44 protein-coding genes and 1 pseudogene (1 of these 45 running past the window's edge) are annotated in these 57,671 nt (G+C 72.0%); 19 read left to right on the top strand and 26 right to left on the bottom strand.

Translation table 11 applies throughout. The annotated features are described in order from the left end of the window. The 4 genes from C2L59_RS48980 to C2L59_RS16965 all read left to right on the top strand — a co-directional run. Positions 1-490, top strand: partial view of a hypothetical protein gene (locus tag C2L59_RS48980; protein ID WP_233223529.1) — the 3' portion only. It extends 644 nt beyond the left edge of the window; only the last 490 of its 1,134 coding nucleotides appear in the window; its start codon lies off the left edge, out of view; the stop codon is at positions 488-490. A gap of 60 nt (positions 491-550) precedes the next feature. Continuing rightward, the gene (locus C2L59_RS16975) at positions 551-1,180 is read left to right on the top strand and encodes a DUF998 domain-containing protein (RefSeq protein ID WP_103350485.1); all 630 of its coding nucleotides are present in this window, start codon (positions 551-553) and stop codon (positions 1,178-1,180) included. 128 nt (positions 1,181-1,308) lie between these two features. Beyond that, positions 1,309-2,499, top strand: a complete 1,191-nt coding sequence (locus C2L59_RS16970) for a thiolase family protein (protein WP_103350484.1) — start codon at positions 1,309-1,311, stop codon at positions 2,497-2,499. Beyond that, positions 2,499-4,610: a 3-hydroxyacyl-CoA dehydrogenase NAD-binding domain-containing protein gene (locus C2L59_RS16965; RefSeq protein ID WP_103350483.1), complete on the top strand. Its 2,112-nt coding sequence runs from the start codon at positions 2,499-2,501 to the stop codon at positions 4,608-4,610. The genes C2L59_RS16970 and C2L59_RS16965 overlap by 1 nt, the downstream gene beginning before the upstream one ends. Here C2L59_RS16965 and C2L59_RS16960 read toward each other — a convergent pair whose 3' ends face one another. Continuing rightward, a complete protein-coding gene (locus tag C2L59_RS16960; RefSeq protein WP_233223528.1) occupies positions 4,611-5,039 on the bottom strand; it encodes a hypothetical protein in 429 nt (142 codons plus the stop codon). It lies immediately after the preceding gene. 69 nt (positions 5,040-5,108) lie between these two features. Between C2L59_RS16960 and C2L59_RS16955 the strand changes: the two genes are divergently transcribed. Then, positions 5,109-6,638: a twin-arginine translocation signal domain-containing protein gene (locus tag C2L59_RS16955; protein WP_103350481.1), complete on the top strand. Its 1,530-nt coding sequence runs from the start codon at positions 5,109-5,111 to the stop codon at positions 6,636-6,638. 169 nt (positions 6,639-6,807) lie between these two features. Here the strand turns inward: C2L59_RS16955 and C2L59_RS16950 are convergent, their stop codons facing one another. From C2L59_RS16950 to C2L59_RS16940, 3 genes are read right to left on the bottom strand one after another with little or no spacing between them, the layout of a single operon-like run. Next, complete coding sequence (locus C2L59_RS16950) at positions 6,808-7,932, bottom strand: cell wall metabolism sensor histidine kinase WalK (protein ID WP_103350480.1); 1,125 nt, start codon at positions 7,930-7,932, stop codon at positions 6,808-6,810. Next, a complete protein-coding gene (locus C2L59_RS16945; protein WP_033261892.1) occupies positions 7,929-8,606 on the bottom strand; it encodes a response regulator transcription factor in 678 nt (225 codons plus the stop codon). Before C2L59_RS16945 ends, C2L59_RS16950 begins: the two co-directional genes overlap by 4 nt. 35 nt (positions 8,607-8,641) lie before the next feature. Beyond that, positions 8,642-10,144, bottom strand: coding sequence for a PucR family transcriptional regulator (locus C2L59_RS16940; protein ID WP_233223527.1), 1,503 nt, complete (start codon positions 10,142-10,144; stop codon positions 8,642-8,644). Between the two features lie 98 nt (positions 10,145-10,242). Between C2L59_RS16940 and C2L59_RS16935 the strand changes: the two genes are divergently transcribed. From C2L59_RS16935 to C2L59_RS16915, 5 genes are read left to right on the top strand one after another with little or no spacing between them, the layout of a single operon-like run. Further along, a complete protein-coding gene (locus C2L59_RS16935; protein WP_103350478.1) occupies positions 10,243-11,688 on the top strand; it encodes a sodium:solute symporter in 1,446 nt (481 codons plus the stop codon). Continuing rightward, entirely contained in the window at positions 11,681-12,625 is a 945-nt protein-coding gene (gene speB, locus C2L59_RS16930; RefSeq protein WP_103350477.1) for an agmatinase, read from the top strand. Before C2L59_RS16935 ends, speB begins: the two co-directional genes overlap by 8 nt. Beyond that, a complete protein-coding gene (locus C2L59_RS16925) occupies positions 12,622-14,265 on the top strand; it encodes a thiamine pyrophosphate-binding protein (protein WP_103350476.1) in 1,644 nt (547 codons plus the stop codon). The genes speB and C2L59_RS16925 overlap by 4 nt, the downstream gene beginning before the upstream one ends. Continuing rightward, positions 14,262-15,620: an aminobutyraldehyde dehydrogenase gene (locus C2L59_RS16920; RefSeq protein ID WP_103350475.1), complete on the top strand. Its 1,359-nt coding sequence runs from the start codon at positions 14,262-14,264 to the stop codon at positions 15,618-15,620. The genes C2L59_RS16925 and C2L59_RS16920 overlap by 4 nt, the downstream gene beginning before the upstream one ends. Next, complete coding sequence (locus tag C2L59_RS16915) at positions 15,617-17,059, top strand: cytosine permease (protein WP_103350474.1); 1,443 nt, start codon at positions 15,617-15,619, stop codon at positions 17,057-17,059. Before C2L59_RS16920 ends, C2L59_RS16915 begins: the two co-directional genes overlap by 4 nt. Positions 17,060-17,132: 73 nt before the next feature. Here C2L59_RS16915 and dxs read toward each other — a convergent pair whose 3' ends face one another. After that, positions 17,133-19,049: a 1-deoxy-D-xylulose-5-phosphate synthase gene (gene dxs, locus C2L59_RS16910; RefSeq protein WP_103350473.1), complete on the bottom strand. Its 1,917-nt coding sequence runs from the start codon at positions 19,047-19,049 to the stop codon at positions 17,133-17,135. Positions 19,050-19,222: 173 nt separating this feature from the next. On the opposite strand from dxs, the gene C2L59_RS16905 reads away from it, so the two are divergent. Next, entirely contained in the window at positions 19,223-20,692 is a 1,470-nt protein-coding gene (locus C2L59_RS16905) for an aldehyde dehydrogenase family protein (protein ID WP_103350472.1), read from the top strand. A 236-nt stretch (positions 20,693-20,928) separates the two neighbouring features. On the opposite strand, the gene C2L59_RS16900 is transcribed toward C2L59_RS16905, so the two are convergent. Genes C2L59_RS16900 through C2L59_RS16890 form a run of 3 tightly spaced genes read right to left on the bottom strand, consistent with a single transcriptional unit; the run spans position 20,929 to position 24,752 of the window. Then, positions 20,929-21,501: a TIGR03086 family metal-binding protein gene (locus C2L59_RS16900; protein WP_103350471.1), complete on the bottom strand. Its 573-nt coding sequence runs from the start codon at positions 21,499-21,501 to the stop codon at positions 20,929-20,931. 33 nt (positions 21,502-21,534) lie between these two features. Beyond that, positions 21,535-22,722 carry a class I SAM-dependent RNA methyltransferase gene (locus tag C2L59_RS16895; RefSeq protein ID WP_103350470.1) on the bottom strand — a complete coding sequence of 396 codons (1,188 nt, stop codon included), beginning with the start codon at positions 22,720-22,722 and terminating at the stop codon, positions 21,535-21,537. Next, a complete protein-coding gene (locus C2L59_RS16890) occupies positions 22,719-24,752 on the bottom strand; it encodes an APC family permease (protein WP_199199111.1) in 2,034 nt (677 codons plus the stop codon). The genes C2L59_RS16895 and C2L59_RS16890 overlap by 4 nt, the downstream gene beginning before the upstream one ends. An 82-nt stretch (positions 24,753-24,834) precedes the next feature. Here C2L59_RS16890 and C2L59_RS16885 point away from each other — a divergent pair. Both C2L59_RS16885 and C2L59_RS16880 read left to right on the top strand, forming a co-directional pair. Further along, a pseudogene (locus tag C2L59_RS16885) lies at positions 24,835-25,509 on the top strand (TrkA family potassium uptake protein); the annotation flags it as partial. Continuing rightward, complete coding sequence (locus tag C2L59_RS16880; protein ID WP_103350468.1) at positions 25,506-26,162, top strand: TrkA family potassium uptake protein; 657 nt, start codon at positions 25,506-25,508, stop codon at positions 26,160-26,162. The pseudogene C2L59_RS16885 and the gene C2L59_RS16880, both read left to right, overlap by 4 nt. A gap of 174 nt (positions 26,163-26,336) precedes the next feature. On the opposite strand, the gene C2L59_RS16875 is transcribed toward C2L59_RS16880, so the two are convergent. Then, on the bottom strand, positions 26,337-27,062 hold the full coding sequence (locus tag C2L59_RS16875) for a DUF3159 domain-containing protein (protein ID WP_103350467.1): 726 nt from the start codon (positions 27,060-27,062) through the stop codon (positions 26,337-26,339). A 9-nt stretch (positions 27,063-27,071) separates the two neighbouring features. After that, complete coding sequence (locus C2L59_RS16870) at positions 27,072-27,452, bottom strand: OB-fold nucleic acid binding domain-containing protein (RefSeq protein WP_103350466.1); 381 nt, start codon at positions 27,450-27,452, stop codon at positions 27,072-27,074. A gap of 137 nt (positions 27,453-27,589) precedes the next feature. Here C2L59_RS16870 and C2L59_RS16865 point away from each other — a divergent pair, with 137 nt between their 5' ends. Beyond that, positions 27,590-28,273, top strand: a complete 684-nt coding sequence (locus C2L59_RS16865; RefSeq protein ID WP_103350465.1) for an alpha/beta hydrolase — start codon at positions 27,590-27,592, stop codon at positions 28,271-28,273. Positions 28,274-28,329: 56 nt separating this feature from the next. Here the strand turns inward: C2L59_RS16865 and C2L59_RS16860 are convergent, their stop codons facing one another. After that, a complete protein-coding gene (locus tag C2L59_RS16860) occupies positions 28,330-28,998 on the bottom strand; it encodes a DUF3710 domain-containing protein (protein ID WP_103350464.1) in 669 nt (222 codons plus the stop codon). Further along, a complete protein-coding gene (dut, locus tag C2L59_RS16855) occupies positions 28,998-29,501 on the bottom strand; it encodes a dUTP diphosphatase (protein ID WP_103350463.1) in 504 nt (167 codons plus the stop codon). The genes C2L59_RS16860 and dut overlap by 1 nt, the downstream gene beginning before the upstream one ends. Positions 29,502-29,525: 24 nt before the next feature. On the opposite strand from dut, the gene C2L59_RS16850 reads away from it, so the two are divergent. After that, on the top strand, positions 29,526-30,008 hold the full coding sequence (locus C2L59_RS16850; protein ID WP_103350462.1) for a DUF3093 domain-containing protein: 483 nt from the start codon (positions 29,526-29,528) through the stop codon (positions 30,006-30,008). 132 nt (positions 30,009-30,140) lie between these two features. On the opposite strand, the gene C2L59_RS16845 is transcribed toward C2L59_RS16850, so the two are convergent. After that, on the bottom strand, positions 30,141-30,449 hold the full coding sequence (locus tag C2L59_RS16845) for a DUF4193 domain-containing protein (protein WP_103350461.1): 309 nt from the start codon (positions 30,447-30,449) through the stop codon (positions 30,141-30,143). A gap of 517 nt (positions 30,450-30,966) precedes the next feature. On the opposite strand from C2L59_RS16845, the gene cei reads away from it, so the two are divergent. After that, positions 30,967-31,650 (top strand): envelope integrity protein Cei, encoded by a 684-nt coding sequence (cei, locus tag C2L59_RS16840; protein WP_103350460.1) that lies wholly within the window; start codon positions 30,967-30,969, stop codon positions 31,648-31,650. A 189-nt stretch (positions 31,651-31,839) separates the two neighbouring features. Here the strand turns inward: cei and C2L59_RS16835 are convergent, their stop codons facing one another. Next, entirely contained in the window at positions 31,840-32,658 is an 819-nt protein-coding gene (locus tag C2L59_RS16835) for an inositol monophosphatase family protein (protein WP_103350459.1), read from the bottom strand. A 64-nt stretch (positions 32,659-32,722) separates the two neighbouring features. On the opposite strand from C2L59_RS16835, the gene ppgK reads away from it, so the two are divergent. Continuing rightward, on the top strand, positions 32,723-33,490 hold the full coding sequence (ppgK, locus tag C2L59_RS16830) for a polyphosphate--glucose phosphotransferase (RefSeq protein WP_103350458.1): 768 nt from the start codon (positions 32,723-32,725) through the stop codon (positions 33,488-33,490). Between the two features lie 173 nt (positions 33,491-33,663). Next, positions 33,664-35,055: an RNA polymerase sigma factor gene (locus tag C2L59_RS16825; RefSeq protein WP_103350457.1), complete on the top strand. Its 1,392-nt coding sequence runs from the start codon at positions 33,664-33,666 to the stop codon at positions 35,053-35,055. 54 nt (positions 35,056-35,109) lie between these two features. On the opposite strand, the gene C2L59_RS16820 is transcribed toward C2L59_RS16825, so the two are convergent. The 10 genes from C2L59_RS16820 to malQ all read right to left on the bottom strand — a co-directional run bounded on the left by C2L59_RS16820 (position 35,110) and on the right by malQ (position 53,700). Next, on the bottom strand, positions 35,110-35,502 hold the full coding sequence (locus tag C2L59_RS16820; protein ID WP_103350456.1) for a hypothetical protein: 393 nt from the start codon (positions 35,500-35,502) through the stop codon (positions 35,110-35,112). A 61-nt stretch (positions 35,503-35,563) separates the two neighbouring features. Then, positions 35,564-37,771, bottom strand: a complete 2,208-nt coding sequence (gene glgB / locus C2L59_RS16815; RefSeq protein ID WP_103350455.1) for a 1,4-alpha-glucan branching protein GlgB — start codon at positions 37,769-37,771, stop codon at positions 35,564-35,566. Continuing rightward, a complete protein-coding gene (locus tag C2L59_RS16810; RefSeq protein WP_103350454.1) occupies positions 37,768-39,147 on the bottom strand; it encodes a phosphotransferase in 1,380 nt (459 codons plus the stop codon). The genes glgB and C2L59_RS16810 overlap by 4 nt, the downstream gene beginning before the upstream one ends. A gap of 5 nt (positions 39,148-39,152) precedes the next feature. Then, positions 39,153-40,961, bottom strand: coding sequence for a maltose alpha-D-glucosyltransferase (gene treS, locus C2L59_RS16805; protein WP_103350453.1), 1,809 nt, complete (start codon positions 40,959-40,961; stop codon positions 39,153-39,155). 49 nt (positions 40,962-41,010) lie between these two features. Then, positions 41,011-42,993, bottom strand: a complete 1,983-nt coding sequence (locus C2L59_RS16800; protein WP_103350452.1) for a maltotransferase domain-containing protein — start codon at positions 42,991-42,993, stop codon at positions 41,011-41,013. A gap of 329 nt (positions 42,994-43,322) precedes the next feature. Continuing rightward, positions 43,323-45,470 carry a glycogen debranching protein GlgX gene (gene glgX, locus C2L59_RS16795; protein ID WP_103350451.1) on the bottom strand — a complete coding sequence of 716 codons (2,148 nt, stop codon included), beginning with the start codon at positions 45,468-45,470 and terminating at the stop codon, positions 43,323-43,325. Between the two features lie 70 nt (positions 45,471-45,540). Continuing rightward, positions 45,541-47,259: a malto-oligosyltrehalose trehalohydrolase gene (gene treZ / locus C2L59_RS16790; RefSeq protein ID WP_103350450.1), complete on the bottom strand. Its 1,719-nt coding sequence runs from the start codon at positions 47,257-47,259 to the stop codon at positions 45,541-45,543. Beyond that, positions 47,256-49,541, bottom strand: a complete 2,286-nt coding sequence (gene treY, locus C2L59_RS16785; protein ID WP_103350449.1) for a malto-oligosyltrehalose synthase — start codon at positions 49,539-49,541, stop codon at positions 47,256-47,258. The genes treZ and treY overlap by 4 nt, the downstream gene beginning before the upstream one ends. Continuing rightward, positions 49,538-51,664: a glycogen debranching protein GlgX gene (glgX, locus tag C2L59_RS16780; RefSeq protein WP_103350448.1), complete on the bottom strand. Its 2,127-nt coding sequence runs from the start codon at positions 51,662-51,664 to the stop codon at positions 49,538-49,540. Before glgX (C2L59_RS16780) ends, treY begins: the two co-directional genes overlap by 4 nt. 80 nt (positions 51,665-51,744) lie before the next feature. Further along, entirely contained in the window at positions 51,745-53,700 is a 1,956-nt protein-coding gene (malQ, locus tag C2L59_RS16775) for a 4-alpha-glucanotransferase (RefSeq protein ID WP_103350447.1), read from the bottom strand. A gap of 134 nt (positions 53,701-53,834) precedes the next feature. Here malQ and C2L59_RS16770 point away from each other — a divergent pair, with 134 nt between their 5' ends. Then, positions 53,835-55,298, top strand: a complete 1,464-nt coding sequence (locus tag C2L59_RS16770) for an amino acid permease (protein ID WP_199199110.1) — start codon at positions 53,835-53,837, stop codon at positions 55,296-55,298. Here C2L59_RS16770 and C2L59_RS16765 read toward each other — a convergent pair. Further along, the gene (locus C2L59_RS16765; RefSeq protein WP_103350446.1) at positions 55,276-56,058 is read right to left on the bottom strand and encodes a hypothetical protein; all 783 of its coding nucleotides are present in this window, start codon (positions 56,056-56,058) and stop codon (positions 55,276-55,278) included. The two genes, C2L59_RS16770 and C2L59_RS16765, sit on opposite strands and share 23 nt — an antisense overlap. A 99-nt stretch (positions 56,059-56,157) precedes the next feature. Further along, positions 56,158-57,516 carry a glutamine synthetase gene (locus tag C2L59_RS16760; RefSeq protein ID WP_199199109.1) on the bottom strand — a complete coding sequence of 453 codons (1,359 nt, stop codon included), beginning with the start codon at positions 57,514-57,516 and terminating at the stop codon, positions 56,158-56,160. Positions 57,517-57,671 lie beyond the last annotated feature (155 nt).

The raw sequence follows: 57,671 nt of genomic DNA, 5'->3' as shown, positions 1-57,671 counted from the left end.
CCTCGGCTACTGCTTCGGCGCCATGCTGCCCAGCCCGTCCGGCCGTTCACTGCTCACCGACGGCTGGGCCTGGCACCCGGTCGGCATCCCGCTGGTCATCGACTGCGCGGCGTGGCTCGCGGGCGACCGGCACGCCCCCGAACACGGACGCCACCTCGTCGACCGCGGCGCCGCCTGGGACACCCCGATGGCCTGGCTGAACGAGAACACCGTGGCGTTGCAAGGCATCGGGGTACCCCTGCTCGACGGCATCGAACTGCGCGACGCCACGACCGGGCACCACATCGGGTCCTTCGCCGGCCCGAAGGGGCGGATGTGGGCCCACGACGGCCTGTTGTACGTCGCCGCCGAAGCCGGGCTCGGGGTCTGGGACCCCGCCGAAGGCGCCCGCATCGGGCTCCTCGAGGGCTTCGCGCCCATCGCCCACCGCGAAGGCACCTTCGCCGAACTCCGTAACGATCAGCTGAGAACTTGGGCAACTCCGCGATAACAAGCCTCACCCCGGGGCACCTCCAGGCCGATTCACCTGAGTGAACCCCCGGAGGCGGCCATGACCACGGCGACCACATCCCCGCAGAGCACCCTCGTCCACTCGTACCTGTTCCTCCGCCGCGCCATCGGGCTCATCGGCCTGGCGCTGCCGTTCGTCCTCATCCTCGGCAAGCAGCTCGTCCAGGGCGGCGACGTCGCCGGCTCGCTCAGCAGCTACTACTACACGGACCTGCGGGACGTCCTGGTCGGCGCGATGTGCGCGGCCGGCGTGTTCCTGCTGGCCTACTACGGCCACGACTCGATCGACAACATCGCCAGCACGGTGGCCGGGCTGGGCGCGATCGGGCTCGCGCTGTTCCCCACCACCCCGGACCACGACGTCACGGCGTGGGACCGGACCTCGGGCGTCCTGCACCTCGCCTTCGCGGCCGTGTTCTTCCTCTCCCTCGCCTACTTCTGCCTCCGCCTGTTCCCCCACGACGGCGAGCAACCCGGACGCTTCGGCGCGCTCTACCGCGTCTGCGGCGGCGTGATCCTCGCGTGTCTCGTGCTGATCGCCCTGGCCAAGTACCTCGGCCTGACGCCGTCCCTGCACCCGGCGCTGTGGCTCGAAGCGGTCGCCGTGGAGGCCTTCGGCGTCGCGTGGCTCGTGAAAGGACGGACGATGGAGCCCGGGAGTGTGCCGTAGCCCACTCGACCGGGCCACACCACTGGTTACCGACCGGTAACAAGGGCTATCGTGCGGCTATCACCGTCTACAGCACTGGAGCATTCGTGGCCGCACCAGCAACGCCGCTCGCGCCGACCGCGCGGGGCGTGCGCACCGTCGCCTTCGTCGAGGGGGTCCGCACCCCCTTCGGCAAGGCCGGCGACAAGGGCATCTACGCCGGGACCCGCGCCGACGACCTGGTCGTCAACGCCATCCGTGAGCTGCTGCGGCGGCACCCCGAGCTGCCGCCCGAGCGCGTCGACGAGGTGGCCATCGCCGCCACCACCCAGACCGGCGACCAGGGCCTGACCATCGGCCGCACCGCCGCGCTGCTGGCCGGCCTGCCCAAGTCCGTGCCCGGCTTCGCCATCGACCGCATGTGCGCCGGCGCCATGACCGCCGTCACCACCGCCGCGTCCGGCATCGGCTTCGGTGCCTACGACATCGCCATCGCCGGCGGCGTCGAGCACATGGGCCGCCACCCGATGGGTGAGGGTGTCGACCCGAACCCACGGATCATCGCCGACAAGCTCGTCGACCCGACCGCGCTCGTCATGGGCCAGACCGCCGAGAACCTGCACGACCGCTTCCCGGCGATCACCAAGCAGCGCACCGACGCCTACGCCGCCCGCAGCCAGGAGCGCTACGCCGAGGCCGTCAAAACCGGCAAGATCGGCCCCGAGCTGGTCCCGGTCGCCACCCGTTCGAAGGAGCTGGGCTGGGGCCTGGCCACCGAGGACGAGCCGCCCCGCCCGGGCACCACGCTCGAAACCCTCGCGAACCTGAAGACGCCGTTCCGCCCGTTCGGCCGGATCACCGCGGGCAACGCGGCCGGCCTCAACGACGGCGCCACCGCGTCGCTGCTCGCCGACGAGGACACCGCCCGCGAGCTGGGCCTGCCCGTCGCGATGCGGCTGGTCGGCTACTCCTTCGCCGGCGTCGAGCCGGAGGTCATGGGCATCGGCCCGGTGCCGGCCACCGAGAAGCTGTTCAAGCGCACCGGCCTGTCCATCGACGACATCGGCCTGTTCGAGATCAACGAGGCCTTCGCCGTGCAGGTGCTGGCCTTCCTCGACCACTTCGGCATCGACGACGAAGACCCGCGCGTCAACCAGTGGGGCGGCGCGATCGCCTGCGGCCACCCGCTGGCGTCGTCCGGCGTCCGGCTCATGACGCAGCTGGCGCGCCAGTTCGCCGAGCGGCCCGACGTGCGGTACGGCATGACCACGATGTGCATCGGCATCGGCATGGGCGGCACCGTGATCTGGGAGAACCCGGCGTTCGAGGGGGCCAAGTAATGACGTTCACCGCTGAAGAAGCGAAGGCCGCCTTCCCGGACGAGGTCGTCACGCACGCCGTGACGCGCCTGGTGAAGGTACCCGGGCTCACGAAGCCCGTCGCGCTCATCACGCTCGACAACGGCCACGACCACACCCGGCCGAACACCTTCGGCCCGCAGGGGCTGGTGTCGCTGAACACCGCGCTGGACAAGGCGTTCGAGGCCGAGCCGGCCGCGATCGCCGTCACCGGCAAGCCGTTCATCTTCGCCGTCGGCGCCGACCTCTCGGGCGTCGAATCCGTCAGCGACCCGAAGCTGGCGCGCGAGATCGCCCAGACCGGGCACGACGTGTTCCGCCGCCTCACCGAGTCTTCGGTTCCGACCTTCGGGTTCATCAACGGCGCGGTCATGGGCGGCGGCCTCGAGCTGGCGCTGTCCTGCCACTACCGGACGCTGTCGGAGAACACCGCCGCCATCGCGTTCCCCGAGGTCTTCCTCGGCCTGTTCCCGGGCTGGGGCGGCACGCAGCTGCTGCCGAACCTCATCGGCGCCGACGCCGCCGTCACGGTGATCATCGAGAACGCCCTGGCGCAGAACAAGATGCTCAACGTCAAGCAGACGGCCGAGCTCGGCATCGTCGACGCGGTCTTCGGCTCGGCCGACTACCTCGAGCAGTCGCTGCTGTGGCTGGCCCGCGTGGTCAACGGTGAAATCAAGCCGGAGCGCCGCGAGATCGACCGCGGGTCCGGCTGGGACGCCGCCATCGCCCGCGCCAGGTCCCTGGTGGACGGCCGCACGCACGGCGCGTCGCCGGGCGCGGCCAAGGCCGTCGAGCTGCTGGAGCTGGCCCGCGAAAACGACCTCGACCGCGGCTACGCGGCCGAGACCGACGGCTTGGCCGAGCTGCTCATGTCCGACGTCCTGCGCGCCGGGCTGTACTCGTTCACCCTGGTCAACAAGCGCGCCAAGCGCCCCGCCGGCGCGCCGGACAAGTCCCTGGCCCGCAAGGTGAACAAGGTCGGCATCGTCGGCGCCGGCCTGATGGCCAGCCAGCTCGCGCTGCTGTTCGTGCGCCGCCTGAAGGTGCCGGTCGTGCTGACCGACGTCGACCAGGAGCGCGTCGACAAGGGCGTGGGGTACGTCCACGCCGAGATCGACAAGCTGCTGGGCAAGAAGCGCGTCTCGCCCGACGGTGCGAACCGGCTCAAGGCGCTGGTCTCCGGCTCGCTCGACAAGGCCGCGTTCGCCGACGCCGACTTCGTCATCGAGGCCGTCTTCGAGGAACTGGGCGTCAAGCAGCAGGTGTTCGCCGAGCTGGAGCAGCACGTCAAGCCGGAGGCGATCCTGGCGACGAACACCTCGTCGCTGTCGATCACCGCGATGGCCTCGAAGCTGCAGCACCCCGAGCGCGTGGTCGGCTTCCACTTCTTCAACCCGGTCGCCGTGCTGCCGCTGCTGGAGATCGTCCGCGGCGAGCAGACCGACGACGCGGCCCTGGCGACGGCGTTCTCGGTCGGCAAGCAGCTGAAGAAGTCCAGCGTGCTGGTGAAGGACGCGAGCGCGTTCGTCGTCAACCGGCTCCTGCTGCGCTTCCTCGGCGAGGTGCTGGTCACCGTGGACGAGGGCACGCCGTTCGACGTCGCCGACAAGGCCCTGGAACCGCTGGGCCTGCCGATGACGCCGCTGACGCTGATGCAGCTCGTCGGCCCGGCCATCGCGCTGCACGTCGGCGAGACGCTGCACGAGTCCTTCCCGGACCGGTTCACCGTGTCCGAGAACCTCGCGAAGTTCGTCAAGGCGGGCAAGAAGGGCGTCTGGGTCTGGGACGCCCACGGCAACGCCTCCGCCGACCCCGAGGTCGTCGAGCTCTGGACGCAGGGTGACAAGCCGTCCACCTCCGAGGAGGTGCGCGACCGGGCGCTGTCGGCCATCGCCGAGGAGATCCGGATCATGCTCGACGAGGGTGTGGTCGCCGAGGCGCAGGACATCGACCTGTGCCTGATCCTCGGCGCGGGCTGGCCGTTCTGGAACGGCGGCATCACGCCGTACCTGGACCGCTCCGGCGTCTCCGAGCGCGTGAACGGCAAGCCGTTCCTCGCCCCGGGCGTGGCTTCGGTCCCGACGGCGTAGCTAGTACTCGCCTTCACGGGGGCACTTCGGCGGCGGCGCGGTGAGTTTCAGCTGCGCCGCCGTCGCGTCGGAGTCGATCACCGTCACCCGCTGGGCGGTCCGGTAGCGGGCGTGCAGCTGGAGCGCCCACGCCTTCAGGTCGGTGCCCGGGACGGCGAGCAGGGACACCGACGGCGGGTCCACGAACACCCGCCGGGTCTTGGGGTCGGCGCGCAGCGACGGCTCGGCGGCCCGCATCTCGGCGTCGGCGGGGAAGACCACGACGACCGCCGCGCACAGCGTGTGCCCCGCCAGGGGCGCCGGGTTCGTGTCGACCGGCAGCTCCGGCGGCCGGACCAGCGCGGCGATGAAGAACGCCAGGCCGACGCCGGCGGCCAGGGCCAGCGTGATCACCGGCACCAGCACGCGGACCAGGGGCTTGTCCTCCACATCGAAGATCACAGCACGCGTTGGCCGCGGGGACACCGCCCGTTCACCCGGGCGGCTTAGCGTCCCGCCGTGACCACCGACAGACGCCGCTTCCTCAAGGGCGCCGGCCTCGCGGCCGCCGCCGCGGGCGTGCCCCTCCCGGCCCCGGCCGACCCGGACCTGGGCCGGCTGTGCGGCCGCTACCAGTGGCTGGTCGGCGACCACCACACGCACAGCCAGTACTCCTACGACGCGATGTACCGGATCGACCAGATCGCCGCCGGCGGGCGGGCGCACGGCGCGGACTGGATCGTCTTCACCGACCACGGCCACGCCGAACACGAGAAGGTGTCGGTCGAGCCGACCGAAGCCGACTTCCTCGCCGCCCGGCGGAAGTACCCGGACCTGCTGCTGTGGCACGGCATGGAGTGGAACATCCCGGGCGCCGAGCACGCGACCGTGTTCTTCCAGGCCGGCTCGCGGCAAGCCGCGAAGCTGCGCGAGTTCGAGCGGACGTTCGACTGGCGGCTGACGAACTCGGAGGCGTCGAGCCCGGCGAACGAGGCGCTCGCGCTCCGGGCGTTGCGCTGGCTGGCCGCGGAGGAACAGGCGAAGCGGATCCACGCGCCGGTCGTGCTGATCAACCACCCGCTGCGCAACGGCCGCGTCGCCCCGCACGAGCTGCGCGCCTACCGCGACGCGGCGCCGCACATCGTGATCGGGATGGAGGGCGCGCCCGGCGCGCAGGCGGACGGCTTCCCGAAGCCGCTGGGCAACGGCGGCGCGCGCGGCGGCTACGGCAACAGCCCCGGCCCGAACTCGTGGCCGGGGTTCCCGGCCGAGGCGTACCGGACGTTCGGCGGCTGGGACTGGGCGACGGCGAAGGTCGGCGGCCTGTGGGACTCGCTGCTGGCCGAGGGCAAGCCGTGGTGGATCACGACGAACTCCGACTCCCACTACAACCGCGGCGACACGCTGGTCCGCCCACCGGTCCCGGACGGCTGGTACGACGGCACGGGCAAGTTCCCGGACCCGGTCGACAGCGGCGTCCGGCAGTTCGTCCCGCCATATGCGGATTTCTACCCCGGCGAGTTCAGCCGCACGCACGTCGGCGTCACGCGGCGCAGCCTCGAAGGCGTCCTGGAGGGCCTGCGGGCCGGGCGGATCTGGCTGTCGCACGGCGGCCTGGCGCAGGAGATGCAGATCGGCGCGTACGGCGGTGGATCCTCGGCGACGCTGGGCGGGCGCCTGCGGGTGCGGCGGGGATCGGACGTCACGGTCGTGGTCTCGGCGCGGCTGGCGTCCCGGCCGAACGGCGGCGGCTCGGTGCCGCGGCTGGCCCGCCTGGACGTCGTCGCGGGCCCGGTCACCGGCCCGGTCGCCGACCGCGACACGATGACCGCGCCGGGCACGCGAGTGGCCGAATCCTTCGAGCCGCGCTGGGCGCCGGGGCGGCAGGTAGTGTTCCGGCACACCTTCCGAAACGTGCACGAACCGTTCTACACGCGGATCCGCGGGACGAACGGCGACGGCGAGCCCACGCCGGACGTCGTCGGGCAGGCGAACCCGTTCGAGGACTTGTGGTTGTACGCGAACCCGATTTTCGTGGACGTGTGCTGAACGGAAATGTGCTGCTCGTCCGGTCGATCATGACCGGGCTGCGGTGGCTGCTGCGCCGGTGCTGCGGGTGCTCGCCGGGCGGCGGCCTCGCCCTCAGTGCGAGGCGTGCTCAGGGAGGCGACACGCGAGTTGACCCTCCGATCACGCGAGTTGACCTTTCGATCACGGGTCAGTGGACCGGGAGGTGGACCGTCACACCCAAGCCGCCGCCCACGATCGGCTCCGCCGTCACCGTTCCGCCGTGGGCCGAGACCGCGGCCCGGACGATCGACAGGCCCAGACCCGCGCCCGAGCGGGCCGTCCGGGCCACGCCGGCGCGGCGGAACGGCTCGAACAGCTCCGCCACGCCCGCCGGGTCGACCAGGCCGCCCGAGGACCGGACGCGCAGCGTCGACCACCGCGGCCCCGGCTGCGTCACGACCTCGAGCCAGCCGCCCTCGACGTTGTGGCGGACCGCGTTCTCCAGCAGGTTGCCCGCGATCCGCTCCAGCAGCGCCGGGTCGCCGAACGCGGGCGCCGGCGGTGTCGCGAAGGACGCCCGGATGCCGCGCTGGTCGGCTTCCCGGAAGACCGCGCGCCACGCCCGGTCGACGACCGCGGCCAGGTCCACCGGCTCGCGCACGCCCAGCCCGGCGCCGTCGGTGCGGGCCAGCAGCAGCAGCGAGTTGACCAGCTGTCCCGCGCGTTCGGTCGCGTCGCGGACCACCCCGCCCATCCGGCGCAGCTCGGCTTCGTCGGCGTCGTCGTCGGCCAGGGTGACGTCGAGCTCGGTGCGGATCACCGACAACGGCGTCCGCAGCTCGTGGCTGGCGTTGGCGACGAAGTGGCGTTGCGCGTCGAACGCGGCCTGCAGCCGGTCGAGCATGTCGTCGAACGTGCTCGCCAGCTCGGCCAGCTCGTCGCGGGAGCGGATTTCGCCGATCCGCTCCCCCAGCGACTCGACCGACAGCCGCCGCGCGGTGCCGGTGATCTCGCGCAGCGGCAGCAGCACCCGCGAGGTGAACGTCCAGGCGAGGATCGTCGCGGCCGCCACCACCAGCAGGAACGCGATCGACCCGAAGAGCAGCATCCGGTTGCGGGCGTGCACGCGCAGGTGGTCGGCCAGCGTCGAGGCGTCGACCGTGACGCCGTCGACGACCACCACGCTGCCCGGCGGCATCTGCGGGACGGCGTCGAGCGAGTCCCGGACCAGCGTCCAGGCCAGCCAGAGCAGCAGCAGGCTGACGGCCGCGACCAGCACGGTCGCCAGCAGGGTGATCCGGGCGCGGAGCGTACGGGTGCCCGGCAGGTTCACGCGCGCGGCGCGCCCGGTTCCGGCACCCGGTACCCGGAGCCGACGACGGTCTCGATGATCCCCGGCTCACCGAGCTTCTTCCGCAGCGTCATCACGGTGACCCGGACGGTCGTGGTGAACGGGTCGGCGTTCTCGTCCCAGACCCGCTCCAGCAGCTCCTCGCTGCTGACGACGGACCCGGCGGCCTGCAGCAGGACCTCGAGGACGCCGAACTCCTTGCGCGTCAGCTCGACCGGCCCGCTTGCCCGCCGCACGGTCCGCTTGGCCGGGTCCAGCTCGACGTCGCCCGCGGTGAGCAGCGGCGGCGCGGCCGGCGTCGCCCGGCGGCCCAGCGCCCGCACCCGGGCGACCAGCTCGGGGAAGGCGAACGGCTTGGCGAGGTAGTCGTCGGCGCCGAGCGACAGCCCTTCGACGCGGTCGGACACCGAGCTGCTCGCGGTCAGCATCAGCACCCGGGTCAGTTCCCCGGACGCGACGATCTCCCGGCACAGCTCGTCCCCGGACATCCCGGGCAGGTCCCGGTCCAGCAGCACGACGTCGTACCGCGTGACGGCGGCCTTCTCGTGCCCGTCGTCCCCGGTGAGCGCGACGTCCACCGCCATCCCCTCGCGGCGCAGGCCGCGGGCGATCGCGTCGGCCAGGGGTTCTTCGTCCTCGACTACCAAAACTCGCACCAGCCCACAATCCCATATTTTCCTGAGAGTGCCCTTTAAGGACCGGGCTCGGCCCACCGCAGCGCGAACCACAGCCGCATCCGGGCCTCCGGGTCCGCCAGGTCGACGTCCAAGGCCCGCTCGACCTGGGCGATCCGGTGCCGGACGCTGTTGCGGTGCACGCCCAGTTCCGCCGCCGTCGGCTCCCAGCCGCCGTGGTGGGCCAGCCACGTCCGCAGCGTCAGCACGAGCTGCCGGTCCTGAGCCCGGTCCAGCGCCACCAGCGGGGCCAACGCCTTGTCCGCGAACCCGCGCGAGGCGCCCGGGTCCAGCAGCGCGTCGAAGTCGAGCGGCTCGCTCCCGGCCACGACCGGACGCCCGAGCGCACGGGCCCGCGAAAGCAGCAGCTCCACCTCGGCCCACGCAGAAGCCACTCGGGAAGCGGGCACCGGCGACCCCACGGCCGTGAGCCAGCCGGAAGCCCGCAGGTCGTCCAGCACCGGCGGGGAGACCGTTCCGGCGACGGCCACGAACGAAGGTCCGGGCAGCACCGACACCAGCGGCGTGTCCAGCCGCGCCCGCAGCCAGTCCGGGCGCCGGGCCACCTCGTCCGGGCCACGCCGGTACGCCGCCCCGGCGACCAGCCGGACGACGTCCGTCCCCACCAGCGACCGGGCCACCTCCGCGGGTGACGTCCGGCCGAGCAGCAGGCCGGTGGCCGCCGCGCCCAGCTCGGCCGCGTCCGAGCCCGCGCGGCCGACCAGGCCGAGCAGGGCCGCGCCGACGGCGAGGATCGCCCGGTCGGCGCCCTCCAGCCGCCGGGGCCGGCCGACGACCACCAGGTGCGACGCCGTGGCCTGCGGGTACACCGGCTGGACGACGACGAACCCGCCGTCGACCTCGGTCGTCGCGCTGCGGATCCCGCTGCCCGCCCGCACGGTCGCCATCAGCTCCCGCACCTCGGGCGGCAGCGGCGCGGGCGCGTCGTGCGCCGAGGCCAGCACGTCCCCGGCGCCGACCAGGGCGACCCAGGACCGCAGGACCGCCGCCAGCGCCGACGTCAGCTCGCCGAGCCCGCCACCCGCCGCCCGCGTCAGCGTCTCGCGCGCCGCCGTGATCCGCCGCTGGTCCCGTTGCCCGGCCTCGGTCAGCGCGACCGAGACCGCCCGGTTGACCGCCAGGAACGGCGTCCGCGCCGGCACGACCAGCAGCGGCAGCCCGTGCCGCGCGCACGCCCGGCGCAGCGGCTCGGGCAGCGTCTCGAACACCGTCGGGGTGAGGCCGAAACCCAGCGCCGTCACGCCGGCGTCGCGCAGCCCGCGCACGTACCGGTCGATCCGCTCGGGCAGGTTGACGCCCGCGGTGAGGATCAGCTCGCCGCCCACCAGGTAGGGCGCGGGGTCCTGCAGCTCGCTGACGTGGGCCCAGCGCACGGGCCGGTCCAGCGCGCCCGGCCGCAGCGTCTCGGGGACGGCCTCGAGCGCGAGCTCCCGGTGGCCGAGCACGTCCCGTAACGGGACATTCACCTCGGTGGACGACGCATCCGCGATTCTGGCCATTCCGTCCCGCCGTGAGTCGATATGGGGATGAATCATCCCATGCCGAGGAGGTGGCGGACGAACCTACGGTGACCCGAAACCGACGTGAGGAGGACACCGTGACCGGCGACTACGCGGTGATCGCGCTGTACATCGCGGGCATGCTCGGGGTCGGCTGGTACGGCCTGAAGCTCGCGAAGACCAAGTCCGACTACCTGGTCGCCGGGCGGCGGCTGGGGTGGTTCATGTACTCCGGCACGATGTCGGCCGTCGTGCTCGGCGGCGCGTCGACCGTCGGCGGCGTCAAGCTCGGCTACACCTACGGCATCTCCGGCATGTGGCTGGTGGTCAGCATCGGCGTCGGCATCCTGGTGCTGCACGCGCTGTTCGCGCGGCGGCTCGTCCGGCTGAAGGTCTACACCGTCGGCGAGATGCTCGACCTGCGCTACGGCGGCCGCACGAGCGCGGTGTCCGGCGTCGTCATGTGGGGCTACACGCTGATGCTCACGGTGACCTCGACGCTGGCCTTCGCCACGATCTTCAAGGTGCTGTTCGACCTGCCGAACTGGGCCGGGATCGCGGTCGGCGGCTCGATCGTCGTCCTCTACTCGGTGCTCGGCGGCATGTGGTCGATCACGCTCACCGACATCGCCCAGTTCGTCATCAAGACCATCGGCATCCTGGCCATCCTGCTGCCGGTCGCCATCAGCTCCGCGGGCGGCTTCGACGGCATGAGCGCGAAGCTCGACGCGAGTTTCTTCAGCTTCACCTCGATCGGCACCGACACGATCATCACCTACTTCGTGATCTACACCTTCGGCCTGCTGATCGGCCAGGACATCTGGCAGCGCGTGTTCACCGCCCGCACGCCCGCGATCGCGACGTCCGGCGGCATCACCTCCGGCGTCTACTGCCTGGTCTACGGCCTGGCCGGCGCCCTGATCGGCACCGCCGCCCACGCCCTCTACCCGGACATCGCCAGCGCCCAAGACGCCTTCGCGACGATCGTCGAGCGGCTGCTGCCGACCGGCGTCCGCGGCCTGGTCCTGGCCGCCGCGCTGTCGGCGATGATGTCCACGGCGAGCGGCGCGCTGATCGCCTGCTCCACCACGACGACGTCGGACCTGCTGACCAAGCTGGGCTTGAAGAAGGGCGGCGAAGTCCGCCGCAACCGGATCGCCACGCTCGTACTGGGCCTGCTGGCCATCGGCATCGCGATGGTCGTCGACGACGTCGTCAACGCGCTCACCATCGCCTACGACATCCTGGTCGGCGGTCTGCTGGTGGCGATCGTCGGCGCGCTGTTCTGGAAGCGCGGCACGCGGCAGGGCGCGTACGCCTCGATGGTGGCCGGCACCGTCTCGGTGATCGCCTTCATGAGCATCGACGGCGTGGCCGCCAACACGCCGATCTACTGGGGCCTCGGCGCGAGCCTGGTCGTCTACCTGGCGGTCAGCTTCGCCACGCCCCGCACGTCCGACACGATCCTCTCGATCTGGACCCGCCGTCTCAACGGCGAAGAAACCCCGCTCTCCACCCGGGAACAGGAGCCCAGCAGTGCCTAACATCGGACCCCTCGACTCGTCGCGCGTCCCCCGGTTCGCCGGCTTCGCGACCTTCGCGCGGCTGCCGCGCATCGACCAGGTCGAACGCGCCGACGTCGCCGTGGTCGGCGTGCCCTTCGACTCCGGCGTGTCCTACCGGCCCGGCGCGCGGTTCGGCCCGGCCGCCGTCCGCGAGGCGAGCCGGCTGCTGCGGCCGTACCACCCGGAGCTGGACGTCTCGCCGTTCGCCGAGCGGCAGGTCGTGGACGCGGGCGACATCGCGGTCAACCCGTTCGACATCGGCGAAGCGATCGAAACGCTGCAGCAGGAAGCCGAAGCGCTGCAGGCGGACGGGACGCGGCTGGTGACCGTCGGCGGCGACCACACCATCGCGCTGCCGCTGCTGCGGGCCGCGGCGAACCGGCACGGACCCGTTGCGCTGCTGCACTTCGACGCCCACCTGGACACCTGGGACACCTACTTCGGCGAGCCGTACACCCACGGCACCCCGTTCCGGCGGGCGTCGGAGGAAGGAATCCTCGACACGAGCGCGCTGTCGCACGTCGGGACGCGCGGGCCGCTGTACGGGAAGCGCGACCTCGAAGAGGACCGCCGCCTCGGCTTCGGCATCGTCACTTCGGGCGACGTCATGCGCCGCGGCGTCGCCGAGACGGTCGACGCGCTGCGGCAGCGCATCGGCGACCGGCCGCTGTACGTCTCGGTCGACATCGACGTGCTCGACCCCGCCCACGCGCCCGGCACCGGGACCCCCGAGGCGGGCGGGCTGACCAGCCGGGAGCTCCTGGAGATCCTGCGCGGGCTGCGCGACCTCAACCTGGTCGGTGCGGACGTCGTCGAGCTCGCGCCGGCCTACGACCACGCCGAGATCACCGCCATCGCGGCCTCGCACGTCGCCTACGACCTGGTGAGCCTGCTGACCCTGGGGAAGGGCGCATGACCCGCATCGGCGGCGATGTCGTCGTCGAAACCCTGCGGGCGCTGGGGGCCGACACGGTGTTCGGCCTGCCGGGCCAGCACGCCCTGGGCCTGTTCGAGGCCCTGCGGCGGGCGGAGGACCTGCGCGTGATCAGCGGGCGCGTCGAGAACAACCTCGCCTTCGCCGCCGACGGGTACGCCCGCGCCCGGCTCGCGGCCGACCCGGACGGCCCGGTGCCGGTGACGCCCCTGATCGTCTCCACCGGCCCGGGTGCGTTGCTGACGCTGGCGTCCCTGCAGGAATCCCGCGCGGCTTCGGTGCCGGTGCTCGGGATCTCCAGCCAGGTCCCGGTCGCCGGGCTCGGCGGCGGGCGGCACGGCTACCTGCACGAACTGCCCGACCAGCAGGCGAGCTTCCGGGACGTGGTCAAGTCGGTGCACGTCGTGCGGCGGGCGAGCCAGCTCCCGACGGCGTTGCGGGAAGCGTGGACGTCGGCGGCGACCGCGCCCTACGGGCCGGTGTGGGTCGAGATCCCCCAGGACGTGCTGCTCGGCCCGGCCGGCGTCCCGCCGATCACATCGGTTTCGGCCGCGCCTGCCTCGCTGGAACCGCTGCCGGAGCTGGTGACCGCGGCCGCGGAGCTGCTGGGTGCGGCGTCGAACCCGGTGATCCTGGCCGGCGGCGGCGCGCTGCGGTCGGGCGCGCACGCCGAGCTGCTGGCCCTCGCCGAAGCCCTGCGTGCGCCGGTGGTCTCGACCTTCGGCGGCAAGGGCGTCTTCGGCTGGGACCACGAACTGTCCGGCCGGTCGTGGCTGGAGGACTGGCACACCACGGAGTTCCTCGCCGACGCCGACGTGCTGCTCGTGCTCGGCTCCGGGCTCGGCGAGCTGTCCAGCAACTACCGCGAGTTCGCCCCGCGCGGCCGGGTGATCCAGGTCGAAGCCGACCTCGGGAAGCTGGAGTCGAACTACCCGGCGCTCGGCATCCACGCCGACGTGCGGCTCACCCTGCAGGCGCTGCTGGAGTGGGTGCCGATGCGCGCGTCCGACGGCCGGGCCGAGAAGGCGGTCTCTTCGCTGCTGTCCGCCGTGGAGTCCCGGTTGGACAGTCAGGACCTGGCCACCGAACGGAAGCTGGTCGACGACATCCGGGGCGCGCTTCCCGAAGGCACTCAGACATTCTGGGACATGACGATCGCGGCCTACTGGGCGTGGTCGGCGTGGAACCCCGAGGGCGCACCGATCCACACCGCCCAGGGCGCGGGCGGCCTGGGCTACGGCCTGCCGGGCGCGCTCGGCGGCGCAGCCGCGGGCGCCCCGACCTTGGCGGTGTCCGGCGACGGCGGCGCGATGTACGGCCTCGCCGAGCTGGCCACGGCGGCCCAGCACGGCCTCGACGTCACGTGGCTGATCGTCGACGACGGCGGCTACGGCATCCTGCGCGAGTACCTCACCGGCGCGTTCGGCCGGTCGACGGCCACCGAGCTGACCCGGCCGGACTTCGTCGCCCTGGCGGCCGCCTTCGGCGTGCCCGCCCGGTTGTCCTCTTCGGACACCGTGGGCGCCGACCTCGCCGAGGCGCTGCGCACGCCCGGGCCGTCCGTCGTCGTCCTCCCCGCGCTGCTGAAGATGTTCGCGCCGACCCACCTGGAGCAGGCATGACCCGCACCCTGGACCTGACCGACCCGGCGACCGGCGAGGTGTTCGCCACCAGCCCCGTCGCCTCGCCGTCCGAAGTGGACGCGGCGCTGGCGGCCGCCGCGCAAGCGTTTGTGGTCTGGCGGCGCAGCACCCCGGCCCAGCGTCAGCTGGCGCTGCTGAAGATCGCCGACGCCCTGGAGGCGCGCGCGGCCGAGTTCGCCGACCTCGAGGTGCGCGAGACCGGCAAGATCCGGTCCGTGGTGCTCGAGGAGGAGATCCCGGAGTGCGTGAGCGCGCTGCGGTTCTTCGCCGGCGCGGCGCGGCACCTGGAGGGCACCGCGGCCGGCGAGTACGCGCCCGGCCACACGTCGGTGATCCGCCGCGAGCCGGTCGGCGTTTGCGCGCAGATCGCCCCGTGGAATTACCCGCTGATGATGGCGGTCTGGAAGATCGCCCCGGCCCTGGCGGCGGGCAACACGGTGGTGCTGAAGCCGGCCGAGACGACCCCGTCGACGGCGGTGCTGCTGGCGCGCGTCGCCGCGGAGTTCCTGCCGTCGGGCGCGTTCACCGTGCTGACCGGCGACCGCGACACCGGCCGCGCCCTGGTCAGGCACCCGATCACGGACCTGGTCTCGATCACCGGGTCGACCCGCGCGGGCATCGACGTCGCCACGGTGGCGGCCGCCGACCTCAAGCGCACCCACCTGGAGCTGGGCGGCAACGCACCCCTGCTGGTGTTCCCGGACGTCGACCTCGCCTCGACGGCGGAGGGCATCGTGGGAGCGGCGTTCTACAACGCGGGCCAGGACTGCACGGCGGGCAGCCGGGTCCTGGTCCACTCCTCGATCCACGACGACTTCGTCACCGCGCTGGCGAAATCCGCCGCGGCGCAGACCCCGGGTGTCGATTACGGACCGTTGAACAGCGCGGCGCAGTTCTCGCGCGTCGAGGGCCTGATCTCCCGGTTGCCGTCGCACGCCCGCATCGAGACCGGCGGCACCCGGTTCGGCTCACCGGGCTTCTACCTCTCCCCCACCGTGATCTCCGGGGTGCGGCAGGACGACGAGATCGTCCAGGAGGAGATCTTCGGCCCGGTGATCACCGTCCAGTCCTTTTCGGACGAAGCCGACGGCATCGCACTGGCCAATGGCGTCCCTTACGGACTGGCCGCCTCGGTGTGGACGCGCGACCTCGCCGTCGCGGCGCGGGTGCCGGCCGAGCTGGACTTCGGCTGCGTGTGGATCAACACGCACGGCCCGCTGGTGGCGGAGATGCCGCACGGCGGCTTCGGCCATTCCGGCCACGGCAAGGACCTCTCGGCGTACGCGTTCGCTGAGTACACCCGCGTGAAGCACGTGATGACGAGGTTCGCATGAGCGAGAAGATCACCGAGGTCGAGCAGCACGGGATCGCCCCGATCCCGCCGGAAGAGCAGACGTCCCGCCCGCGCGACCTGTTCCGGATGGCCTTCGGCGGCGCGAACACGTTCGCCACGATCATCCTGGGCACGTTGCCGATCGCGTACGGCTTGAGCTTCCGCGACGCGGTCCTGGCCACGGCCCTGGGTGTCGTGGTGGGCGGCCTGGTCCTGGCCCCGATGGCACTGTTCGGCCCGCGCACCCGGACGAACAACGCGGTGTCGTCGGGCGCCCACTTCGGCGTGGTCGGCCGCTGCGTCGGCTCGTTCTTGTCGTTGCTGACGGCGATCACGTTCTTCGCGATTTCGGTCTGGGTGAGCGGCGACGCGGTGGCCGGAGCAGCACAGCGCCTGTTCGGCTTCGATGGCGGCGCGGTCCTGCGCGGCGTGGCGTACGGCGTGATCGCGCTCGCAACGCTGGTGGTGTGCATCTACGGCTACCGGTTCATGCTGCTGGTGAACCGCATCGCGGTGGTCCTCGGCACGGCCATCATGCTCCTGGGCGTCCTCGCCTACGGCGGCACCTTCGACCCGGGCTACCCGGGCACGGGCACGTACGCGCTGGGAACGTTCTGGCCGACGTTCACGTTGGCGGCGTTGACGGCCCTGGCCAACCCGATCTCGTTCGGCGCGTTCCTCGGCGACTGGGCCCGCTACATCCCGGCCTCCTACCGCAAACGCTCGCTCCTGACGGCGCCCTTCCTCGCGCAGGTGGCCACGCTGCTCCCGTTCGGTTTCGGCATCGCAACGGCCACCCTGGTCGCGGACCCGGCCGACTACATCACGGGCCTGACGTCGATTTCCCCGCTGTGGTACGCAATTCCGTTGATCGTGGTCGCCCTGATCGGCGGCCTGTCGACGGGAACGACGTCGCTGTACGGAACTGGTCTGGACTTCAGCTCGATCTTCCCCCGCCTGTCCCGCGTCCAGGCGACCCTGCTGATCGGAACGTTGAGCGTGGCGTTCATCTTCGTGGGCAATTTCGTGCTGGACATGGTGTCGAGCATCAACGCCTTCGCCACGCTGATCGTCCTGTGCACCAGTCCCTGGATGGTGATCATGATGATCGGCTTCGTCCAGCGCAGAGGTTTCTACGACGTGGCGGACCTGCAGGTCTTCAACGAAGGCCGCAAGGGCGGCCGCTACTGGTTCACCCGGGGCGTGAACTGGCGGGCCATGGCAGCATGGATCCCGGCAACGACACTGGGGTTGCTGTGCGCAAACACGCCGATGATCGCCGGCCCGCTACGCAACATCGCGGGCGGCGTGGACATCAGCCTGCTGGCGACCTTGGCGACAGCCGCCATCGCCTACCCGCTGCTGGTGAAGCTGTTCCCGGAACCGCCGGAGGTGTTCGCCCCAGCCCCCTCCCCGACGACGATCCCCGCGAGGGTCTGAGCTGGGTGGTCATCCCTGAGCCAGCCCGTCCGGCGAGGACACCTTTTCTCCCGGCAACAGCAAACCACAAGGCTCAGCTGCGGTTGGCGTCCTTCTTCGCCGGTTCCTCCGACGCAGAACCCAGCCGCCCGGCCGCCCACTCGGTGACCCGCCGAGCCACATCCTGAGCGGTCAGCCCGATCCGCCCCAGCACCTCGTCCCGGCTCCCGTGGTCGTGGAACGTCTGCGGCACAGCCAGATCCCGCAACGGAACATCGCACTCGGCATCCCGGAACAACGCGGCCAACGCCGACCCGAACCCACCGTGCCGGCCACTGTCCTCGACCGTCACCACGAGCTTGTGCTGCGAAGCCAGCGCCACGAGCTCGGCCGGCACCGGAAGAACCCACCGCGGGTCCACCACGGTGACGCCGATCCCCTGATCGGCCAGCCGATCCGCGGCCGCCAACCCGAGCGTCGCGAACGCACCGACGGTCACCAGGAGAACGTCCGCACCCTCGGCCGGGCGCCGCAGGACGTCGACCGTCCCGATCCGCTCCACGGCGGTCACGTCCGTCCCGACCTTCCCCTTCGAGAACCGCAGCGCCGTCGGCCCGTCCGACACCGCAACGGCCTCCCGCAGCTCCTCACGAAGAGTCGCCGGGTCCCGCGGAGCGGCAACGCGCATCCCCGGCACCATCCCGAGCAGCGAAAGGTCCCACATGCCGTGGTGGCTCGGCCCGTCCGGCCCGGTGATCCCGGCCCGGTCGAGCACCAGCGTCACCGGCAGGCGGTGCAGCGCCACGTCCATCAGCACCTGGTCGAACGCGCGGTTCAGGAACGTCGAATAGATCGCCACCACCGGGTGCTGCCCGCCCATCGCGAGCCCCGCGGCCGAGGTGACCGCGTGCTGCTCGGCGATCCCGACGTCGTACCAGCGGTCGGGGAACGCCTCGGCGAACTTGTCCAGCCCGGTGGAACGCAGCATCGCCGCCGTGATGGCGACGACGTCCGCACGCTCGGCACCGATCCGGGCCAGCTCGTCGCCGAACACGCCGGTCCAGCTCGGGCCCTTCACCGGCGGCAGGCCGGTCTCCGGGTCGATCGGGTCCGTCTGGTGCATCTGGTCGTGCTGGTTGTTCACCGCGGGTGCGTAGCCGTGGCCCTTCTCGGTGACGACGTGCACGATCACGGCGCCGCCGAAGGAGCGCGCGCTCTGGAACGCCTTCTCCAACGCGGCGAGGTCGTGGCCGTCGACCGGGCCGAGGTACTTCAGGCCCAGGTCGGAGAACATCGCCTGCGGGCTCAGCGCGTCCTTCAGGCCCGCCTTCGCCGCGTGCAGCGCCGCGTAGATCGGCCGGCCGACGACCGGGGTGTGGCGCAGCAGCTCGCGGCCGCCGTCGAGCAGGCGCTCGTAGCCGGGCTGCAGACGCAGCGCCGCGAGGTGGTCGGCCAGGCCGCCGATGGTCGGGGAGTACGAGCGGCCGTTGTCGTTGATCACGATGACGACCGGGCGGTCCTTGTGCGCCGCGATGTTGTTGAGCGCCTCCCAGCACATGCCGCCGGTGAGCGCGCCGTCGCCGACGACGGCGATCGCGTGCCGGCCGCCGCCGTCCAGCTCGAACGCCTTCGCCAGGCCGTCCACATAGGACAGACCGGACGACGCGTGGCTGCTCTCCACCCAGTCGTGTTCACTCTCCGCACGCGACGGGTAACCGGTGACGCCGCCGGTCTGGCGCAGCAGGTCGAACCCGTCCGCGCGGCCGGTGACGATCTTGTGCACGTACGCCTGGTGACCGACGTCCCAGACGATCGCGTCACGCGGCGAGTCGAACACGCGGTGCAGCGCCAGGGTGAGCTCGACGACGCCGAGGTTCGGCCCCAGGTGCCCGCCCGCCCGCCGGACCTTGTCGACGAGGAAGTCCCGGATCTCGGCGGCCAGTTCGCCGAGGTCCTCGACACTCATGCGCTTCAGGTCCGCCGGTCCGCTCACGGACTCCAGCATCGTCACTCGTCTCCACCTCACTCGCTCGGTTCCGGCCAGTCTACGGAGACCCGCCAGGGTGGTTCCGCCCGCCGCGTCCGGCGTCACACCCGAGCGCGACCGCCGGTCAGCACCCGGGGTGAACCTCGTCTCCCCGCGTCGCTGTGGCGGTCACGCGGCGTGGCCACGAGAATGGCCGCATGGCGGACTTCTTCATCGGCGGCGAATGGGTGGACGCGGTGGCCGGCGGCCGGCGCGAGATCCGCTGCCCGGCCGACGGTTCCCTGGTCGCGACGGTCGCCGAGGGCACCGCCGAGGACACCGAGGCCGCCATCGCGGCGGCGCGCCGCGCGTTCGGCACCGGCCCGTGGCCCGGCACCCCCGCCCACCAGCGCGGCGACCTGCTGCTGCGCACCGCCGACCTGCTCGATCGCGACGCGGAGGCGTTCGCCCGCGCCGAGTCGCTCGACACCGGCAAGCGCCTGGTGGAGAGCCGGTACGACATGGCCGACATCGCCGCCTGCCTGCGGTACTTCGGCAAGCTCGCGGCGCAGGACGCCGGCCGCGTGGTCGACACCGGCAACCCGGACGCGTTCAGCCGGATCGTGCACGAGCCGGTCGGCGTTTGCGGGCTGATCACGCCCTGGAACTACCCGCTGCTGCAGACCGTGTGGAAGATCGCGCCGGCGCTGGCGGCGGGCAACACGTTCGTGCTCAAGCCCAGCGAGCTGACCCCGCACACCGCGATCCTGTTCCTCAAGCTGCTCACCGAGGCGGGCCTGCCGCCGGGCGTGGGCAACCTGGTGCTGGGCGCGGGCGCCGAGGCCGGCGCACCGCTGGCGGCCCACCCGGACGTCGACCTGGTGTCGTTCACCGGCGGCCTGGCGACGGGCAAGGTGATCGCCGCGTCGGCCGCGGCCACGGTCAAGAAGGTGGCCCTGGAGCTGGGCGGCAAGAACCCGAACGTGGTGTTCGCCGACGCCGACTTCGAGACCGCGGTCGACTACGCGCTGACGGCGGTGTTCCTGCACTCCGGCCAGGTGTGCTCGGCGGGCGCGCGGCTGATCGTCCAGCGCGAGTGGCACGACGAGTTCGTCGCCGAGCTGGTCCGCCGGGCCGAGCGGATCCGCCTGGGCGGCCCGTTCGACGCGCAGGCGGAGACCGGCCCCCTGATCTCGGCGGCGCACCGGGCGAAGGTCGAGGCGTACGTGGCGGCGGCCCTGGCCGAAGGCGCGGTGCTGCGCACGGGCGGCCGCCGTCCGGACGACCCGGCACTGGCCGACGGGTTCTACTACCTGCCGACCATCCTGGACCAGGTGAAACAGGGCTCGTCGGCGGTGGTCGACGAGTCGTTCGGCCCGGTCCTCACGGTCGAGACGTTCACCGACGAGGACGACGCGGTCCGCATCGCCAACGACACCCACTACGGCCTGGCGGGCGCGGTGTTCACCCAGGACGCGGGGCGCGCGCAGCGGGTGGCCGGGCGGTTGCGCCACGGCACGGTCTGGATCAACGACTTCCACCCGTACCTGCCTCAGGCCGAGTGGGGCGGCTACAAGCAGTCGGGCTTCGGCCGCGAGCTGGGCCCGACGGGGCTGGCCGAGTACACGGAGGTCAAGCACATCTACCAGAACCTGCGCCCGGCCCCGCAGCACTGGTTCGCCGGCTGAGCATCCCCCGATCGGGATCCCCCGGACGGCCGACCACCTCATGCTGCCTCCACCGCGACGCAAGGGAGGCTGCGCCTGCGCCCGGGCCGCGCCGGCTCGACCGCAGGCGCAACCACCCCGCAGCCAACCGCAGCTCCCCAGCCCTCTGGAAGCCACCGCAGCGTTCGCGAGCGCTGCGCAGGCCCGAGGCGCCGGCCACTCTGACCCCACAACCCGCTGCACCGCCCGGCCGCCCCTCACCTACCCCTTCCCCCCACCGCCCTCCGCCCGAGGAAGGCCGCCAGCCGGTCCGCCGCCGTCGCGTCCGGTGCCGCCGCGACTTCCGGCCCGAACGGCCCGCCCGGCTGCCGCGGCGCCGCCCCGAACCGCTCCCGCCACTGCTCCAGCGCCTGCTCCGCCAATTCCGGGACCAGATCCGTCGAGACACCCGTCGCGTCGGCGATGTCCCAGCCGTGCACCACGTACTCGTTCACCCTCATGTGCACCAGGAACACCCCCGGTACCTCGCCGAGCGGAGTCGTCACCTGGCGCGAAAACAGGCCCGGTGCCGTCAGCACCGCACGTGCCGCCGCCACCGATGCGGTGAACGCCTCCGCCGGCGACGGTCCCAGGTGGTCGCCGTCCGGGGCCGGTGGGCCCGTGCCCGCCCAGAACGCCACCTTCGCGTTGCCGTGGGCCAGGTGGTTCACCACCGCGCGCACGTCCCAGTCAGCGCACGCCGTCGGGTGTGCCCACTGGTCCGCTCGGAGCGCGGTGACCAGCCCGGTCACCGTCGAAGCCGCCATGTCGAACTCGTCGAGTGGAGTCATGCCCCGAAGTGTGCCGACCACCACCGACAAAACTCACGACAGCAGCGCCACGCACTCCACGTGGTGGGTCATCGGGAACGCGTCGAACGCCCGCAGGTCCGTCAGCCAATACCCGTGCGCGGCGAAGGTCGCCACGTCCCGCGCCAGCGCCGCCGGGTCGCAGGCCACGTACACGATCCGGTCCGGTGCGCCCGCCACGATCGACTCCACGACCGCCTTGCCCGCGCCCTTGCGCGGCGGATCCAGCACCACCACGTCGACCGGCTTGGCCGCCGACGCCAGCACGTGCTCCACCCGCCCCGCGCGCCACGAGACCTGCAGCAGGTCCGCGAGGTTGCGCTCGCCGTCGGCGACCGCGCGCCGGCCGGACTCGACCGCCAGCACGCTGCCCGACGGGCCCACCTGGCCCGCCAGCACCGACGCGAACAGCCCGACCCCGGCGTAGAGGTCCCAGGCCGAGCCGCCGGACGGCGCCTCCGCCCACTCCGCCACGACCGCGGCCAGCGTCGACGCCGCCGCCGGGTGGACCTGCCAGAACCCGTGCGCGTCCAGGCGCCAGTCGCGGCCCGCCGCGTGCTGGACCGCCACCCCGCCGGTCAGCTGCCGCGCGCGCACCTTGCCGCGGACCGTCGAGAGCTCCCGCACGTGCAGGCCGCCGTCGCCGTCGGTCGTCACCTCCAACTCGCTGCCCGGCCGCCAGCGCCGCGCCAGGACGTCGTCGAGCTCGCCGGGAACGGCGATCGGGCAGTCGTCCAGGGCCACCACCCGGTGGCTGTGGTGGGCGCGCAGCCCCGCGCGCCCGTCGCCGCCGGCGACCAGCCGGACGCGGCTGCGCCAGTCCAGCGGCCCGCCGTTCAGGGCCTCCACGACGACCTCGCGCTCGATCCCGGCCAGCCGCTGCAGCTGCTCCGCGACCACCGACGCCTTCAGGGAGCGCTGGTAGCCCGGCGTCGCGTGCTGCCAGTCGCAGCCACCGCAGCCACCGGGCACGGCCAGCGGGCACGGCGGCGGAACCCGGTGCGGCGACGGGGAAAGCACCTCGACGGCGTCGCCCCGGCAGAAGGAGCCGCCGTTGTCCTCGGTGATCTCGACGCGGACCTGCTCGCCCGGCAGCGCGTGCCGGACGAACACGACCCGCCCGTCCGCGCGCGCCACGCAGTGCCCGCCGTGCGCCACCGCGCCGACCTCGACCTCGAGGACGCGGCCCAGCCAGCTCGTCATTCGACCGGCTCCTTGGGCTTCGGCGCCGCGACCGGCTTCCCGTTGGCCGAGAACCCGCGGCGGACGTCGCCGGCCGCCGGGCGCTCGTTGCGGACCCGCGCGGCCGCCTTGGCCGAGGACTCCAGCTGCCACGGCACGCTCGCCACGATCACGCCGGACTGGAACAGCAGCCGGCCCTTGAGCCGCAGCGCGCTCTGGTTGTGCAGCACCTGTTCCCACCAGTGCCCGACCACGTACTCCGGGATGAACACGGTGACCACGTTGCGCGGATTGTCACCGCGCACGCGCTTCACGTAGTCGAGGACCGGCTTCGTGATCTCCCGGTAGGGCGATTCGACGACCTTCAGCGGCACCTTGAAATTGTGCGCGTCCCACTCGGCGGTGAGCCTTCGCGTGTCCGCATCGTCCACATTGACCGTGACGGCTTCGAGAACGTCCGGACGCATCGCCTTCGCGTAGGCCAGCGCGCGCAGCGTCGGACGGTGCAGTTTGGACACCAGCACGATGGCGTGGTTGCGCGAGGGCAGCACGGTCGGGGTGTCGCCGAGGTCCTTCAGCTCGTCGGCGACGCGGTCGTAGTGCCGCCGGATCGCCGTCATGAGCACGAAGATGGCCACCATCGCGGCGATCGCGATCCACGCGCCGAGCAGGAACTTGGTGATGAGCACGATCACCAGCACCACGCCGGTGCAGGTGAGGCCGACCGCGTTGACGGCCTGGGAACGCCGCATCCGGCGCCGCTTGGCGGGGTCGGTTTCCTTGGCCAGCAACCGGTTCCAGTGCCGGATCATGCCCGCCTGGCTCACCGTGAACGACACGAACACACCCACGATGTAGAGCTGGATGAGCCGGGTGACCTCGGCGTCGAAGGCGATGATCAGGACCAGCGCGAAGGCGCTCAGGAACAGGATGCCGTTGGAGAACGCCAGCCGGTCGCCGCGGGTGTGCAGCTGCCGGGGCAGGTAGCGGTCCTGGGCCAGGATCGAGCCCAGCACCGGGAAGCCGTTGAACGCGGTGTTCGCGGCCAGCAGCAGGATGATGCCGGTGGAGAAGGAGATGTAGTAGAACGCCGGCGGGAAGTCGGCGAACACCGCGTGCGCGATCTGCGCGACGATCGTCTTCTGCTCGTAGCCGGCCGGCGCGCCGGCGAGCTGCCGGGCCGGGTCCTCGGCGAACTTGACGTCGGTGATCGTGGCCAGCGTGATGATGCCGACCAGCATGGTGACCGCGAGCACGCCCATCAGCAGCAGCGTGGTGGCCGCGTTCTTCGACTTCGGCTTCTGGAACGCCGGGACGCCGTTGCTGATCGCCTCGACCCCGGTCAGCGCGGCCGCCCCGGAGGAGAACGCCCGCAGGATCAGGAACGCGTACGCGACGCCCGCGAAGGTGCCTTCGGCGTTGAGGGTGAACCCGGCGCTTTCGGCCTTCATCTCGGTGCCGGTGGCGGCCTGGAGCAGCCCCCAGGCGACCATGGCCAGGATGCCCAGGATGAACCCGTATGTCGGGATCGCGAAGGCCTTCCCCGACTCGCGGATGCCGCGCAGGTTCAGCGACGTCAGCACGACCACGATGACGATCGACGCGAGCACCTTGTGCTGCGCGACCCACGGGACGGCCGAGCCGATGTTGGCCACACCGGACGAAGTGGACACCGCCACCGTCAGGACGTAGTCGACCAGCAGGGCGCTGGCCACGGTGAGGCCGAACTTGCCGCCCAGGTTCGTGTTGGCGACCTCGTAGTCGCCGCCACCGCTCGGGTAGGCGTGCACGTTCTGCCGGTAGGAGGCGACGACGACCAGCATGACCAGGGCGACCATGATGCCGATCCACGGCGCGATCGCGTACGCGGACAGCCCGGCGACGCTCAGCGTCAGGAAGATCTCTTCCGGGGCGTACGCCACGCTCGAGAGCGCGTCGGACGCGAAAATGGGCAGCGCGATGCGCTTCGGCAGGAGCGTGTGAGAGAGCCGGTCACTGCGGAACGGACGTCCGAGGACCAGGCGTTTCAGCACGGTCGGGAACTTCGACACCACGAAAGCGTAGCTGTACCGGGCACGGTAGGTTCGGCGCTGGTATGTCGGGGGCAAGACGGACGGGTAACCGCCGAGGAGGAGGCAGGGCGTGCACGTGGTGATCATGGGGTGCGGCCGGGTCGGCGCGTCCCTGGCCGCTGCGCTGGAGCGGCTCGGCCACGAGGTGGCCGTCATCGACAAGAACCAGCAGGCGTTCCGCCGGCTCGGCAGCGACTTCCACGGCCAGCAGGTCGTCGGCGTCGGCTTCGACCGCCGGGTGCTGATCGAGGCCGGCATCGAGCGGGCCGGCGCGTTCGCGGCGGTGTCCAGCGGCGACAACTCGAACATCATTTCGGCGCGCGTCGCCCGGGAGAACTTCGGCATCGAGCACGTCGTCGCGCGGATCTACGACCACAAGCGCGCGGCCGTGTACGAGCGGCTGGGCATCCCGACGGTGGCGACCGTGCCGTGGACGACCGACCGGTTCCTGCGCTCGCTGCTGCCGGACGGCGTGGCGTCGGCGTGGCGGGACCCGTCGGGCAACGTCGCGCTGCTGCAGCTGCCGCTGCACGAGGGCTGGGTCGGGCACTCGGTGAAGTCGCTGCAGGAGGCGACCGGCGCGCGGGTGGCGTTCATCATGCGCTTCGGCACCGGCGTGCTGCCCGACACGAAGACCGTGCTGCAGGCCGACGACGTCGTGTGGGTGGCCGCGCGGTCCGGCACCGTCACCGACGTCACCAGTGTGGCCCACCGCGAACCGGAGGACGAGGCATGAGGGTCGCGATTGCGGGTGCCGGGGCGGTCGGCCGGTCCATCGCCGCCGAGCTGATCGACGGCAGGCACCAGGTGATGCTGATCGAGCGCGAGGCCGACCAGTTCGAGCCGCACGCGGTCGAGCAGGCCGACTGGGTGCTCGGTGACGCGTGCGAGGTCTCGATCCTGGAGGAGTCCGGGATCGAGCAGTGCGACGTCGTCATCGCGGCGACCGGCGACGACAAGGCGAACCTGGTGGTCTCGCTGCTGGCGAAGACGGAGTTCGCGGTCCGGCGCGTGGTGGCCCGGGTGAACAACCCGGCCAACGAGTGGCTGTTCACCGACGCCTGGGGCGTCGACGTGGCGGTCTCGACCCCGCGCATGCTGGCGGCGATGGTCGAGGAGGCGGTCAGCGTCGGCGACCTGGTGCGGCTGATGACGTTCCGCCAGAGCAACGCGAACCTGGTCGAGCTGACGCTGCCGGAGGAGACACCGCTGGCCGGCAAGCCGGTGAGCGAGCTGACCCTGCCCCGGGACGCGGCCCTGGTGACGATCCTGCGCGGCGACCGGGTGATCGTGCCCCAGCCGGAGGACCCCCTGGAGCCGGGCGACGAGCTGCTGTTCGTGGCAACCGCGGACGTGGAGCCGGAGATCCGGACGGCGCTCGGGTACTGAGGACGTGGGAAAGGCCCCTGGCGAGGTCGCCGGGGGCCTTTTTCGTGGGCCGGTGAGCCGAGCCCGCGTGACTCAAGGCGGGACTCACGTGATCCGAGCCGCGACTCACGTGATCCGAGCCGCGACTCACGTGATCCGAGGCGGAACTCGGGCGCGCCCCCGCGCGCGCGGTTGTCAGGCGTCCGGCGTCTGGGCGTACTTCTGACGCAACCGCGCCTCGACCTCCGCGTCGGTCTCCGGCGCCGGCTCCGCCTCGGCCAGTGCCTTCAGGCGCTTGTCCGACCGCCGCACCGCCCAGACCACCACCAGCAGGCCCAGCGCGTACAGCGGGTAGCCCATCGCGATCTTCGCGAAGGCCAGCCAGCCCGTGTAGTCCTCCTGGTACAGCCACCGCTGCACCACGAACCGGGCCGCGAAGATCGCCGCCATCGCCAGCGTCGCGACGTCGTAGCCGTAGCGGGACGGCTTGTCGCGCCGCCATGCCTGGCCGGTGCCGTTGAGCAGGTTCCAGACCACGCCCGCGATCGGCCAGCGCACCACCACCGACAGCACGAAGATGCCGCAGTAGATCAGGCTCGCGTAGATGCCGAACAGGAAGAAGCCCTTCGCCGACCCCGTGCGGTAGGCGATGAACGCCGCGATCGCCACACCGAAGAAGCCCGAGATCGCCGGCTGGAGGGGCTCCTTGCGGACCAGGCGCAGCACCGCGATGGCCACGGCGCTGCCGATCGACGTCCAGATGGCCGCGGTCAGCCCGAAGAACGAGTTGGCCAGCACGAAGACGATCACCGGCACCGACGAGTAGATCAGGCCGGACACGCCGCCCATCTGCTCGAGGAGGGTCGGCTGCGGTTCTTCCGCGTCGTCGGTCTTCTTCTCGCTCGGGGCGGGTTCAGTCACGATGGGTGATCAACTCACTGGGCTCTGGAGCTCGTAATAGGGGTTGTACAGCACCTTCTGGCCGGCACGCTCGGCCATCCGGCCGCGCACCTTGATCGTCCGGCCAGGCTCGATGCCCGGGATCCGGCGGCGGCCGAGCCAGATTAGCGTCACGCCCTGTGTTCCGTCGAACAGCTCGGCCTCCAGCGTGGCGGCCTCGTTGGTCGGGCACAGCTCGACGCTCCGGAGCCGGCCCATCACGGTGACCTCTTCGCCCGAGCGGCAGTCGCAGGCCCGCTGCGCCCCCTCGGCGCCCGACCTCATCGACATCTCGTCGGCGTCGAGATCCTCGACGTCGCTGGTCAGCTTGCGTACCAGCCGGCTGAAGTAGCCGCCGTCTTTGGCGGACATAGGTGCTCCTGTGCTCCGGGGCCCGGCGACAAAACTGCTTGCGGCCCGTGCGATTCCAGCGTACTGCGGTCCCCGCCAGGGAAACGCCTTTGCGCAAAGATCGCAACGTGACGTCCGCAATCAGAGTTCCCGCCGCGGTGCTGCTGCCCGGCACCGGCTCGGACGAGGTGTTCGTCCGGGCCGTCTTCGGCGGGCCGCTGCGCGCCCTCGGTGTCCCGCTCATCGCGCCACCGCCGCCCCCGGCCGGGGCGCTCGCCGACGGCTACCTGGCCACCCTCGACGCGCTGGCGGACGAACACGGCGAACTGCTCGTAGGCGGCATTTCGTTCGGCGCCCACCTCGCCGCGGAGTGGTCCGTCCGCAATCCACGTCGTTGCGGGGGCCTGCTGGCCGCGCTCCCGGCCTGGAACGGCGTCCCGGGCCCGGCACCCGCCGCGCAGGCCGCGACGCTGACGGCGGCTCTGGTGGCCGGTTCCGGCGTCGGCGCCGCGCTGGCGCAGACCAGCGGCAGCCCGGACTGGCTGCGCGCCGAACTGGACCGGGCGTGGCGCCGGCACGGCGACGGGCTGGCCGCCGGCCTGCGCGTCGCGGCGGGGCGGCCGTCGCCCACCCTCGCCGAGCTCGCGGGGCTGGCCGTCCCGGCCGGCATCGGCACCTGCACCGACGACCCGATCCACCCGACGAAAGTCGCATCGGAGTGGGTGGGCGCACTCCCCCGCGCCGCCCTCGGCGAGACGACGCTCACCGCACTGGGCGCGGACCGCGAATCACTCGGCCGGGCGACCGTACTGGCCTTCCTCCGGGCGCGGGGAAAGCCGTGAAGGCCACCTCGCGGGACTCAGCGTCCTTCGAGGTGGCCTCCACGGGCTTGCGAGCCTCAGCCCTGTTGCTGCTGGGCCGCGATGTGTTCGGCGACCGCTTCGGGCAGCGTGATGGTCAGCGGGGTCCGGACCGGCATGGGCGCGTCGCCGCGGTCGACGATCGTGCGCCGCACGATCTCGCGCAGCACCTCGACGGCCGCGGCGGCCTCCGACTGGGGGCCGGCGATGACGCCGCGCAGCATCCAGCGGGGCCGGTCGATGCCGACGAAGCGCAGGGCGACGTCGCCGATGATGGCCGAGATCTCCAGGCCCCACGCGCCGCGGCCGAGGGTGACCTTGGCGCCGTCGGCGCGCAGCTGGTCGGCCAGCTCGGAGCTGACCTCGCGCCACAGCCCGCCCGAGCGCGGCGCGGCGTACGCGCTGACCGTGATCTGCCCCTGCTCGGTGACGACGTGCACCGCCCGCACCCCGCTGGTCTCCGGGTCCATTTCCACCTGGACCTGGGAACCGTCGGGCACCGGCACCTTCACCGAGCCGAGGTCGATCCGAGGGATGCCGTCGTCTTCGAAGTCCGCGACGTCGAACGGGCCGTCGGAGACGTCCGACAGCTCCGGCCCGTCTTCACCGTCGTACGACCCGTCCTCGATCGTGTCGTCGGCCTCGGGCGCGGCGTGCCGTCCGGCGGACCCGCCCTCGGTCCGCCGCTTGCGTCCGAAAATCCCCACTACTTCTCCGTTCCTTCCCCCGTCACGGCGCTCGCGGCGAGCGCCGGTGCTCCCAGTGTGGCGTGTCCACCCGTTGATCCGTAGCCTCCGTCGCCCCGCTCGGTCGTGTCGAGCTCCGCGACCTCGACGAACTCCGCGTGCTCGACCCGCTGCACGACCAGCTGGGCGATGCGGTCGCCACGGGTCAGCTCCAGCGGGTGCACCGGGTCGTGGTTGATCAGGCAGACCTTGATCTCGCCGCGGTAGCCCGCGTCGATCGTGCCCGGCGTGTTCACCACCGAGAGGCCGACCCGGGCGGCGAGGCCCGACCGCGGGTGGACGAACCCCGCGTACCCGGGCGGGAGCGCGATCGCGACGCCGGTGCCGACGACGCCGCGTTCCCCGGGTCCGAGGACGATATCCGAGGTGGTGACGAGATCGGCGCCCGCGTCGCCCGGCCGGGCGTAGGCGGGCAGCGGGACATCCGGATCGAGCCGGGAGAGGAGTACCTGAACGCTGGACACGGGCGGCGAGATTACTCTCTACCCGTGGGTGAATCAGCGAAGACGGCCGCGAACGCCGCGGTCCGGCACTCCGAACGGCTGTACGTCCCGTGGTGGGGCTGGCCGCTGCCGGTGCTGGGGGCGGTCCTGCTCGCGGCGGAGATCGACCTCGGGTACCCGGGGATCCGGGCGTGGCTGCCGTACGTGATCGCGCTGCCGGTCGTCGTGGCGCTGCTGCTGTCGCTGGGCCGGTCGAAGGTCCGGGTCACCGGCGGTGACGAGCCGGAACTGTGGGTCGGCGACGCCCACCTGCCGCTGCGGTTCGCCGGCGAGGTGGAGATCTTCGACAAGGACGCCAAGCGCAAGGCGCTGGGCCGCGACGGCGACCCGGCCGCCTACGTGCTGCACCGCGGCTGGGTCGGCCCGGTGGTGAAGGTGCACCTCACCGACGCGAACGACCCGACGCCGTACTGGCTGTTCAGCACCCGACACCCGGAAAAGGTCGCCGAGCTGCTGAAAGGTGCCTGACCCGGACATGGAAGGGGGCCGGCCTGCCGGCCGGCCCCTTGTCCCCAGCGCGCTCCGAGCCTCCCCCTTGGTGCCCTCGAGGCTCTTCGTCGCGTCTGTTCGTCCCCTGTGCCCGAGAACCCCTGCGTCCGGTCAGGCGCAGTCGCGGCAGATCAGGCGTCCGCCGTGGTCCTCGGCCAGCCGGCTGCGGTGGTGCACCAGGAAGCACACGGAGCAGGTGAACTCGTCCGCCTGCTTCGGCACCACCTTCACGGTCATGTCCTCACCGGAAAGCCCGGAAAGGTCGGCACCCGGCAGCTCGAAGTTCTCGGCGGTCGCGTCCTCGTCGACGTCGACGACGCCGGACTGGTTCTCGTTGCGCCGGGCCTTGAGCTCCTCCAACGAGTCTTCGGCCAGCTCGTCGGCTTCGCTGCGGCGCGGAGCGTCGTAGTCGGTAGCCATGTGTCCCTCACCCCTGCGATCAGCTTGTGTAGTCGTTTACCCGGACCCACGGGTGCGCCCGTGAGTCCGCCGTGCCGCTGGTCAACGTTCCAGGGCCCCTGTTTGTGCCCGACGGCCGAAGTGACCGAGGTCTCTTCTTTTCGGGCCTCTTCCTGCGGCCGGAGCCCGCGAAGGGTAGCTCACCGCTGTCCGGGTTCTGCAACGAGTCAGACATTGCCGGGAAATCGTCACCCGACAGGGGGAACCCGCAGGTAAGACGCGTTGTCGTCCGTTCGGGTTGCGCCCGGGTGGAGAACTTCACGCGCGGCCCGTGTCCGCTTGCCCCCGCCGCCCCCGCCGTGGTGCGATCGCCGGACGGGGATCGGTCCGGGAACGGCCCGCGATCGCAGGCGGAGCACGGGGAACCGGCCGGGTGACCCGGGACGACGTGCGCCGGTCGCAGCGCCTAGGCTGAGCGGCCACGACGGTGCTCGGGTCCGCACCGGCCGGGGTTCGGTGTTCGGGAAGGGACGGGCAGGTGGCGTCGGGGAACGGCATCGGGGACCGTGGGGCGCGGCCGTATCGCAAGCACAAGCCGCTGCCGGCGCTGATCGTCATCGGCGTGCTCGCCCTCGGCGCGATCATCGTCTGGGTGAACGCCGCGATCGGCAAGGGTGACGTCGACGAGGCGGTCAAGTGCGACCCGCCCCCGAGCCCGCCACCGGGTGTCACGTTCACCACCCTCCCGCACAACGCGCTCGACGACCGCGCGCCCGTCCCGCCGGACAAGGTCGCCTACCGCGTCCTCAACGCCTCGGGCAGCCGCGGCCAGGGCGGCATCACCACGACGGCGCTGCGCGAGCTCGGCTTCGCCGGCGCGGCCGAGCCGGCCAACGACACGGCGTACGCGAACCGCGACGCCAAGTGCCGCGGCCAGATCCGCTTCGGCGAGAACGGCAGCACCGCGGCCCGGACGCTCAGCCTGGTGGTGCCGTGCGCGGAGCTGATCCAGGACAACCGCAAGGACGCGAGCGTGGACCTGGTGACGGGCACGCTGTTCGGCGACCTCCGGCCCCGCGCGGAGGCCCGCCAGATCATCACGCAACTCGCCGACTGGTCGAAGGCCCACCAGGGCGGCGGGTCGAACGAGCAGTCCGCGGGCGCCAAGGCCCCGATCATCGACCAGACACTGCTGGCCTCGGCCCGCGACGTGGAGTGCTGACCCGCTCCCACCGGCGCGCCGCGGGGGCCCCCCGTTTTCCACGCTACCGGAGACCACCGACATTTTCGGTCGCCGGAAATGCCCGCGAGCCGACCGCCTGAGGACGCGAGCCGACCGCCTGGGTACGCGAGCCGACCGTCTGAGGACGCGAGCCGACCGTCCCGGTCAGCAGGACCCGGTCAGACCCGCTCAGACCTCCGCCGCGCCGCAGTCCGCCAAGACCTGCCGCAGCGGCTCCGCGATCGACGGCGCCGCCGCGTACGTCGCGTCGTCGCCCAGCTCGGGTGCCGAGCCCGGCAGGGACACCGCCGCGCCCGCCTCCGCCGCGATCAGCGCTCCCGCCGCCCAGTCCCAGCGGTGCAGGCCGTGCTCCACGTACGCGTCCAGCCAGCCCGCCGCCACCGCGCACAGGTCCAGGGACGCCGCCCCGTTGCGGCGGATGTCCCGGACCCGGCCGAGCAGCGAGGCCGCGAACTTCGACTGGCGCGTCCGCCGCGAAGGCGAGTACGCGAAACCGGTTCCGACCAGCGTCAGGTCCAGCCGCGTCGGCTCCGACACCGCCAGGCGACGGCCGTCGAGGTACGCGCCTTGGCCGCGGGCCGCCGACCACACGCGGCCGGTCGCCGGCTCGACCACCGCGCCCGCCACCGACACCCCGCCGGCCTGAGCCGCCACCGAGACCGCGAACCACGGCAGGCCGTAGAGGAAGTTGACCGTCCCGTCGATCGGGTCGACCACCCACGTCACGCCGTCGCCCGCGGCACCGCCCCCTTCCTCGCCCAGCACCGGCTCGCCGGGGCGCAGCGCGGCCAGCCGGTCCCGCACCAGGCGTTCCGACTCGTGGTCCACTGCGGTGACCACGTCGGTGTCCCCGGACTTCGTGCCCACGGCCACCGACCGGCCCGCCGCCATGCCCTCCCACGCCTCGCGGACCAGCCCGGCGGCGTCCGTCGCGACCTGCACCGCGACGCTTTTCAGCAACGACTCGTCAACTCCCACGTCCGACATGTCACCACATCCGGTTAAAGTCTCCGAGGCAGGCTTCTGAATCGTGCGAGAAGGGACCACGTCCGTGGTGGAGGCGACCCGCCGAGGTTTCGGCATCGACATCGGCGGCAGCGGGATCAAGGGCGCCTTGGTCGACCTGGAGAAGGGCCGGCTCATCGGCGACCGGATCCGGATCGAGACCCCGAAGCCGTCCACCCCGTCGGCGGTGGCGGACGTCGTGCACGACATCGTCACGCAGGCGGGCTGGGACGGCCCGGTCGGCGTCACGCTGCCCGCCGTCGTCAAGAAGGGTGTCGCGCACACCGCGGCCAACATCGACAAGCAGTGGATCGGCACCGACGCCGACGCGCTGTTCGCCAAGCGGCTCGGCCGCAGCGTCGACCAGATCGCCATGCTCAACGACGCCGACGCCGCGGGCATGGCCGAGATCCGCTTCGGCGACCCGGTCGCGCGCAAGGGCGTGACGGCGCTGCTGACCTTCGGCACCGGCATCGGCAGCGCGGTGTTCCAGGACGGCAAGCTCGTCCCCAACACCGAATTCGGCCACCTGGAGATCGACGGCCACGACGCCGAGAAGCGCGCGGCTGCCTCGGTGAAGGACAACGAGGGGCTCTCCTACCCCGAATGGGCCAAGCGCGTGCACCGTTATCTGACCGTGCTGGAGAACCTGATCTGGCCCGACCTGTTCATCGTCGGCGGCGGGGTCAGCAAGAAGGCCGAAAAATGGGTGCCGCTGCTGGACATCCGCACTCCGGTGCTGGTCGCGAGCCTGCAGAACAACGCCGGGATCGTCGGCGCCGCGGCCGCCGCGGCGGAGGGCATCGAGCACTGATTCGGCGCTGAGGGTGATCGCTTCGCACCGCATGCGCGTACCGTCGTTACAATGGAACACGGCCCACGGCTGCGGAGGGCAAAACCGCAGGCCGAGGCGTGATCCCCGAATGTGAGGCAGCAGTGGCACCCGTGCCGTTGCTCGTCGTGATCGACCGCTGCGAAAGGGCGTAAGTGGCAGCCGCAAGAACCGCAACCCGAGGCGGGACGAAGACAGCGACCGCAGCCGGCGAGCCGGCCGAAGAGGCAGCCACCGGGACGGCGAAGCCTGCGGCCCGCAAGACCACCACCGCCAAGAAGGCGCCGGCCAAGAAGGCCCCGGCGAAGACCAAGGGCGCGAAGACCGAAGACGGCGAACCGGACGGTCCCGGCGAGATCGAGGACGACGACCTCGGTACGCCCGACCTGTCGGACCTGGAAGAGGTCGAGGTCGACGTCGTCGACGAGACGGTCACCGACGAGCCGGACGCCGACTCGGCCGACGACGACGATGACGACGAAGAGTCGGACGAGGAGACCCCGGCGCAGCGTCGCCGCGGCGCCGCGGCCGACAAGGCCGCGGCCAAGAGCGACAACCCGGACTTCGTCTGGGACGAGGAGGAGTCCGAGGCGCTGCGCCAGGCGCGCAAGGACGCCGAGCTCACCGCCTCCGCCGACTCCGTGCGTGCCTACCTCAAGCAGATCGGCAAGGTCGCGCTGCTGAACGCGGAGGAGGAGGTGGAGCTGGCCAAGCGGATCGAGGCCGGGCTCTACGCCGCCGAGCGCGTGCGCACCGCCGAGGAGGAGGGCGAGAAGCTCGTCACCCAGATGCGCCGCGATCTCAAGTGGATCGTGCGTGACGGCGAGCGCGCCAAGAACCACCTGCTGGAGGCCAACCTCCGGCTCGTCGTTTCGCTGGCCAAGCGCTACACCGGCCGCGGCATGGCGTTCCTGGACCTGATCCAGGAGGGCAACCTCGGCCTGATCCGCGCGGTGGAGAAGTTCGACTACACCAAGGGCTACAAGTTCTCGACGTACGCCACGTGGTGGATCCGCCAGGCGATCACCCGCGCGATGGCCGACCAGGCCCGCACCATCCGCATCCCGGTGCACATGGTCGAGGTCATCAACAAGCTCGGCCGCATACAGCGCGAACTCCTGCAGGACCTCGGCCGCGAGCCGACGCCCGAGGAGCTCGCGAAGGAAATGGACATCTCCCCGGAGAAGGTCCTGGAGATCCAGCAGTACGCCCGCGAGCCGATCTCGCTGGACCAGACGATCGGCGACGAGGGCGACTCGCAGCTCGGTGACTTCATCGAAGACTCCGAAGCGGTCGTCGCGGTCGACGCGGTGTCGTTCACGCTGCTGCAGGACCAGCTCCAGTCGGTGCTGCAGACGCTGTCCGAGCGCGAGGCGGGCGTGGTCCGCCTGCGCTTCGGCCTCACGGACGGCCAGCCGCGCACGCTCGACGAGATCGGCCAGGTGTACGGGGTCACTCGCGAGCGCATCCGCCAGATCGAGTCGAAGACGATGTCGAAGCTGCGCCACCCGTCGCGGTCGCAGGTCCTGCGCGACTACCTCGACTGAGTTCGTTCCGGCACAACGGAAACCCCGTCACTTCGGTGGCGGGGTTTCCGCTTTTCAGGGGACGGCCAGCCCGCGCTCCCGCAGCGACTGCTCGACACGCAGCCGTTCGATCTCCCGGTCCATCCCCTCCGGCAGCTCCCCCAGCCGGTGTGGCACGCCGACCTGGCGGCACGCCTGGGTGAGGAGCTCGTCGTACGCCTGGCGCGTGCCGAAGCGACGGGCGGCCGGGGTGCCGGCCGGGTAGCCGGCGAGGAGCCGGTGCACCCGCCGCAGGTCCGCGGCGACGCGCTCGATCGGCGGTCCGTCCGGTTGCGGCCGGGCGCGTTTCGCGCGGATCCAGGCGAGGAGCTTCGGGGTGCGCAGCGCGCACCAGAACAGCACCGTGGGCGCGAGGCAGACCACGATGAAAAGGATCAGGTTCGCGACGACGCCACCGGAGCCGTCCATGCCCCGATGGTAAGCCCGCGGAGCGGAGCTTTCACGGGAAAGCTCCGCTCCGGGCGGAGCGTTACGGGAGTTCGGGGGTCTCCGGAGACTCCTCGACCAGCCAGAGGACGCCGGCCGGGGGGAGCTGCAGGACCGCGGACGCCGGCTGGCCGTGCCACGGCTCCTCGACGGCCTCCACCGCGCCCATGTTGCCGACGCCGGAGCCGCCGTACGCCTTCGCGTCGGTGTTGACGATCTCCCGCCAGCGGCCCGCGGCAGGCAGGCCGACGCGGTAGTCGTGGTGCGGGACGCCGGCGAAGTTCGCCACGCAGGCCAGGCGCGAGCCGTCGGCACCGATGCGCAGGAAGCTCAGCACGTTGCCGCTCGAGTCGTTCGCGTCGATCCAGCGGAAGCCGTCCGGGGACGCGTCCTGGCTGTACAGCGCGGGCGACGACCGGTACACCGTGTTCAGCGAGCGCAGCAGCTCCCACACGCCGAGGTGCAGCGGCTCGTCCATCAGGTGCCAGTCGAGCGACTTCGACTCCGACCACTCCCCCGGCTGGCCGAACTCGCCGCCCATGAACAGCAGCTGCTTGCCCGGGTGCGCCCACATGAACGCCAGCAGCGAGCGCAGCCCGGCCGCCTTGTTCCACGCGTCGCCCGGCATCCGGCCCCACAGGGAACCCTTGCCGTGCACCACTTCGTCGTGCGACAGGGGCAGCACGAAGTTCTCGCTCCACGCGTACACGAGCGAGAACGTCATTTCGTTGTGGTGGTACGCGCGGTGGATCGGCTCGTGCGAGAAGTACCGGAGCGTGTCGTGCATCCAGCCCATGTTCCACTTGAAGCCGAACCCGAGGCCGCCGAGGTGGGTCGGGCGCGTGACGCCCGGCCAGGCCGTCGACTCCTCCGCGACCATCACGATCCCGGGATGTCGCTTGTAGACGGTCGCGTTCAGCTCCTGCAGGAACCGCACCGCATCGAGGTTTTCGCGGCCGCCGTACTGGTTCGGCAGCCACTCCCCTTCCTTGCGGGAGTAGTCGAGGTAGAGCATCGACGCGACGGCGTCCACGCGCAGGCCGTCGAGGTGGAACTCCTCGATCCAGTACAGCGCGTTGGCGACCAGGAAGTTGCGGACCTCGTTGCGGCCGAAGTCGAACACGAGCGTGCCCCAGTCGGGCTGCTCGCCGCGGCGCGGGTCCGCGTGCTCGTACAGCGCGGTGCCGTCGAACTTGGCCAGCGCCCAGGCATCGCGCGGGAAGTGCGCCGGCACCCAGTCCACCAGCACGCCGATCCCCCGCTGGTGCAGGCGGTCGACGAAGTAGCGGAAGTCGTCCGGCGAGCCGAAGCGGGACGTCGGCGCGTAGTACGACGTCACCTGGTAGCCCCACGAGCCGCCGAACGGGTGCTCCGACACCGGCAGCAGCTCCACGTGCGTGAAGCCGGTCTCGACGAGGTAGTCGCCCAGCTGGTCGGCCAGCTCGCGGTAGTCGAGCCCGGGCCGCCACGAGCCGAGGTGGACCTCGTAGACGCTCATCGGCGCCGCGATCCACTGGGTCGCCTCCCGCTTCGCGACCCAGTCTTCGTCCGACCACAGGTGCGCGGAGCTGGTGACGACCGACGCCGTCGCCGGCGGCTGCTCGGTGGCGAACGCCATCGGGTCGGCCTTCTCGTGCCAGTTGCCGTCGGCGCCGAGGATCCGGAACTTGTAGCAGCTGCCCACGCCGACATCCGGCACGAACAGCTCCCAGACGCCGGACCCGCCGAGCGAGCGCATCGCGTGCCCGCGCCCGTCCCAGCCGTTGAAGTCGCCGATCACGCGGATGCCGCGGGCGTTCGGCGCCCAGACCGCGAACGACGTCCCCTCGACGACGCCGTTCGGCGTCTCGTAGGCCCGGACGTGCGCGCCGAGCGCCTCCCAGAGCCGCTCGTGCCGGCCCTCGCCGATCAGGTGCAGGTCCAGCTCGCCGACCGTGGGCAGCCAGCGGTACGGGTCGTCGGCGGTGACGGTGTGCCCGTCGTACTCGACTTCCAGGCGGTAGTCGCCCGGGTGCTCGGGCACGGCGACGGCGAACAGCGCGTCGATCACCGGCTCCATCGGGTAGCGGTTCGAGCCCGCGCAGAGCGTGACGCCCTTCGCGCCGGGCAGCAGAGCGCGGGCCGCGAAGCCCTTGCCCACCGCGTGCACGCCCAGCACCGAGTGCGGGTCGTGGTGGGACCCGGCGAGCAGCCGGTCGATGTCCGCGGCCGGCGGGGCCGCGGCCGGGAGGCCTTCGGGAACCGCGTTCACGGTGTCGTCCCTCCATTGGTGATCCGGGCGATCGAGGCGAGCGGCACGCCCAGCCAGTCCGGCCGGTTCGCGTGCTCGTAGCCCACTTCGTAGACCGCCTTGTCGAGTTCGAAGGCGCGCAGCAGCTCGCCCTGGTCGCGCGGGTCCGCGGCGATGGCCGCGTAGCCCTCGCAGAACGCCGCCCGGTTGCGCTCCGACCATTCGTGGGCGCGTTCGGCCAGCGCCGGGTCGTCCGGCTGGCCGACCAGCATCTGCTGGGCCGCGTAGTCGAACGACCTCAGCATGCCCGCGACGTCGCGCAACGGCGACCGCAGTGCATGCCGCTCCTCGACCGGGGCCGCGGGCTCGCCCTCGAAGTCGATCAGCAGCCAGCCGCCGACCGTCCGCAGCACCTGGCCCAGGTGCAGGTCGCCGTGGATGTACTGCATGGTCACCGAGTCGGCGGGCAGGGTCCGCAGCCGCTCGAACGCCGCCCGCAGCTTCGGGGCGTGCGCGGCGAGCTCCGGCACCCGGCCGGCGACCGTGTCGAGCCGGTCGAGCATCGCCTTCATCGAGCGTTCGAGCTCGTCGGCGTCCACGGCTTCGGTGCCGAGGGCCTCGGCGAGGTCCGCGTGCACCTCGGCGACGGCGCGCCCGAGCCGCTCGGCCTCGCCGGCGAAGTCGCCGCCGACCTCCCCGGCGTGCAGTTCCGGCGCCGCCATCAGGTCGCGGACGCTGGTGGTGGCCATCGCCCAGCCGTCGACGGCGTCGGAGACGAACTGCTGGAGCATGCCGACCGTGGTCGGCTCGCCGTCCAGGTCGCCGGTGATCGAGCCGAGCGGGGCCGCGATGTGCTTGCTGCCCACCGCCTGCAGCGCGCGGTGCAGCAGCAGGTCCTTGTTCTTGCCCGGCGACAGCTTCCGGAACAGCTTGAGGATGTACTGCCCGCTGTAGACCAGGGACGTGTTGCTCTGCTCCGACGTGATCGGCCGGGCCCGCAGGCCGGTCTCCAGCTCGACCCCGGGCTCGTGCTCGAACGTCAGCGAGCCGACGCTCTCCTCACGCGCCATCAGGTCCAGCAGCACGCCAGTGACGTCCAGGTCGCCGGACGCCTCGTAGGCGTTGAGGTCGCCGACCGCCCCGATCCAGCTGCCGGACGAGATCTCCGGCGGGTGCGTCCGCCGGCCCACCAGCAGCTGGTAGGGCTCGCGCCGGTCGTCCTGGGCGACCTCGACGACCACGTGCAGCAGCTGCGGATCGCCGGAGACCAGCTCGGTCACGCCGAGCGGCCGGATGCCGGTGACCGGCCGGTCCTTGCCGGCGAACCAGCGCTGCTCCGGCAGCCAGCCCTTCAGGTCCTCGGTCAGGTCGTCGACCAGCTCACGCGGGTCGGACAAGGGACTCACCTCGCTTCGCCTTCGTCTCCCGGGTTCGTCAGCTGGAACCAGTAGAAGCCGTGCCCCGGCAGCGTCAGCAGGTACGACAGCTCCCCGATGCTGGGGAACCGCACGCCGCCGGTGAGCTCCACCGGCGTGCACCCGCGGTGCGCGGACAGATCCAGCTCCACCGGCTGCGGGAACCGGGAAAGGTTGTTGACGCAGAGCACGACGTCTTCGCCGCCGTCCGGGCGCTTCCACTGGCGCTTGTAGGCCAGCACGCTCGGGTTGGACCCGCCGAGGTCGACGAACTCGCCTTCGGCGAACGCGTGGTGCTGCTTGCGCACCTCGATCATCCGGCGGGTCCAGTTGAGCAGGGACGACGCGTTGTTCGACTGCGCTTCGACGTTCAGGCCCTGGTAGCCGTACACCGGGTCCATGATCACCGGCAGGTAGATCCGGCCCGGGTCGCAGGAAGAGAACCCGGCGTTGCGGTCCGGGGTCCACTGCATGGGGGTGCGCACCGCGTCGCGGTCGCCGAGCCAGATGTTGTCTCCCATGCCGATCTCGTCACCGTAGTACAGAACGGGCGAACCGGGGAGGGACAGCAGCATCGCGGTGAACAGCTCCTGCTGGTTCCGGTCGTTGTCCAGCAGCGGCGCCAGCCTCCGGCGGATGCCGATGTTGGCCTTCATCCGCGGGTCCTTGGCGTACTCCGCGTACATGTAGTCGCGCTCTTCGTCGGTGACCATCTCGAGGGTCAGCTCGTCGTGGTTGCGCAGGAAGATGCCCCACTGGGACCCGCTGGGGATGGTCGGGGTCTGGGTGAGGATCTCCGAAATCGGGAACCGCGATTCGCGGCGCACCGCCATGAAGATCCGCGGCATCAGCGGGAAGTGGAACGCCATGTGGCACTCGTCGCCGCCGACCTCCGGGTCGCCGAAGTACTCGACGACGTCCGAGGGCCACTGGTTGGCCTCGGCCAGCAGGATCCGGCCCGGGTACTCGTCGTCGACCACCTTGCGGCAGCGCTTGAGGAACTCGTGCGTGCGCGGCAGGTTCTCGCAGTTGGTGCCCTCCTGCTCGAACAGGTACGGCACGGCGTCCAGGCGGAACCCGTCGATGCCCAGGTCCAGCCAGAACCGCAGGGTGTCGATCATCGCGTTCTGGACGTCGACGTTCTCGAAGTTCAGGTCGGGCTGGTGGGAGAAGAACCGGTGCCAGTAGAACTGGCCGCGCACCGGGTCGTAGGTCCAGTTCGACGTCTCGGTGTCGACGAAGATGATCCGCGCGTCGGCGTAGCGGGAGTCGTCGTCGCTCCACACGTAGTAGTCGCCGTACGGGCCGTCGGGGTCGCTGCGGGACTGCTGGAACCACGGGTGCGCGTCCGAGGTGTGGTTGAGCACCAGGTCGGTGATCACCCGGATGCCGCGCCGGTGCGCCTCGTTGAGCAAGAAGACGAAGTCCTCGACGCTGCCGAACTCCGGCAGCACCGCGCGGAAGTCGCTGATGTCGTACCCGCCGTCGCGCAGCGGCGAGGCGTAGAACGGCGGCAGCCAGAGGCAGTCGATGCCCAGCCAGGCCAGGTAGTCGAGCCGCCCGGCCAGGCCGCGCAGGTCGCCGGTGCCGTCGCCGTTGGAGTCGGCGAACGCGCGCACCAGCACTTCGTAGAACACCGCGCCCTTGAACCACTCCGGGTTGCTCGGCGCCTGCTGCGCCGACCGGAAGTCCCCCGCCTGCGGTTCCACGAGCATGCCGTCGGCGGTCATCGCCTCGCCGGTGTGCGGCACGCCCTCCAGCCCGGGTACCGCCTCGGGAAGGCCTTCATCCACCATGTGTTGCCACCTCAGTCCTCGCTCCGCAATCCTTCCCGTCTCGTCCGCTTCAGCCGGCCAGGCGGCGTCTCACCGAGACCAGGTGCGCCACCGCCCGCCACGGTTCGAGCCGCACGTAGTTCGCCGGGCCCCAGTCCCAGGTGTCGCCGGTGACCTCGTCGTGGGCGATCAGCCGCTCGTGCGCTTCGAAGCCGAGCGCGGCGGTGTCGAGCCACAACGTGCCCTCCTGCGTCCCGTACGGGTCGAGGGTGACGACCGTGACCACGGTGTCGCCGGTGGCCGGGTCCTGTTTGGAGTAGGCCAGCAGCGCGTCGTTGTCGATGTGGTGGAAGTGCAGCGTGCGCATCTGCTGCAAAGCCGGGTGCGCGCGCCGGACGGCGTTCAGCTTCGCCAGCCATGGCTCCAGTGAACGCCCCTCGGCGAGCGCGCGCTCGAAATCGCGCGGACGCAGCTGGTACTTCTCGGAGTCCAGGTACTCCTCGCTGCCCTCGCGGACCGCGACGTGCTCGAACAGCTCGTAACCGGAGTAGACGCCCCACGTCGGCGAGATCGTCGCCGCCAGCGCCGCCCGCAGCGCGAACATGCCCGGGCCGCCGCGCTGCAGCGACTCGTGGAGGATGTCCGGGGTGTTGACGAACAGGTTCGGCCGGCCCTCGTTCCAGTGTTCCCGCAGGTCGATCGCGAAGTCGATCAGCTCCTGCTTGCCGGTGCGCCAGGTGAAGTAGGTGTAGCTCTGGGTGAAGCCGAGCCGGGCCAGGCCCCACAGGCGCGCCGGGCGGGTGAACGCCTCGGCCAGGAACAGCACGTCCGGGTGGGCGTCTTTGACCGACTGGATCAGCCAGGCCCAGAAGTCCGGCGGCTTGGTGTGCGGGTTGTCGACCCGGAAGATCTTCACCCCGTGGTCGATCCAGACGGTGATCACCCGCAGCATCTCTTCGTAGACGGCCTTGGGGTCGTTGTCGAAGTTGATCGGGTAGATGTCCTGGTACTTCTTCGGCGGGTTCTCCGCGTAGGCGATCGAGCCGTCCGGGCGGGTCGTGAAGAACTCGGGGTGCTTGAGGACCCACGGGTGGTCGGGCGCGGCCTGCAGCGCGAAGTCGAGCGCCACCTCCATGCCGAGTTCTTCCGCGCGCGCGACGAAGGCGTCGAAGTCGCCGAGGTCGCCGAGGTCGGGGTGGATGGCGTCGTGGCCGCCCTCGTCGGCGCCGATCGCCCACGGCGAGCCCACGTCTTCCGGCTTGGCGTCGAGGGTGTTGTTGGGCCCCTTGCGGTTGACTCGCCCGATCGGGTGAATCGGCGGGAGGTAGACGACGTCGAAGCCCATTTTGGCGACGCGGTCGAGCGCGCCTGCGGCGGTGGCGAAGGTGCCGTGCACGGGCTGGCCCTCGGCGTCGAGGCCGCCCGTGGAGCGGGGGAACAGCTCGTACCACGAGCCGTACGCGGCGCGGCGGCGGTCGACCCACACCTTGTGCGGCTTGCCCTTGGTGATCAGCTCGCGCACCGGGAACTCGTGCATGACCTGCCGGACCTCGGGCGAGAGCGCGGGCCCGACGCGCTCGGCGAGGCTGCGCTCTTCGTCGCGCAGGGCCTTCACCGCGCCGGTCAAGAGCGCTTTCTCCGCGCGGCGGTCGGGTCGGCGCGAGACGCGCTCGATCAGCCGGGCGCCGTTCTCGAGGTCGTTCGCGAGGTCCTCCGGGCCCTGCCCGGCGGCGACCTTCACCTCGACGGCGTGCTCCCACGTCGCCCACGGATCGCCCCACGCGTCGATCCGGAAGGTCCAGAGGCCGGTGGTGTCCGGCGCGATCACCGCGGCGAACTCGTCCGGGTGGTCGGGACCGCGCGGGACCATCCGCGCCTGGCGGGTCAGCCGGTCTTCCGGGCCGCGCCACGCGACGGTGGCCGCGACGGCGTCGTGGCCTTCGCGCCAGACGGTCGCGAAGACCGGGATGTGTTCCCCCACAACGGCTTTGGCCGGATACCGGCCGCAGCTCACGCTGGGGGAGACGTCGTCGATGCCGAGCCGGCCGGTCATGGGCAACGCCCCTCGATGTGTCGGTTGGACGCAGACGGCGACAGTCTGCCTGACTCGATCAAGCGCCCACGAGGCAGGGTTCTCTACCCGGGTACCCAACCGGGATCATCCGAAACGCTTTCCGCGCAACGAGTTCCGGGCACGTGTCCGGCAGGTCAAGCCCCGGCTCCGCCCCGGCACCGGATTCGGCCGGGAACGACACGCGAACCCGAACGGCCGAAACCCCCACCCCAACGGTCGACACGCCACCGCGGCACTTTCACGTGAAGTGCCCACCTGGGAGCGGCACTTTAACGTGAAAGTGCCGGTTGGGGCGGGGGACGGGTGGGTCAGTAGGGTTCGGGCTGGGGTTCGGCGGCCAGGCGCGGAGCGCGCAGCAGGAGCAGGGAGCGGGACTGCAGCGTCAGGCGGCTCTTGGCTTCGAGGGTGCCCGGGTTGGCCGGGCTGCCGTCCGCGGTGCTCGTGTCCAGGGTCGGCTTGAACGTTTCGCCGTACTCGCGGCCCGGCAGGATCACCTCGGCCGGCGCGTCACCGGCGTGCAGCCACAGCAGCCACGAGTGGTCCGGCACCAGCGCGCCCTCGCGGTTGCGGGCCTGGCTGTTCGAGCCGTCGATCCACATGCCGAGCGTGTGGCGGTCCTCGAACCAGTCGCTCTCGCCGAACTCCTCGCCGTCCGGGCGGAACCAGACCAGGTCGGGCTTGCCGGTCGGGGTGGTCCGGCCTTCGAAGAACTCCGGCTGCCGCAGCGCCGGGCTGTTCGCGCGCAGCCGCACCACCCGGCGGGCGAAGGCCAGCATGGCCTCGGCTTCCGGGTCGTCCGGCGTCCAGTCCAGCCAGGACGTCTCGTCGTCGAGGCAGTACGCGTTGTTGTTGCCGCCCTGGGTCCGCCAGAACTCGTCACCGGCGGTGAGCATCGGGGTGCCGGTGGACAGCAGCAGCGTCGCGAACAGGTTCCGGGCCTGCCGGGCGCGCAGCGCGCGGATCGCCGGGTCCGAGGTCGGCCCCTCGGCGCCGTGGTTCCACGAGCGGTTGTCGTTGGTGCCGTCGCGGTTGTCCTCGCCGTTGCCCTCGTTGTGTTTTTCGTTGTAGGACACCAGGTCCCGCAGCGTGAAGCCGTCGTGGGCGGTGACGAAGTTGATCGACTGCCACGGCCGCCGCAGGTTGTGGTCGTACAGGTCCGACGAACCGGACAGCCGGTAGGCGAGGTCGCGGACGCCGGTCGCGCCGCGCCAGAAGTCGCGGATCGTGTCGCGGTAGCGGCCGTTCCACTCGGCCCACTGGGCCCCGAAGCCGCCGACGCGGTAGCCCTCGCCGGTGGCGTCCCACGGCTCGGCGATCAGCTTGCAGCGCGAGAGCACCGGGTCGGTGGTGATCGCGGTGAGCAGCGTCGACGCCGGGTCGAACGCGCCCCCGCGCGGCCGCCCGAGCGTGCTGGCCAGGTCGAACCGGAAGCCGTCGACGCCCATCTCCTGCGTCCAGTACCGCAGCGAGTCGGTCACCAGCCGGACCACCGTCGGCGAGCCGGCCTCGAGGGTGTTGCCGCAGCCGGTGATGTCGGCCATGTGCCCGCGCTCGGTGTGCAGGTAGTACACCGGCGCGTTCAGCCCGCGGAAGCTCAGCGTCGGCCCGTCCGGCCCGCCCTCGCAGGTGTGGTTGAACACGACGTCGAGGATCACCTCGATGCCGGCCGCGTGCAGGGCGGCCACCATCAGCCGGAACTCCTCGACCTCGTGGCCGGGTTCGCTGGCGTAGGCGGCGTGCGGGGCGAAGAACCCCAGCGGCGAGTAGCCCCAGTAGTTGTGCCGCCCGGCCCGCACCAGTGACGGCTCGTCGAGGAACGCGTGCACCGGCAGCAGCTCGACCGAGGTGACGCCGAGCCGGGTCAGGTACTCGATCGCCACCGGGTGGGCCAGGCCGAGGTAGGTGCCGCGCAGCGCCGCCGGGATGAACGGATGCCGCTGCGTGAAACCTTTCACGTGCAGTTCGTAGACCACCGCCTCCTCGAACGGCACCTCCGGCTTGATCCCGGTGTCCGGCCCGCCCGGCGAGGAGACCACCGACAGCGGCACGCTGCCCAGGGAGTCCACAGTGGACATCGGGCCGCGCTCGGGGTCGCCGGTGAAGCCCTGGGCCGCGGTCAGGTCGGTGAGGCCGCCGGTGATCTGCCGGGCGTACGGGTCGACGAGCAGCTTGTTCGGGTTGCACCGCAGGCCGCGGGCCGGGTCGTACGGGCCGTGGATCCGGTAGCCGTAGCGCTGCCCCGGCGTCACCCCGGGCACCAGGCCGTGCCAAACGCCGAAGGTGCGCTCGGTGAGCGCGATCCGGCGTTCCGATCCGTCGGCGTCGATCAGGCACAGCTCGACGGCGTCCGCGACGGCGGACGTGATCGCGAACCGCACCCCGCCGGCCTCGGGATGTGCTCCGAGGGGGAAGGGGCGGCCGGCGAGGACGTGGTCGGCGGAGGGTCGTGTGGCCATTCCTGAATCGTCCCAGATCTCCGGTGGTCCGTGCGCGCCTGACAGATGATCTGCCCGCAGGCAACCGCCGTCAGGGTGCCGTTTCGGCCAGGACGAAGGTGTCCGGGGGCAGGTGTGCCGCCCCACCGTCCACCGTGGCCCCGGCCCAGGCCAGCAGGGTCGTCGCGGTCGCGCCGAGCGGCAGCGTCACCGGGCCGGGGCCGAAGTTGACCGCCAGCCGCAGCCCGCCGCGGTGCAGCACGAGCCACGAGCCGTCCGGCGCGGAGTCGACGCGCAGGTTCGCGACCCGCGGGTCGGCCAGTTCGGGCCGCTCCCGGCGCAGCCGGATCAACGCGCGGTACAGCTCCAGCACCTCCCGATGACCGGGCTGCTCGACCTCGCTCCAGTCGAGCCGCGAGCGTTCGACGGTGGCCGGGTCCATCGGGTCGGGCACGTCCGACTCGCCCCAGCCGTGCCGGGCGAACTCGCGACGGCGGCCCGTGCGGACGGCTTCGGCCAGCTCCGGGTCCGGGAAGGACGCGAAGAACTGCCACGGCGTGCTCGCCGCCCACTCCTCACCCATGAACACCATCGGCGTGTACGGCGAGCAGAACAGGACGGCCGCGCCGCACGCCAGCCGGCCCGCGGCGACCGTGGCCGAAAGCCGGTCGCCGGTCGCGCGGTTGCCGATCTGGTCGTGGTTCTGCAGGTAGCCGAGGAAGCGGTGGCCGGGCACGGTCCGCGTGTCGACCGGGCGGCCGTGGGTCCGCTCCCGGAACGACGACCACGTGTTCGCGTGGAAGAACACCTCGCGCAGCACCCGCTCGAGAGCGTCCGGCGCGGCGAAGTCCGTGTAGTAACCCGTCGCCTCGCCGGTCAGCTTGACGTGCAGGGCGTGGTGCAGGTCGTCCGACCACTGCGCGTGCAGGCCGACGCCGCCGCGCTCGCGGGGCGTGACCAGGCGCGGGTCGTTGAGGTCGGACTCGGCGATCAGCGTCAGCGGCCGGTTCAGCGCCGCCGACAGGCTGTCGACCTCGGTGGCCAGCTGTTCGAGCAGGTGGACCGCGCGCCGGTCGAGCAGCGCGTGCACGGCGTCCAGGCGCAGCGCGTCGAGGTGGAAGTCGCGGAACCAGCCCAGCGCGTTGTCGATCACGTACCGGCGGACCTCGTCGGAACCGGCGCCGTCGAGGTTGAGGCCGGGGCCCCAGTCGTTCTGGCCGGCGAAGTACGGCCCGAACCTGTCGAGGTAGGCGCCCGAGGGCCCGAGGTGGTTGTAGACGACGTCGAGCACGACGGCCAGGCCGCGCGCGTGGGCCGCGTCGACGAACCGCTTGAGCCCGTCCGGGCCGCCGTAGGGCTGGTGGACCGCGCCCCAGAGGACGCCGTCGTAGCCCCAGCCCGCGGTGCCGTCGAAGGCGTTGACCGGCAGCAGCTCGACGTGCGTGATGCCGAGGTCGACGAGGTGGTCGAGCCGGTCGATCGCCGCGTCGAAGGTGCCGCTCTCGGTGAACGTGCCGACGTGGAGCTCGTAGAGGACGGCGCCGGGCAGCTGGCGGCCGGTCCAGGCGTCATCGGTCCAGGCGAACTCGCCGTGGTCGTAGACGCGCGACTCGGCGTGGACGCCGTGCGGCTGCCACCGCGACCGCGGGTCGGGCAGCGGCTTTTCGTCGTCGTCCAGGAGGAAGGCGTAGTTCACGCCCTCGGCGTCGGCGTGCCACCAGCCGCCGTCACCCTCGGTCATCTCGTGCACGCCGGCGTCGACGCTCACCCGGACCCGGCGGGCCGCCGGGGCCCACACGCTGAACTTCATGCGTCTCCTCGCACCAGCAACGCGACGGGGTAACGGTCGAACAGGGCCGCCAGGTCACCGGCGGCGTCCCGGCCGGTCAGGACGTCGGTCCAGACCCCGGGAGGCAGCGGGAGGACGGTGTCGCGCCAGCCGCCGTCGGCCTCGAGGCCGACCGGGAGCCGGGTCACCGCCACGGCGAGATCGGGGCTGCGCGTGTAGGCCAGGCAGTGGGCCGCGGCCGGCCCCTCGGCCCGCAGCGGCCGGTAGCCGCGGAACAGCGCCGGGTGCTCGCGCCGCAGCCGCAGCGCCTTGTGCGTGACCAGCAGCTTCGCCGCGCCCGACGCGTCGATCTCCGGCAGCTCGCCGTCGGTGATCCGGGCCAGCAGCTCGCGGCGCGCCGCGTAGTCGACCGGACGGCGGTTGTCCGGGTCGACCAGGGAGAAGTCCCACAGCTCGGTGCCCTGGTAGACGTCCGGGACGCCGGGCGCGGTCAGCTGGACGAGCTTCTGGCCGAGCGAGTTCGCGTAGCCGGGGCCCTCGATGCGCTGGACGAACGCCTCGACGTCGGCGGCCAGCTCGGCGTCGTTCATGACGTCCTCCGGCCAGGCGGCGACGTCGGCCTCGAACGCCTCGTCGTGGTCGGTCCAGCTGGTCCGGAGCTTGGCCTCCTTGGCCGCCTTGTCGAGGTAGTCGCGCAGCCGCGCGGGCTCGATCGGCCAGGTCGCGACCAGGGTCTGCCAGGCCAGCAGGTTCAGCGACGGCTCGTCGATCCCCCGCCGCGCGGTCCACCGCCGGACGGCTTGGGCGAACTCGCCCGGCACCTCGGCGAGCACCGCCATCCGGGCGCGGGTGTCCTCGGAGCGCTTGGTGTCGTGGGTGGTCAGCGTCGTCATCGCCGCCGGGTAGCCGGCTTCGCGCTCGGCGGCCAGCCGGTGGAACTCCTCGACGCCGAGGCCGAAGCGGTCTGGGTTGCCGCCGACCTCGTTGAGCGCGGCGAAGCGGGTGTAGCGGTAGAACGTCGTGTCCTCGGTGCCCTTGGCCACGACCATGCCGGAGGTCTGCTGGAGCCGGGTGGCCAGCTCGCTCTCCGGGTTCTCGCGCAGCGCGGCGTCGAGCATCGCCAGCGGCTCGGCGAGGTCGGGCCGGGCGCGGCGGGCGCCGTCGATCGCGGCCGCCCAGTGCGCGGCGCCTTCGGGCAGGTAGGACCGGTAGACGGGGAAGGCGATCATGGTCTCCGCCACCGCTTGCCGGGCCGGCTCGGGGTCGACGTACCGCAGCTGCGCGGCGATCCGCCGGACCTCGGCGACCAGGATGCGGTCGGTGACCAGGCGCCGGGCCTCGGCCTCGACGCGGTGGTAGCCGGTCTTCACGCCCAGTTCGTCCGCCAGCGCGGTGAAGCCGGGCTCGCCCGCCGGGTCGACGAAGACGCCGGCGATCTCGCGCAGGGCGTCGTAGCCGGTGGTGCCGTCGACCGGCCAGCTCTGCGGCAGCGGCTCGCCCGGGTGCAGGATCTTCTCGGCCACGATCCACGCGTCCGGCGCGTTCTCCCGCAGCCGCCGGAAGTAGCCGCCCGGGTCGGCGAGGCCGTCCGGGTGGTCGATGCGCAGGCCGGTGACGTCGCCGTCGGCGACCCAGCGCAGCACCTCGCCGTGCGTCTCGGCGAACACCTTCGGGTCTTCGACGCGGACCGCGGCCAGCGTCGTGATGTCGAAGAAGCGGCGGTAGTTCAGCTCCGCGTTGCCGCGGCGCCAGCCGATCAGGCGGTAGTGCTGGCGCTCGTGGACCTCCTGCGGCGTCCCGCCGTCCGTGCCGGGCGCGACCGGGAACCGGTGGTCGTAGTAGACGAGCTCGTCGCCTTCGACCGCCAGGTCGGCGACGGCTCCATCGTCGCTGTCGTCGCCGAGCACCGGCAGCACGATCGGGCCGCTGTCCCAGTCGATGTCGAAGAAGGACGCGTACTCCGAGTCGCGGCCGTGCTTCAGCACGTCCCACCACCAGCGGTTCGCCTTCGGCACCTCGACCGACATGTGGTTCGGCACGATGTCGACCACCAGGCCCAGCCCGAGCTCCTTCAGCAGCGCGGCGAGCTCCTGGCGCGCCCCCTCGCCGCCCAGCGCGGGGCGCGCGCGGGTCGGGTCGACGACGTCGTAGCCGTGCGTCGAGCCCGGGGCCGCGTCCAGCACCGGCGACGCGTACAGCGCGCCGATGCCGAGGTCACGCAGGTAGCCGGCGATGCCGGCCGCGTCGGCGAAAGTGAACTCCGGGCGCAGCTGCACCCGGTAGGTCGACTCCGGCACGGTCATGCGGGTTCCGTCTCCGTCCGTTGCAGCACGATCAGGGACCGGGCGGGGAGGGTGAGCCGGCCGCCGCCCTCGATCGGCTTCGTGTCGGCGGGTTCCACCTCCCCGGTCGCGGTGTCGACCACGACGGTCCAGCTCTCCCCGTAGCCGTTGCCCGGCAGGGTGGCGTCGATGTCTTCGTAGTGCGCGTTGAAGGCGAGCAGGAACGAGTCGTCCTCGACCTTCATCCCGCGCTGGTCGAGGTCGGGGATCGCCTTGCCGTTGAGGAACACGACGACGGCCTTGCCGAAGCCGTCGTCCCAGTTCTGCTCGGTCATCTCCTCGCCGGCCGGGGTGAACCAGGCGATGTCGCCGAGCTTGTCGCCCTTGCCGACCGGGCCGCCCTGGAAGAACCGGCGGCGGCGGAACACCGGGTGCCGGTGCCGGAGCGCGCCCAGGCCGCCGGTGAACTTGACCAGGCCGGCGTTCTCCTTGGCCAGCTCCCAGTCCATCCAGGACAGTTCGGAGTCCTGGCAGTAGACGTTGTTGTTGCCCTGCTGGGTACGGCCGAACTCGTCGCCGTGCAGGATCATCGGCACGCCCTGGGACAGCAGCAGGGTGGCCAGCATGTTCCGCTGCTGGCGGGCCCGCAGCTCGTTCACCTCGGCGTCGTCGGTCGCGCCCTCGACCCCGCAGTTCCACGAACGGTTGTCGTCGGCGCCGTCGCGGCCGTCCTCGCCGTTGGCTTCGTTGTGCTTTTCGTTGTAGGACACCAGGTCCCGCAGCGTGAAGCCGTCGTGCGCGGTGACGAAGTTGATCGACGCGAACGGGCGGCGGCCGTCGTCCTGGTAAAGATCCGACGAGCCGGTGATCCGGCTCGCGAACTCCCCCAGCGTCGAGGGCTCGCCGCGCCAGAAGTCGCGGACGGTGTCGCGGAACACCCCGTTCCACTCGGTCCACAGCGGCGGGAAGTTGCCGACCTGGTACCCGCCGGGGCCGACGTCCCACGGCTCGGCGATCAGCTTCACCTGGCTGACGATCGGGTCCTGCTGCACCAGGTCGAAGAACGTGGACAGCCGGTCGACGTCGTAGAACTCGCGGGCCAGCGCCGAGGCGAGGTCGAACCGGAAGCCGTCGACGTGCATCTCGGTGACCCAGTACCGCAGGGAGTCCATGATCAGCTGGAGGGTGTGCGGGTTGCGGACGTTGAGGGAGTTCCCGGTGCCGGTGTAGTCCATGTAGTACTCGGGCTCCCCCTCCACCAGCCGGTAGTAGGCCTCGTTGTCGATGCCCCGCATCGACAACGTCGGCCCGAGGTGGTTTCCCTCGGCGGTGTGGTTGTAAACCACGTCGAGGATCACTTCGATCCCGGCTTCGTGGAAGGCCTTGACCATGCCCTTGAACTCCTGGACCTGCCCGCCCTCGCCGGGCATGGCCGCGTAGGAGTCGTGCGGCGCGAAGTACCCGATCGTGTTGTAGCCCCAGTAGTTCGTCAGGCCCTTGTCGGCGAGGCCGTGGTCGGTGACGAACTGGTGGACGGGCAGCAGCTCCACCGCCGTCACGCCGAGCTTCTGCAGGTGCTCGACGACGGCGGGGTGCGCGAGACCGGCGTACGTGCCGCGCAGCTGGTCCGGCACGAACGGGTGGTTGACGGTCATGCCCTTGACGTGGGCCTCGTAGATGACCGTCTCGTTGTACGGCCGCTTCGGCTGCCGGTCGTTGCCCCAGTCGAAGAACGGGTTCGCCACCAGCGAATACGGCACGCGGCCGGCGCTGTCGTCGTCGTTGCGCTCGTCCGGGTTGTCGAACTTGTAGCCGAACAGCGACTCGTCCCACTTCACGCCGTGCGAGACGGCCTTCGCGTACGGGTCGATGAGCAGCTTGTTCGGGTTGCAGCGCAGACCGCGCTTCGGGTCGTACGGGCCGTGCACGCGGAACCCGTAGCGCTGCCCGGGGCCGACGTTGAGCAGGTAGCCGTGGTGGACGAAGCCGTCGACCTCTTCGAGCGCGTAGCGCGTCTCCTTGCCCTCGGCGTCGAACAGGCACAGTTCGACGCGCTCGGCCACCTCGGAGAACAGGGCGAAGTTCGTCCCGACTCCGTCGTAGGTGGCGCCGAGCGGGTAGGGCGTTCCGGGCCAGGGCCGCACTGGGTTTCTCCTCGAGCTTGGGTCGTGCCGGTGGCGTCCGCGGACGCGTACCACCGGGGTCGTGCTCCGCGAGGTGGCCGTTACCGGGGCAGCGGCCGGGCCGCCGCCAGCGGTGCAACCGCGGCGCGGACCCCCTTCGCGGTGAAGAAGCCGTCGACGCTGACGGGCAGGCGAATCCGCCAGTTAGGGTACTGGTCGACGGTTCCGGGCAGATTCGGCTGCCGTACCTGGCCCGTCACGTCGGCCGGCGAGGTGAGCACGAGCCGGGACGCGGCCTTCGCCAGCAGCGTGTGCAGCGCGACGATCGGGTCGCCGTCCGCAATCCCTTCCCGCGCAACGAGTTCGAACAGCGCCTTGCGCTCGTCGGCGGCAGCCTGTTCTTCGGCTTCGACCCCACGGTCCAGCAGGCCCAGCTCGGCCCGGACGCGGACGTGCTCGCCCTGCAGCCAGCCCGAGACGGTCGGCAGGTCGTGCGTGGAGATGCTGGCCATGGCGTCCGGGTCCCAGCTCGCCGGCCGGGTGAACGGCTGGCCGGGGGCGTCCCAGTCGCGTTCGAACCACAGCACGGCCGAGCTGAGCATCCCCCGATCGTGCATGGTGTCGGTCACGACCTCCTCGACGGTGCCGAGGTCCTCCCCCACGACCACCGCCCCGGCGCGATGCGCTTCGAGCGCGAGCACGCCGACCATCGCCTCGGCGTCGTAGTGGACGTACGTGCCGCGGTGCGCGGGCTCGCCCGGCGGGATCCACCAGAGCCGCCACAGGCCGGCGATGTGGTCGACGCGGATGCCGTCGGCGAACCGCAGCACGCCCCGGATGACGTCCCGGAAGGGCGCGTACCCGGCCTCGGCCAGCTTGTCCGGCCGCCACGGCGGCAGGTTCCAGTCCTGCCCCTGCTGGTTGAAGGCATCCGGCGGCGCGCCGACCCGCACGTCGGCGGCGAACACGTCCTTGAGCGCCCAGGTGTCGGCCCCGCCGGGGTGCACCCCGACCGGCAGGTCGTGCACGATCCCGACGGACATCCCGGCCTCGCGCGCGGCCTCCCGCGCGGCGCCCAGCTGCACCCGGCAGAGGTGCTGGAGCCACGCGTGGAAGCCGACGCGCTCCTTCAGCTCCTCGCGCGCCTTCGCCGTCGCCGGTCCGGCCGGGTCGCGCAGCTCCTCGGGCCAGTCCCGCCAGTCACCGCCGTGCTGCTCGGCGAGGGCGCAGAAGAGGGCGAAGTCCTGCAGGTCGCCGTCGTCGGGCAGCGCTTCGGTCCGGTGCGGCCAGAGCAGCTCGAGGGCGGCCCGCTTGGCGGTCCAGACGGCGTCGTAGTCGACGAGCTCGCCTTCGCGGTCGGGCGCCAGGGACTCGACGGCCGCCCGGGTCGCCCCGTCGGCGTTCGCAAAGGTCTCGGTGGCGGTGACGCGCAGGTAGACGGGGTTGGCGAACCGGCGGCTCGCGGGCGAGTACGGCGAGCGTTCGACCGGGTGCGCCGGGCTGATCGCCTGCACGGGGTTGACCAGCAGCACCCCGGCGTCCAGCTCGGCCGCCGACCGGGCGGCGAAGGCGGCGAGGTCGGCGTAGTCGCCGATGCCCCACGACCCGGGCGAGTGCAGGGCGTAGAGCTGCAGCATCCACCCCCACGCGGGCCGCACCTGCGGCAGCTTCGCCGGCACGACGGCGAGCACGACGTCCTGGTCGGCGGTGACGACCCGGTGCCACCCGAGCGGCAGGTCCGCCGGCAGCTCGGCCGCGGCCGGCCGCCGCGTCCCGTCTTCGAGGACGACCTCGGCCTCGACGCCCAGCGCCTTGCGGGTCCCTTCCCGCACGACGATGGTGGGCGGCAGCGCGGCGGGCGCCTCGCGCGCCGCCCTCAGGGCGGCGGCGATGGCCGCTTCGCTGGTGGCATCGACGCCGAACTGGCCGAGGACGGCGACGACGACCTCGTCGTCCACGTCCACCCAGACCCGGTCGGCGTTCTCGTACCGGGTGGCGACCCCGTGGCGGTCGGCGAGCTCGTGCAGGGCGGTGCGGGCGGGGATCTGTTCGGGCACGGGACCAGCATTCCGGTGCCCGGCCGTTCCCGCCATCCGCACGGGACGACGTCACTCCGGTGGCCCGTGCCCGGACGGCGGGCGAACCCGCCCACCGATCTGCGAAAGGGCCCGTGACCTTCTAACTTCAGCTCATGGGTGTGCGGCGAACGCTGAACGTGGACGAGGTCCTGGCGCGGCAGGACTCCGGGGAGCTCAAGAGGCGGCTGCGCGGACGCGACCTGGTCGGGTTCGGCGTCGGGATCATCATCGGCACCGGCATCTTCACCCTCGCCGGCGTCGAGGCCAAGACGCACGCCGGGCCCGCCGTGACCCTGTCGTTCGTGCTCGGGGCGGTCGTCGCCGGGCTGGCCGCGCTGTGCTACGCCGAGCTCGCCTCCAGCGTCCCGACCGCCGGGAGCGCCTACACCTACGCCTTCGCGACGCTCGGCGAGGTGTTCGCCTGGATCATCGGCTGGGACCTGCTGCTGGAGTTCGCGCTCGGCGCCGCCGTCGTCTCGCGCGGCTGGTCCGGGTACCTGGCGAACCTGCTCGGGCTGTCGCCGGCGTGGTTCGGCGAAGACGCGAAGGTCAACGTCGGCGCGGTGCTGATCATCGCCGTGCTGACCGTCGTCGCCGTGCTGGGCATCAAGGAGTCGGCCTGGCTGACCAACCTGCTGGTCTGCGTGAAGGTCGCCGTCTGCATCCTGGTGCTCGCGGTCGGCCTGTTCTTCGTCAAGGGCGCGAACCTGACACCGTTCATCCCGCCGGCCCAGGCCCCGCCGGGCGGTTCGACCGTGCTGGAACAGCCGATCGTGCAGGCCGCGCTCGGGCTGGAGCAGTCGGTCTACGGCATCGCCGGGATGATCACCGCGGCCGCGGTGGTCTTCTTCGCCTACACCGGCTTCGAGGCGCTCGCGAACCTCGGCGAGGAGACGCTGAACCCGCGCAAGGACCTCCGCGTCGGCATCCTCGGCGCGCTCGGCGTGTGCGCACTGCTCTACATCGGCGTGTCGATCGTGCTGACCGGGATGATCCCGTTCACCGACATCGACACCGGCGCCCCGCTGGCGGACGCGTTCGACCGGGTCGGCCAGCACTGGGTGGGCGCGCTGATCTCGCTCGGCGCGGTGACCGGGCTGACGTCGGTGATGATGGTCGAGCTGGTGACGATCGGCCGGATCGGCTACGCGATGGGCCGCGACGGGCTGCTGCCGAAGGCGCTCGGCACCGCGCACCCGCGCTGGGGCACCCCGCACCGGATGACCATCGGCGGCGCGGTGCTGATCGCCGTGCTGGCGGCGTTCATCCCGATCTCCGAGCTGGCCGACATGGTGAGCATCGGCGCGCTGTCGGCGATGATCATCGTGGCGGTGGCGGTCCCGGTGCTGCGCCGCCGCCGGCCCGACCTGGACCGGCCGTTCTCGGTGCCGTTCTCGCCCGTCGTGCCGGTGCTCGCGGCGCTGGCGTGCCTGTACCTGATGCTCAACCTCAACGTGCTGACCTGGATCCGGTTCGCCGCGTGGCTGGTGATCGGCCTGGTGATCTACTTCGCCTACGGGCGGCGGCACTCCCGGTTCGCCCCCGGCGCCGACGTCAGTCCCAAAAGGACTGACTGAGCCCGGCCACGCGGGCCGCTTCGCGCACCACAGCAGCCTGGTCGCTGTCGACGACCACGAGGACGCCGAGGCCGGCCAGCGCCGCCGTCACCCATTCGACCGGCTGGTCGTGCATCCCCTTGTCGCCCAACGACGGGTAAGTGTCCACAACGGACAGCAGGGTCCCTTCGGCGCCGATGCGGATCCCCGCCAGGAGCACGAAGTGCCCGCCGGGCGGGCGCCAGCGAGACGTCCACAGGGGCGGGACGCCGGTGTCGAGGTAGTCGAGCAGCGCGCGTTCCGGGGTGTCGTGGGCGCCGAGCTCGGCGCCGTCGATCCGGGCGATCACCGCGACGCGCGGGACGTCCCACAGCCCGACCAGCAGGTCGAACAGCGCCTCGGTGGTCCACGCCCCGGTCACCGGCACCGCCGCCAGGGCACCGCGCGACAGCGAGCCGATGGCCGCCGCCAGCCCGGACACCCGGGTGCCCGCCGCGGCCGGGTCGCCGGCGACCGGCAGCGGCAGCCGGAACCCGGCCCGCCCGGCTTCACCCCGCGGCCGCACGACCGGGCCGCGGACCGTGCCCGCGGCCACCGCGACGGCGTCCTGGTCGGGCACGTCGAACCCGGCCGCCCGCACCGCGGCCAGCCCGCAGAACGCCGCGGCCAGGCCGTCCTTCTGGGGCAGTTCCGCCTGGGCCACCGCGGCCAGCCGGGCGCCGCCCGGCAGCCACCGCACCCCGGACAGGTCCAGCTGCCCGCCGTCGATCCCCGAAGACATCGGTCCCCTCAGAACCAGGTTCAGCCGTCGGCCGGCGCGAGTGTCACCACAAGCGGGCGGCCTGCGGTCCGTCGCGCCGTCCCGACCAGGATAAGGCTCTCAGTAGCGCCAAAGGTGGGCGGCGACGACCTCCTCGACCGGGCGTTCGGCCGCCCAGGCCGCGTCGGACGCCCGCACCGCCCGGAAGGCGCCCAGCAGCTCCTCGCCGAGCACGCCGGCGATCCGCGGTGACGCCACGAGCGCGGCGTCCTGCGCGGCGGTGTCCGAGGGCAGCCGCCGCACCCCGCGGGCGTCCCGCTCGCCGTCCGGCCAGCCACCCGGGTCTTCGCCGATCGGCTCGGGCAACGCGGGCGCGTCGTCGAGGCCGGCCATCCCGGCGGCCAGCACCACGGCCAGCGCGAGGTACGGGTTGGCGGACGCGTCGGACGTCTTGAGCTCGACGTTCGCGTGGCCGGCGCCCAGCAGCGCCGAGCCGGGGACGTACCGCAGGGGCGCCTCGCGGTTCTCGACGCCCCAGAACGCGTACGCGCCCGCGAAGAAGCCGGGCCGCAGCCGCAGCGTGGACGGGACGCTCGGCGCGGTGACGGCGGTCAGGGCCGGCAGGTCGCGCAGCAGCCCGGCGAGGTAGCCGGCGCCTTCTCCGCCGGGCCGTCCGGTTTCGTGGCTTTCGAGCAGGTTGCGCCCCTGGCGGCGGACGGAGGTGTGCAGGTGCCACCCGTTCCCGGCGGCTCCGGCGCCGATCATCGGCGCGAAGCTGACGGCGAGCCCGTGCACGCGCGCGGCGGCGTGGATGGTCTGCCGCGCGAGCAGCTGGTCATCGGCGGCGGAAACCGGATCGGTGGCGGCGAGCGACAGCTCGAGCTGCGCCACGCCGTACTCGGCGTGCAGCTGGCCGATCCGCAGCCCGTTGGCGTCGAAGTCGTGCAGCAGGGCGGCGACGAACCCGTCGAGCCCGACGAGGGCGTGCGGGCTGTAGGCCGGCCCGGGGTGCCCGGGCGTGGCGAGGATGCCGGGACTGCCGGCGGGCGCGACGGCGAATTCCAGCTCGTAGCCGGCCCGGAACTCGAGCCCTCGCCTCGCACCTTCGGCAACCTGCTGTTCGAGGACGGCCCGCTGGCAGTAGGGCCACGGATCACCGTCCCGCGTGAGCTGCCGGACGGGAGCCCAGGCGAGCGCGGGCTGCCCGGCCAGCCGCCGCAGCCGGTCGACGACGGGCACGAGCCGGACATCGCCGGACGGCGTCCCGAGGCCGGGATGCGCGTAGGTGATGGCGTCGTGGCTGTCGAAGACGGCGAAGAGCGAGGTGGCCCCAACGCCCCGGCCGGCGGCATCGGCAAGCCCGGCAACGGGCACGATGCGCGAGCGCGGGATGCCGTTGTTGTCGGCCCAGGCGAGGTGCACACCCCCTACGCCGGCCGCGGCGAAGTCCTTCGCCGCGGCTGATGCCGCTTTCGTCATGGCCACCCGCTTTCGTGCCGCCCCGGGGTGAGTATCCCGAGTGGGCGGGGTGGGGGCCATCACAATCCGCTGTTGGTGGCGGGTGCTGTGGGGGGCCAGCCTCGCAGCCGCCCGCCGGGCTCGCAGCTGCCCGCCGGGCTCGCAGCAACCCACCC

This window comes from Amycolatopsis sp. CA-128772 (assembly GCF_002904295.1).
Taxonomy (GTDB): Bacteria; Actinomycetota; Actinomycetes; order Mycobacteriales; family Pseudonocardiaceae; genus Amycolatopsis.
Note: the sequence above shows the minus strand (reverse complement) of the source record. Positions and strands in the feature narration are given on the sequence as shown.

What these genes read in the sequence shown, in the direction of transcription:
- C2L59_RS16975 (WP_103350485.1), top strand. Translation starts at nt 551, where the DNA reads ATGACCACGGCGACCACATCCCCGCAGAGCACCCTCGTCCACTCGTAC.
- C2L59_RS16965 (WP_103350483.1), top strand. Translation starts at nt 2,499, where the DNA reads ATGACGTTCACCGCTGAAGAAGCGAAGGCCGCCTTCCCGGACGAGGTC.
- C2L59_RS16940 (WP_233223527.1), bottom strand. Translation starts at nt 10,144, where the DNA reads ATGGCCAGAATCGCGGATGCGTCGTCCACCGAGGTGAATGTCCCGTTA.
- C2L59_RS16925 (WP_103350476.1), top strand. Translation starts at nt 12,622, where the DNA reads ATGACCCGCATCGGCGGCGATGTCGTCGTCGAAACCCTGCGGGCGCTG.
- C2L59_RS16920 (WP_103350475.1), top strand. Translation starts at nt 14,262, where the DNA reads ATGACCCGCACCCTGGACCTGACCGACCCGGCGACCGGCGAGGTGTTC.
- C2L59_RS16915 (WP_103350474.1), top strand. Translation starts at nt 15,617, where the DNA reads ATGAGCGAGAAGATCACCGAGGTCGAGCAGCACGGGATCGCCCCGATC.
- C2L59_RS16905 (WP_103350472.1), top strand. Translation starts at nt 19,223, where the DNA reads ATGGCGGACTTCTTCATCGGCGGCGAATGGGTGGACGCGGTGGCCGGC.
- C2L59_RS16900 (WP_103350471.1), bottom strand. Translation starts at nt 21,501, where the DNA reads ATGACTCCACTCGACGAGTTCGACATGGCGGCTTCGACGGTGACCGGG.
- C2L59_RS16895 (WP_103350470.1), bottom strand. Translation starts at nt 22,722, where the DNA reads ATGACGAGCTGGCTGGGCCGCGTCCTCGAGGTCGAGGTCGGCGCGGTG.
- C2L59_RS16880 (WP_103350468.1), top strand. Translation starts at nt 25,506, where the DNA reads ATGAGGGTCGCGATTGCGGGTGCCGGGGCGGTCGGCCGGTCCATCGCC.
- C2L59_RS16870 (WP_103350466.1), bottom strand. Translation starts at nt 27,452, where the DNA reads ATGTCCGCCAAAGACGGCGGCTACTTCAGCCGGCTGGTACGCAAGCTG.
- C2L59_RS16845 (WP_103350461.1), bottom strand. Translation starts at nt 30,449, where the DNA reads ATGGCTACCGACTACGACGCTCCGCGCCGCAGCGAAGCCGACGAGCTG.
- C2L59_RS16835 (WP_103350459.1), bottom strand. Translation starts at nt 32,658, where the DNA reads ATGTCGGACGTGGGAGTTGACGAGTCGTTGCTGAAAAGCGTCGCGGTG.
- C2L59_RS16820 (WP_103350456.1), bottom strand. Translation starts at nt 35,502, where the DNA reads ATGGACGGCTCCGGTGGCGTCGTCGCGAACCTGATCCTTTTCATCGTG.
- treS (WP_103350453.1), bottom strand. Translation starts at nt 40,961, where the DNA reads ATGGTGGATGAAGGCCTTCCCGAGGCGGTACCCGGGCTGGAGGGCGTG.
- C2L59_RS16800 (WP_103350452.1), bottom strand. Translation starts at nt 42,993, where the DNA reads ATGACCGGCCGGCTCGGCATCGACGACGTCTCCCCCAGCGTGAGCTGC.
- glgX (WP_103350451.1), bottom strand. Translation starts at nt 45,470, where the DNA reads ATGGCCACACGACCCTCCGCCGACCACGTCCTCGCCGGCCGCCCCTTC.
- treZ (WP_103350450.1), bottom strand. Translation starts at nt 47,259, where the DNA reads ATGAAGTTCAGCGTGTGGGCCCCGGCGGCCCGCCGGGTCCGGGTGAGC.
- treY (WP_103350449.1), bottom strand. Translation starts at nt 49,541, where the DNA reads ATGACCGTGCCGGAGTCGACCTACCGGGTGCAGCTGCGCCCGGAGTTC.
- C2L59_RS16770 (WP_199199110.1), top strand. Translation starts at nt 53,835, where the DNA reads ATGGGTGTGCGGCGAACGCTGAACGTGGACGAGGTCCTGGCGCGGCAG.
- C2L59_RS16765 (WP_103350446.1), bottom strand. Translation starts at nt 56,058, where the DNA reads ATGTCTTCGGGGATCGACGGCGGGCAGCTGGACCTGTCCGGGGTGCGG.
- C2L59_RS16760 (WP_199199109.1), bottom strand. Translation starts at nt 57,516, where the DNA reads ATGACGAAAGCGGCATCAGCCGCGGCGAAGGACTTCGCCGCGGCCGGC.